The 56,952-nt window shown below is 59.7% G+C and carries 49 protein-coding genes and 1 tRNA gene (1 of these 50 running past the window's edge); 15 read left to right on the top strand and 35 right to left on the bottom strand.

The window, feature by feature from the left end:
* Positions 1–166 precede the first annotated feature (166 nt).
* The gene (locus DHV10_RS20450; RefSeq protein WP_109488229.1) at positions 167–3,106 is read left to right on the top strand and encodes a PAS domain S-box protein; all 2,940 of its coding nucleotides are present in this window, start codon (positions 167–169) and stop codon (positions 3,104–3,106) included.
* A gap of 263 nt (positions 3,107–3,369) precedes the next feature.
* On the opposite strand, the gene DHV10_RS20445 is transcribed toward DHV10_RS20450, so the two are convergent.
* The 15 genes from DHV10_RS20445 to DHV10_RS20375 all read right to left on the bottom strand — a co-directional run bounded on the left by DHV10_RS20445 (position 3,370) and on the right by DHV10_RS20375 (position 20,384).
* Positions 3,370–3,702: a cytochrome C oxidase subunit IV family protein gene (locus DHV10_RS20445; RefSeq protein WP_109488310.1), complete on the bottom strand. Its 333-nt coding sequence runs from the start codon at positions 3,700–3,702 to the stop codon at positions 3,370–3,372.
* Between the two features lie 58 nt (positions 3,703–3,760).
* Positions 3,761–4,516, bottom strand: a complete 756-nt coding sequence (locus tag DHV10_RS20440; RefSeq protein ID WP_239461957.1) for a cytochrome c oxidase subunit 3 family protein — start codon at positions 4,514–4,516, stop codon at positions 3,761–3,763.
* Complete coding sequence (locus tag DHV10_RS20435) at positions 4,509–6,170, bottom strand: cytochrome c oxidase subunit I (RefSeq protein WP_109488228.1); 1,662 nt, start codon at positions 6,168–6,170, stop codon at positions 4,509–4,511. Before DHV10_RS20435 ends, DHV10_RS20440 begins: the two co-directional genes overlap by 8 nt.
* Positions 6,167–7,243: a cytochrome c oxidase subunit II gene (gene coxB / locus DHV10_RS20430; RefSeq protein ID WP_109488227.1), complete on the bottom strand. Its 1,077-nt coding sequence runs from the start codon at positions 7,241–7,243 to the stop codon at positions 6,167–6,169. Before coxB ends, DHV10_RS20435 begins: the two co-directional genes overlap by 4 nt.
* Before the next feature lie 4 nt (positions 7,244–7,247).
* Positions 7,248–8,159, bottom strand: coding sequence for an SCO family protein (locus DHV10_RS20425; RefSeq protein WP_109488226.1), 912 nt, complete (start codon positions 8,157–8,159; stop codon positions 7,248–7,250).
* A 207-nt stretch (positions 8,160–8,366) separates the two neighbouring features.
* The gene (locus DHV10_RS20420) at positions 8,367–9,056 is read right to left on the bottom strand and encodes a hypothetical protein (RefSeq protein WP_109488225.1); all 690 of its coding nucleotides are present in this window, start codon (positions 9,054–9,056) and stop codon (positions 8,367–8,369) included.
* Complete coding sequence (locus DHV10_RS20415) at positions 9,043–10,353, bottom strand: hypothetical protein (protein ID WP_109488224.1); 1,311 nt, start codon at positions 10,351–10,353, stop codon at positions 9,043–9,045. The genes DHV10_RS20420 and DHV10_RS20415 overlap by 14 nt, the downstream gene beginning before the upstream one ends.
* A gap of 12 nt (positions 10,354–10,365) precedes the next feature.
* Positions 10,366–11,106: a c-type cytochrome gene (locus DHV10_RS20410; protein ID WP_239461956.1), complete on the bottom strand. Its 741-nt coding sequence runs from the start codon at positions 11,104–11,106 to the stop codon at positions 10,366–10,368.
* A gap of 110 nt (positions 11,107–11,216) precedes the next feature.
* Complete coding sequence (locus tag DHV10_RS20405; RefSeq protein ID WP_109488222.1) at positions 11,217–11,759, bottom strand: DUF3341 domain-containing protein; 543 nt, start codon at positions 11,757–11,759, stop codon at positions 11,217–11,219.
* Positions 11,760–11,761: 2 nt separating this feature from the next.
* Positions 11,762–13,177 (bottom strand): NrfD/PsrC family molybdoenzyme membrane anchor subunit, encoded by a 1,416-nt coding sequence (gene nrfD, locus DHV10_RS20400; RefSeq protein WP_109488221.1) that lies wholly within the window; start codon positions 13,175–13,177, stop codon positions 11,762–11,764.
* 7 nt (positions 13,178–13,184) lie between these two features.
* Positions 13,185–16,307 (bottom strand): TAT-variant-translocated molybdopterin oxidoreductase, encoded by a 3,123-nt coding sequence (locus DHV10_RS20395; RefSeq protein ID WP_109488220.1) that lies wholly within the window; start codon positions 16,305–16,307, stop codon positions 13,185–13,187.
* Positions 16,304–17,167 (bottom strand): cytochrome c3 family protein, encoded by an 864-nt coding sequence (locus DHV10_RS20390; protein WP_109488219.1) that lies wholly within the window; start codon positions 17,165–17,167, stop codon positions 16,304–16,306. The genes DHV10_RS20395 and DHV10_RS20390 overlap by 4 nt, the downstream gene beginning before the upstream one ends.
* Before the next feature lie 393 nt (positions 17,168–17,560).
* Positions 17,561–18,208: an SDR family NAD(P)-dependent oxidoreductase gene (locus tag DHV10_RS20385; protein WP_109488218.1), complete on the bottom strand. Its 648-nt coding sequence runs from the start codon at positions 18,206–18,208 to the stop codon at positions 17,561–17,563.
* 26 nt (positions 18,209–18,234) lie between these two features.
* Positions 18,235–19,947 (bottom strand): alpha/beta hydrolase-fold protein, encoded by a 1,713-nt coding sequence (locus DHV10_RS20380; RefSeq protein WP_109488217.1) that lies wholly within the window; start codon positions 19,945–19,947, stop codon positions 18,235–18,237.
* A gap of 65 nt (positions 19,948–20,012) precedes the next feature.
* Entirely contained in the window at positions 20,013–20,384 is a 372-nt protein-coding gene (locus tag DHV10_RS20375) for a hypothetical protein (protein ID WP_109488216.1), read from the bottom strand.
* A gap of 212 nt (positions 20,385–20,596) precedes the next feature.
* Between DHV10_RS20375 and DHV10_RS20370 the strand changes: the two genes are divergently transcribed.
* The 3 genes from DHV10_RS20370 (at position 20,597) to DHV10_RS20360 (ending at position 22,982) form a co-directional block, all read left to right on the top strand.
* Positions 20,597–20,776 (top strand): hypothetical protein, encoded by a 180-nt coding sequence (locus DHV10_RS20370; RefSeq protein WP_109488215.1) that lies wholly within the window; start codon positions 20,597–20,599, stop codon positions 20,774–20,776.
* Entirely contained in the window at positions 20,773–22,059 is a 1,287-nt protein-coding gene (locus DHV10_RS20365) for an ammonium transporter (RefSeq protein WP_109488214.1), read from the top strand. Before DHV10_RS20370 ends, DHV10_RS20365 begins: the two co-directional genes overlap by 4 nt.
* A gap of 161 nt (positions 22,060–22,220) precedes the next feature.
* The gene (locus DHV10_RS20360) at positions 22,221–22,982 is read left to right on the top strand and encodes a tetratricopeptide repeat protein (RefSeq protein ID WP_109488213.1); all 762 of its coding nucleotides are present in this window, start codon (positions 22,221–22,223) and stop codon (positions 22,980–22,982) included.
* A gap of 70 nt (positions 22,983–23,052) precedes the next feature.
* Here DHV10_RS20360 and DHV10_RS20355 read toward each other — a convergent pair whose 3' ends face one another.
* Complete coding sequence (locus tag DHV10_RS20355; RefSeq protein WP_109488212.1) at positions 23,053–24,021, bottom strand: serine/threonine-protein kinase; 969 nt, start codon at positions 24,019–24,021, stop codon at positions 23,053–23,055.
* Between the two features lie 103 nt (positions 24,022–24,124).
* Here DHV10_RS20355 and DHV10_RS20350 point away from each other — a divergent pair, with 103 nt between their 5' ends.
* The 3 genes from DHV10_RS20350 to DHV10_RS20340 all read left to right on the top strand — a co-directional run bounded on the left by DHV10_RS20350 (position 24,125) and on the right by DHV10_RS20340 (position 27,613).
* Entirely contained in the window at positions 24,125–25,768 is a 1,644-nt protein-coding gene (locus DHV10_RS20350) for a S10 family peptidase (protein ID WP_109488211.1), read from the top strand.
* A 53-nt stretch (positions 25,769–25,821) separates the two neighbouring features.
* A complete protein-coding gene (locus tag DHV10_RS20345; protein ID WP_109488210.1) occupies positions 25,822–27,003 on the top strand; it encodes a carboxylesterase family protein in 1,182 nt (393 codons plus the stop codon).
* An 82-nt stretch (positions 27,004–27,085) separates the two neighbouring features.
* On the top strand, positions 27,086–27,613 hold the full coding sequence (locus tag DHV10_RS20340) for a zinc ribbon domain-containing protein (RefSeq protein WP_109488209.1): 528 nt from the start codon (positions 27,086–27,088) through the stop codon (positions 27,611–27,613).
* Positions 27,614–27,616: 3 nt separating this feature from the next.
* Here the strand turns inward: DHV10_RS20340 and DHV10_RS20335 are convergent, their stop codons facing one another.
* A complete protein-coding gene (locus DHV10_RS20335; RefSeq protein WP_109488208.1) occupies positions 27,617–28,468 on the bottom strand; it encodes a winged helix-turn-helix domain-containing protein in 852 nt (283 codons plus the stop codon).
* Positions 28,469–28,637: 169 nt separating this feature from the next.
* Between DHV10_RS20335 and DHV10_RS20330 the strand changes: the two genes are divergently transcribed.
* A complete protein-coding gene (locus DHV10_RS20330; protein ID WP_109488207.1) occupies positions 28,638–29,486 on the top strand; it encodes a hypothetical protein in 849 nt (282 codons plus the stop codon).
* Positions 29,483–30,172 carry a CDP-alcohol phosphatidyltransferase family protein gene (locus DHV10_RS20325; protein WP_239461955.1) on the top strand — a complete coding sequence of 230 codons (690 nt, stop codon included), beginning with the start codon at positions 29,483–29,485 and terminating at the stop codon, positions 30,170–30,172. The genes DHV10_RS20330 and DHV10_RS20325 overlap by 4 nt, the downstream gene beginning before the upstream one ends.
* Position 30,173: 1 nt before the next feature.
* Here DHV10_RS20325 and DHV10_RS20320 read toward each other — a convergent pair whose 3' ends face one another.
* The 5 genes from DHV10_RS20320 to DHV10_RS20295 form a co-directional block, all read right to left on the bottom strand.
* Entirely contained in the window at positions 30,174–32,837 is a 2,664-nt protein-coding gene (locus DHV10_RS20320; protein ID WP_109488205.1) for an ABC transporter permease, read from the bottom strand.
* 2 nt (positions 32,838–32,839) lie between these two features.
* On the bottom strand, positions 32,840–33,199 hold the full coding sequence (locus DHV10_RS20315; protein WP_109488204.1) for a PadR family transcriptional regulator: 360 nt from the start codon (positions 33,197–33,199) through the stop codon (positions 32,840–32,842).
* 89 nt (positions 33,200–33,288) lie between these two features.
* Positions 33,289–35,676, bottom strand: a complete 2,388-nt coding sequence (locus DHV10_RS20310; RefSeq protein ID WP_109488203.1) for a penicillin-binding protein 1A — start codon at positions 35,674–35,676, stop codon at positions 33,289–33,291.
* 226 nt (positions 35,677–35,902) lie between these two features.
* Entirely contained in the window at positions 35,903–37,096 is a 1,194-nt protein-coding gene (locus tag DHV10_RS20300; protein ID WP_239461954.1) for a S41 family peptidase, read from the bottom strand.
* A 156-nt stretch (positions 37,097–37,252) separates the two neighbouring features.
* Positions 37,253–37,329, bottom strand: a tRNA-Met gene (locus tag DHV10_RS20295).
* A gap of 151 nt (positions 37,330–37,480) precedes the next feature.
* Here DHV10_RS20295 and kdsB point away from each other — a divergent pair.
* Positions 37,481–38,227: a 3-deoxy-manno-octulosonate cytidylyltransferase gene (gene kdsB, locus DHV10_RS20290; protein WP_109488201.1), complete on the top strand. Its 747-nt coding sequence runs from the start codon at positions 37,481–37,483 to the stop codon at positions 38,225–38,227.
* A gap of 270 nt (positions 38,228–38,497) precedes the next feature.
* Positions 38,498–39,547: a bifunctional transcriptional activator/DNA repair enzyme AdaA gene (locus tag DHV10_RS28045; protein WP_204101484.1), complete on the top strand. Its 1,050-nt coding sequence runs from the start codon at positions 38,498–38,500 to the stop codon at positions 39,545–39,547.
* Between the two features lie 139 nt (positions 39,548–39,686).
* On the opposite strand, the gene DHV10_RS20275 is transcribed toward DHV10_RS28045, so the two are convergent.
* The 4 genes from DHV10_RS20275 to DHV10_RS20260 form a co-directional block, all read right to left on the bottom strand.
* The gene (locus DHV10_RS20275; protein WP_109488199.1) at positions 39,687–39,890 is read right to left on the bottom strand and encodes a hypothetical protein; all 204 of its coding nucleotides are present in this window, start codon (positions 39,888–39,890) and stop codon (positions 39,687–39,689) included.
* Between the two features lie 68 nt (positions 39,891–39,958).
* Positions 39,959–40,708 carry an SDR family NAD(P)-dependent oxidoreductase gene (locus DHV10_RS20270; protein ID WP_109488198.1) on the bottom strand — a complete coding sequence of 250 codons (750 nt, stop codon included), beginning with the start codon at positions 40,706–40,708 and terminating at the stop codon, positions 39,959–39,961.
* A 184-nt stretch (positions 40,709–40,892) separates the two neighbouring features.
* Entirely contained in the window at positions 40,893–41,240 is a 348-nt protein-coding gene (locus DHV10_RS20265; RefSeq protein ID WP_109488197.1) for an ArsR/SmtB family transcription factor, read from the bottom strand.
* 55 nt (positions 41,241–41,295) lie between these two features.
* Complete coding sequence (locus DHV10_RS20260) at positions 41,296–42,228, bottom strand: ArsR/SmtB family transcription factor (protein ID WP_109488196.1); 933 nt, start codon at positions 42,226–42,228, stop codon at positions 41,296–41,298.
* Between the two features lie 77 nt (positions 42,229–42,305).
* On the opposite strand from DHV10_RS20260, the gene ahcY reads away from it, so the two are divergent.
* A complete protein-coding gene (gene ahcY, locus DHV10_RS20255; RefSeq protein WP_109488195.1) occupies positions 42,306–43,730 on the top strand; it encodes an adenosylhomocysteinase in 1,425 nt (474 codons plus the stop codon).
* Positions 43,731–43,977: 247 nt separating this feature from the next.
* Complete coding sequence (gene glsA / locus DHV10_RS20250) at positions 43,978–44,988, top strand: glutaminase A (RefSeq protein WP_204101483.1); 1,011 nt, start codon at positions 43,978–43,980, stop codon at positions 44,986–44,988.
* Positions 44,989–45,003: 15 nt separating this feature from the next.
* Here the strand turns inward: glsA and DHV10_RS20245 are convergent, their stop codons facing one another.
* The 3 genes from DHV10_RS20245 to DHV10_RS20235 all read right to left on the bottom strand — a co-directional run bounded on the left by DHV10_RS20245 (position 45,004) and on the right by DHV10_RS20235 (position 47,166).
* Positions 45,004–45,591, bottom strand: a complete 588-nt coding sequence (locus DHV10_RS20245; protein WP_109488194.1) for a hypothetical protein — start codon at positions 45,589–45,591, stop codon at positions 45,004–45,006.
* Positions 45,592–45,664: 73 nt separating this feature from the next.
* Positions 45,665–46,435 carry a glutaminyl-peptide cyclotransferase gene (locus tag DHV10_RS20240; RefSeq protein WP_239461953.1) on the bottom strand — a complete coding sequence of 257 codons (771 nt, stop codon included), beginning with the start codon at positions 46,433–46,435 and terminating at the stop codon, positions 45,665–45,667.
* Positions 46,436–46,548: 113 nt separating this feature from the next.
* Positions 46,549–47,166: a hypothetical protein gene (locus DHV10_RS20235; protein ID WP_162601714.1), complete on the bottom strand. Its 618-nt coding sequence runs from the start codon at positions 47,164–47,166 to the stop codon at positions 46,549–46,551.
* A gap of 282 nt (positions 47,167–47,448) precedes the next feature.
* Here DHV10_RS20235 and DHV10_RS20230 point away from each other — a divergent pair, with 282 nt between their 5' ends.
* Positions 47,449–48,852: a M48 family metallopeptidase gene (locus tag DHV10_RS20230; RefSeq protein ID WP_162601713.1), complete on the top strand. Its 1,404-nt coding sequence runs from the start codon at positions 47,449–47,451 to the stop codon at positions 48,850–48,852.
* On the opposite strand, the gene DHV10_RS20225 is transcribed toward DHV10_RS20230, so the two are convergent.
* A complete protein-coding gene (locus DHV10_RS20225) occupies positions 48,837–50,822 on the bottom strand; it encodes an LssY C-terminal domain-containing protein (RefSeq protein WP_109488191.1) in 1,986 nt (661 codons plus the stop codon). The two genes, DHV10_RS20230 and DHV10_RS20225, sit on opposite strands and share 16 nt — an antisense overlap.
* Complete coding sequence (locus DHV10_RS20220) at positions 50,819–51,646, bottom strand: hypothetical protein (RefSeq protein ID WP_162601712.1); 828 nt, start codon at positions 51,644–51,646, stop codon at positions 50,819–50,821. The genes DHV10_RS20225 and DHV10_RS20220 overlap by 4 nt, the downstream gene beginning before the upstream one ends.
* A gap of 33 nt (positions 51,647–51,679) precedes the next feature.
* On the opposite strand from DHV10_RS20220, the gene DHV10_RS20215 reads away from it, so the two are divergent.
* The gene (locus DHV10_RS20215) at positions 51,680–52,264 is read left to right on the top strand and encodes a hypothetical protein (protein ID WP_109488189.1); all 585 of its coding nucleotides are present in this window, start codon (positions 51,680–51,682) and stop codon (positions 52,262–52,264) included.
* Here the strand turns inward: DHV10_RS20215 and DHV10_RS20210 are convergent, their stop codons facing one another.
* From DHV10_RS20210 to DHV10_RS20195, 4 genes are all read right to left on the bottom strand, one after another.
* A complete protein-coding gene (locus tag DHV10_RS20210; RefSeq protein ID WP_109488188.1) occupies positions 52,265–53,572 on the bottom strand; it encodes an NCS2 family permease in 1,308 nt (435 codons plus the stop codon). It abuts the gene before it with no gap.
* A 77-nt stretch (positions 53,573–53,649) separates the two neighbouring features.
* Positions 53,650–54,885, bottom strand: a complete 1,236-nt coding sequence (locus tag DHV10_RS20205) for a cation:proton antiporter (protein ID WP_109488187.1) — start codon at positions 54,883–54,885, stop codon at positions 53,650–53,652.
* A gap of 176 nt (positions 54,886–55,061) precedes the next feature.
* Entirely contained in the window at positions 55,062–56,048 is a 987-nt protein-coding gene (gene hemB / locus DHV10_RS20200) for a porphobilinogen synthase (protein ID WP_109488186.1), read from the bottom strand.
* A gap of 44 nt (positions 56,049–56,092) precedes the next feature.
* Positions 56,093–56,952, bottom strand: the 3' portion of a protein-coding gene (locus DHV10_RS20195) for a bifunctional riboflavin kinase/FAD synthetase (RefSeq protein ID WP_239461952.1). The gene runs 112 nt beyond the window's last position; the window shows 860 of its 972 coding nt (coding positions 113–972); the start codon falls outside the window, past its right edge; its stop codon occupies positions 56,093–56,095.

Genomic DNA, 56,952 nt, shown 5'->3' with positions numbered 1-56,952 from the left:
GGGGAGGCTGCGGCCTGGGCCAGCGAGAGTCGCCGGAGCCCGATCCAGTGTGGTGAAAACCTGGAATTCCGGATGGATGACTAACTGGCTGAAACCTGTACATTTGAAGCAGAAGCCGGGCTAGTTCCGGTATCTTAGTATTCGTTCCCCAACAAAACAAACGAACGTGTCCACCTCAGGTCAGCAACGAAGTTTCGGGCCCAACAACCCTGCGCAGATTCTTCTGCACGGCGCTTCCGATCTGCTCTCATCTCCGCAGCTGGAGCAGGTATTGCCGAAGGTGCTGAAGCTGGCAGACGCGGTGCTGAAGGCGGATGCTTACGCGATATGGCGCGCGGACGCGACGCAATCGCACTGGCATACCGTTGCGGCCGAAGGCCTCTCGGGCGACTACGAATTCAGGATCGATCTTGCATCTCCTCGCGGAATGAGTGAGAGACCGATCGTTGCGCCGGATGTTCAGGCTTCAGCAGAGCTGAGCTCGCGATCAACCGTTTATGAGCGAGAAGGCATCGTGTCGCTGCTTGCGGTTCCGTTAAACTTCGCGGGAGAGACGCGGGGAACACTTTGTTTCTACTTTCGCAAGCGGCACGTGTTCACCGAAGACGAGGTAGAGGCGAGCTCGCTGCTGGGAAGCCTGGCCGGACCGGCGATCGGTACTGCCGAGTTGTATGAGGAACAGTCGTCAGAGCGCGTGCGGCTGGAGTTTCTGGCAAATGCCGGAGAGGCGCTGGCGTCTTCTCTTGATTTTGAGACGACGCTGGAGAAGGTGGCGCAACTTGCTGTTCCGGCGATCGCGGACTGGTGCAGCGTTTATACCTATTCGGATGGGAAGCTGGAGAACATTGCCGTGGCTCACCAGGACCCGGCGAAGCTGGCGCTGGCACAGGAGTATCGGCGGAAGTTCCCCGAGACGCTGCGCCCGGGCTCACCGACGGAGCGGCTGCTGACTCTGGGCGAGTCGGGGCTGTACCCGGTGATCCCGGAAGAGATTCTGGCTAAGTCGATGCCCGATCCTGAACAATTGCGGGCGATCAAGGAGCTTGGCATTCGGTCGGTGATTGAGGTTCCGATTCTGGCCCAACAGAGGGTGATCGGGATGCTGCGCCTGATTTCGGCGGAAAGCCGGCGCATCTTCAATGAACGCGACCTGAGACTGGGAGAGGAACTCGGACGGCGGGCCGGCATCGCCATCGACAATGCCAGACTGTACCAGGCACTGCGCGCGCAGCAAGTGGAGCAGAAGCTGATTCTGGATACGCTTCCTTCGCTCGTGGCGGTGGTCAGCCGGGAGCAACGGTATCTTTTTGTGAACCGCGCGTATTCCGAGTGGTTTGGTGTAACGCACGATTTAACCGGGACGACTATTCGCGAGCTAGTGGGCGACACGGCGTATGAGATGGGGCGGCCGTATATCGAGAGAGCACTTGCGGGGGAAAAGCAGGAGTACGAAGCGGAAGTTCCCTTTATCCATGGTGGAACCCGTCACATTCGCGCGGTGTATTTGCCACGCCGCACAGAGGCGAGTGGAAACGACGGCTACGTCGCGTTTATCTCAGACGTAACCGCCGAAAGGCGAATTCTTGAAGAGATGCGGAGCAGCGAGGAGCGCTTCCGAGGCATTTTCACGAACGCCAGCGTGCCGATGGTCGTGACCGAATTGGATGGCAATATTGTTCGCGCCAACGAGGCGTATTGCCGTTTGACCGGCTATACAGAAGAAGAACTGAGGAAGACGACATTCCAAAAACTCACACACCCGGATGATCTGGGTCACAACGTCGAGCTCTATCAGCAACTGATGTCGGGCAAGATTCCCTCCTTTACTCTCGAGAAGCGCTACATCCGGAAGGATGGGGAGATCGTCTGGATCCGAGCGGGAACGAACGTTCTGCCTGACAAGGCGGGTAGACCACGACAGCTGCTTGGCATGGGCGAGGACATCACCGCCCGAAAAGTGGCTGAGATCCAGCGCAATCTTCTGATGGCGGAACTGGAGAAAGAGCGCGCCGAGTTGAGTTCCACCGTAGAGCAACTGCAGATGATTGAGGACGCAGTTGGCGCAGGCACCTGGTATTTCGATGTGAAGACGGGGATCTCGCACTGGCCTGCGGGGATTTCGAAGTTGTGGGGACTGGCTGCGGAGAGACACGAGATCAGGCTGGATGAGTTTGCGAGCCGGATTCATGCAGACGATCTTGGGCGCGTGCAGGCGACGATTCAGGAATCGCTGGAGAGCAAGAAGTCGTATGAGGTGAATTTTCGGGTCCTGTGGCCAGATGGGTCGGTGCATTGGCTGGCAGCGCGCGGCGCGGTGGTTTGCGATCAGAGCGGAGAAGCAACGGGCATCCTCGGGATTGCTTTGGAAGCCACTGAGCGTGTGAAGACAGAAGAAGCGCTTAGGCAATCTGAAAAGCTGGCCGCAACAGGACGGCTCGCGGCGACAATGGCGCATGAGATTAACAATCCGCTCGAAGCGGTGACGAACCTGCTCTTCCTTTGCCAGCAGGATCCTGCGCTGGCACAGCATCTTCGCGGGTATCTCGAACAGGCGGAACAGGAGCTAGGCCGGGTCTCGCACATCACGCGGCAGACGCTGGGCTTCTACAGAGAGAGCGTGAATCCGCAAGACGTGAATGTGTCCGATGCGGTGCGGGAGGTGCTGGAACTCTACAAGTACCGCCTATCGTCGAAGAACATTCAGGTGGACCTGCGCGTGGAGCCTCAGGCGATTGTGTTTGCGCGAGCGGGCGAGATCCGGCAGGTGATCTCAAACATTCTTCTGAATGCCGTGGACGCAGTGGCGTCGCGAGGGACGATTTGCGTGCGGCTGCGCCGCAAGGGGGAAGGCGGAGTCAGGCTGATGGTTGCGGACAATGGACCGGGCATCCCAGCGGAGAACAGGCGGAGGCTGTTCCAGCCGTTCTTCACGACGAAAAAGGATGTGGGCACGGGGCTGGGATTGTGGGTTTCGAAGGGGATTGTCGAGAAGCTGAATGGCACGATTCGGGTTCGCAGCGGCATGGGCGAGCGCAACCGAGGGACTACGTTCATTGTGGATTTGCCGGACCTGCCGAAGGCTGAGTCGGATACAGCTGGGGTTTAGCGGAACTGCAGTATCAGAGTGACAGCTGGTTGAGATTGCTTATCTCCCGTGCCCAATTGCATCGCACCTAAGGCATCCGGCGAAAAACAAATGCAGGTTCCTCCACTCCGCTGCGCTCCGGTCGGAACGACACGCTGCTTTGGCGGAGAGAAGCGATTGCATGACTGTCCAGTCGTTAGTAGCTCTTCGATGCCGTCTTGGCCGAGGATCAAAAACAAAGGCCGCCCGTGTGGGCGGCCTTTGTACTTATGCAGAAAGCGGACCTACCAGCGGCCCCATGCGCGAGTCCAGTAATCGGAGAGGGTCATGCCGACGAGGATTAGGAAGGTGAAGAGGCCGGCGCCGACGGTGAGCTTGGTGAGCTTCGTCGAGTACTTGACGTGCATGAAGAAGAGTACGACGAGGATCATCTTCGTTGCGGCGATGGCGAGGGCGATGACCGGGTTCAGCGGGCCAAGGTCGATGTAGGAAGCACCAACGGTGGCCGCGGTGCCGACGAGGAGCGCGAGCAGGATGGTGATGTAGATCCGGGGCGGAACGACGTGATGATGGTGCTCGTGCTCTTCAATCGATTCGAAGTCTTTATCGTGTTGCATGATGTACTCCCTGTCTGTCCGGCCCAAGCAGAGCTTGGACGGGGCACCCAATTCATTTTCAGTGACGGCTGATGAGATAAAGCAACGGGAACAGGTAGATCCAGATGATGTCGACGAAGTGCCAGTAGAGGCCGAAGTTCTCGACGTACGTCACGTGGCCGGTGGTGTAGGCTCCCGCGCGCGCCCGCACGATCATGAATCCGAGGAGTGCGATACCGATGATCATGTGCAGGGCGTGCATGCCCGTCATTGCGAAGTAGAGGAAGAAGTAGATTTCGGTATGCCGGGCCATGTCGTACGGCAGCGGCTTATCTTCAGGATTCTTCTTGTGGACTTCAGGATCGGACGAAGGGTTGACGAAGGATTGGACGCTGTAGTGGAAGCCGGGAACGTGGTGCTTCTCAATCTTCTCCTTGTACTCGATGGTCTTGATGCCGAGGAAGCCGAGGCCCAGGATGAAAGTGAGTACGAGGCAGAGGACAAGAGCGCCCTGCTTCTTCATCTCCGCGCACCAGACGCCCATGGCCATTGTGAACGAGGAGGTGATGAGGACGGCGGTGTTGGCTGTGCCCCAGAAGATGTCGAGCTGATGAGACGCCTCGACGAACGCGGGGTAGTACCAGTTGCGGTAGATGAGATAGGCGGTGAAGAGTCCGCCGAAGAACATGACTTCGGTCAGCAGGAAGAGCCACATGGCGAAGTTGGTGGCGTCGCTCTGCTGAGCGTAGGTCTCGAAGTGGTGGCGCTGATAGGGCAGGTGCTCGTGGTGAGCGCCCTCGGCTGCGCCGTGAACAACGACCTGGCTATCAGACACTGGCTACTTTCTCCTTCTGGCCTTCGAGCCATTCGTAGTCGTACGCTTCGTGATCCATGATGGGGATCGCGGGGAAGTTCTCAGTGAGAGGCGGAGACTGAATCTGCCACTCGAGGCCGGTGGCCTGCCATGGGTTGTCGCCCGCGATCTCGCCGTACTTGAGCGACCAGGTGAGGTAGAGGATCGGCAGAAGGTAGCCTACGCCGAGGATGGTTGCGCCTGCGGTCGAGAAGACGTTGAGCACCTGGAACTCCGGCGGGTAGGTCGCGTAGCGGCGGGGCATGCCGAGGGTTCCGAGGATGAACTGCGGGAAGAAGGTGAAGTTGAATCCGATGAACGTGACCAGCGCGGCAAGCTGCGAGATCTTCTCCGGATACATGCGACCGGTCATCTTGGGCCACCAGAAGTGCACACCTGCGAGGAAGGCCATCAACATGCCGCCGACCATGACGAAGTGAAAGTGGGCGACGATGAAGTAGGTTTCCGTGAGGTGGATGTCTGTGCCGGAGGAGGCGAGGAAGACGCCGGTGAGTCCGCCGATGGTGAACAGTCCCATGAAGCCGAAGGAGTAGAGCATCGGCGTTTCGAAGGTGATGGAACCCTTGTAGAGGGTGAAGGCCCAGTTGAAGATCTTGATGGCGGAAGGCACGGCGACGAGCATTGTGAGCAGTGAGAACACCAGCATGGAGTAGTTGGAGATACCCATGATGAACATGTGGTGCGCCCAAACGAAGAAGCCGAAGACGGCGATTGCGACCGACGAGAACGCGACGGCCGTGTAGCCGAACACGCGCTTGCGGCTGAAGGTGGAGACGGTTTCAGAGATCACGCCCATGCCGGGAAGAATCATGATGTACACGGCAGGGTGCGAGTAGAACCAGAAGAGGTGTTGGAAGAGGAGTGGGTCACCACCCTTGGCGGGGTCGAACACGCCGATGCCTGCAGTGCGCTCGAGTACGACGAGGACGAGGGTGATGGCGAGAACCGGGGTTCCGAGCACCATCAGGATGCTGGCTGCGTAGTTAGACCATACGAAGAGCGGCAGACGGAACCAGGTCATGCCGGGGCAGCGCATTTTGTGGATGGTGACGATGAAGTTGAGCCCGGTGAAGATGGAGCTGAATCCGGCGATGAAGATGGCGAGGCCGGTTGTGATGACGTTGGTATTGAGGTAGTGCGTGGAAAGCGGGGTGGTGAAAGTCCAGCCGGTGTCGACGCCGCCGGTGGCCATGGCGTAAAGGCCCAGCATGCCGGCCGCCATGTAAAGGTACCAGCTCAGCAGGTTGATCTTGGGCAGCGCGAGATCTTTGGCGCCAATCATGATTGGGATGAGGAAGTTTCCGATGGTTGCGGGGACAGAGGGCACCAGGAAAAAGAAGATCATCACGATGCCGTGCATGCTGAACACCTTGTTATAGGTGTCGGTAGCCATCAGATCAGACTGCGGGGTCAGCAACTCAAGCCGGATCAGGCCCGCCATTGCTCCTCCAATGAAGAAGAAGAACGTGATCGAGACCAGGTAGAGCATTGCGATCCGCTTGTGGTCACCGGTCAGCAGCCAGCTCAGCAGACCCTTTTCCTTCGACATGAAGTTCATGCGAGGAATGCGGGCCGTGGACTGATCGGGAAGACTGACGATTGTTGCGGTACTCATTGATTCACCATCCCCTGCCCAGCGGGCTTTTGTCCGGTGGGCGTTGCCTTGCCGTCGTTTTCCGGCAGCAGACTCGTCGTATTCGTCGTCTGCTGAATGCGGTAGTCAGAGTTGAGTTGCTTAATGTATTCAACGAGAGCAATCACGCCATCTTCACTGACCTGGCCTTGATAGGTGGGCATGATCGGAGCGAATCCCTGGGTGACGTGCTGCGAGGGATTGAGGATTGCGTCGCGCAGAAAGGCTTCGTCTGCGAGCTGCGATTGCCCATTGGCGAGCGTGAGCTTCGAGCCGTAGACGTTGGCGAGATTCGGGCCGCGGGCGTCTGGACGGGCATTGTGGCAGGCCGTGCAGCTGAGGCTGGCAAAGAGGCGCTCGCCGTTTTGCGCGAGCGATGCTCCGCTGGTGGATGTTGCCAGCCAGCGCTTGTAGTCATCGGGGGTGAGCACCACGATGTCGCCGATCATGTGCGAGTGATCGGTGCCGCAGTACTGGGTGCAGAACAGGTGGTAGGTTCCGGGTGTCGTGGCTTCGAACCAGACGGTGGTGTAGCGGCCCGGGATGGCTTCACGCTTCACGCGGAAGGCAGGAATGGAGAAGCTGTGGAAGACGTCCTGCGAAATGAGCGTGAGCTGGATGGCGCGGCCGGTCGGGATGTGCAGCGAGTTGATCTCGTGCTGGCCGCCCGGATGCTCTGCCTTCCACATCCACTGCTTCCCGACGACGTAGATGTTCATGGCGTTGGCCGGCGGAGTGTAGACGCGGAAGTAGATGAGCGCGCCCCATACAAACATGATGAGGAACAGGCCGAGCGGGATGATGGTCCACGTGGCCTCGAGCATCGTGGAGCCCTCGATCTGTACCGGGACGGGATGAGCCTTCTGGCGGTACATGATGGAGAACGAGGTGATGAGCAGAATAACGATCGTCAGACCGATAAGGCTGACCAGCACCATGAAGAAGTACAGTGCGTCGAACTGAGGCGCAATCTTCGACGCCTGGGGCGGATAGAGCGCAAAATTCGTCAACCACTTGACGAGGAATTGCCAGAGTACTGGACTTATGTGCGACATTCCGTTATCCGTTCACCTTTGTTCCTGAAGCAAGTTTCTCGTGTGCCGCGCGGTAATCGCGACGGAACATGATCCACATGAATCCGCCCAACATGACCAGGGTGACAGCGCCGCCGAGTTGAACGACGCGGGCGATGATCAGCGAGTGCTTGTTGGATTGCGGATCGTAGTGGTAGCAGTACGTAAGAATGTTGTCGACCGGCGAACCGATGTGGTTTCCGGAAGCCTCGACGAGGCCGAGCCGAATGTCTTTGGGGGAATACTCGACGCCCATGTAGTACTGGGCGAGTTTGCCCTGAGGCGTCACGATCTGGATCGAGCTGGCGTGCGCGAACTGGGTGAGCTTGCCGTCGGGGCCGGGGATTTTGACGTAGCTGAAGCCGACGGTCTTCGTGAGCGCGTCGATGTTCGGCTGCGTGCCGGTCATGAAGTGCCAGCCTGCGGCTGTTTCGGGGCGGCCGTAACGCCGAAGGTAGCTGCGCTTTTTGGCGGCGGCGAGATCGGTGCCTTCGCTCGGGTCGATGCTGACGACAACGATGTTGAAGTCTTTTCCGGGGACCAAGTTAACCATCTGCAGCGCGCTGCTGAGGCCGTTGAGTTCTTCGGAGCACAGCATCGGGCACTGATAGTAGACCAGGGCGAGAATTGCGGGCTTGGTGCCGAAGTAGCTCGCGAGCTGGACAGGTTTGCCGGTCTCGTCGGTGAAGGTGAGGTCGAGCGGGATCTGCTGATTGAGGTGCTGGGCGATTCCGACACCGTTGAGGATGTTCGGCTTTTCGTTGGTCGTGCCGACTTGCTTCTCGTCGTAGCGGGAGACCTGGGCCTGCGATGCGGTCAGCGCGGCGAGGCATAGGAGGGCGGTGGCCGCTAAGCGGGTGACCGTCCTCGTTTTTTTCGCGCTGTTGGTGCTGTACATGACTGCTGTTACCTCAGGGGCTAAAGCCCCGCCCGCTTTGTTGCTGTGTGCGGCACGACTGAAGTCGTGCCCTGACGCTTCTGGTTTCCCTTTGCTTTGGATCAGAACCTATCTTTGTGCCCTGATGCTTATCGTTTCCCTTTGCTTCTGCGTCAGAACCTATCTCTGTGCCCTGACGCTTTGTCGTTTCCTCTGAAATTTTGTTTTTTACTCGGGTTTGGTTTCCTGGACTCTGTTGCCTGTTCCGTTCCCTTCGCCTTCATGCGTGTACAGCTCTTCGGCTTTTTGCGATGCGGCTAGATCCTGTTCGAAGCCGGTGCGGGCAAAGCCGCTAGTAAGCGGCACTGTGACCTGCGGCTTCTGGTCTTCTGCGAGGAGCGGAGCTTGCTGCGCTGCCGGAGCGACGGGAAGTCCCTTCTGCGCGACGATCTGCATAGCGCGCTCGATGGGAATTCTTATTTTGCCCTGCGAGCGATCGACCCAGCTGTAGTCGTCGAGCAGGAGATCTTCGCGCGCGTGGAGATCGGCGACATCGACGTTGCCGTCGTCGGTCTGAACGCGCGGGGTGGGAAATTTCTGGGTCATCTCCGCGATTTTGTTCTGCAACTCGGGGTTGGTGGGCAGATTGCCGAGCGTGCGGATCTTTGCATCGGCGTCGGTCGTCCACTTCGTGTTCGGCCCGTCTTCTCGATTGAGCTCGGCATTGATTAGCTTGCCGATGCCGTAGGTCACCACTCCGCAGACGGCGACGAAGATGGCCAGCGAAGTGAGGAAGACAATGATGCCCGTGACCTTGACGTCGGACTGCTCATAGCCGGCGGAGGCGTCGATGTCCTTGGGGCCGTGTGAGCCGAGCATCTTCTCCTCGTGAGGTTCGTTGTGATCAAGCGTGGACATGTTCGGGCTCCAGAATCTCTGCGACGTGTGGATCGTTGGTCTGCACCAGTGCGCGAGTCTTCAGGTTGTGGCTGTAATAGGCGACCCAGATGGAGGCCATGGCGACGGGAAGCGCGATGTACTCGAGGATTCCCCAGCTGAAGTGCAGGTTGCGGGCTGCGTCCTTGAAGTTTGGTTCGATAAGCCAGAAGAGGTCGAAGGCTTTGGCGAAGATCATCCACTGGCAGACGCGAATCATGCGCTTCTTGTTGCGCTTGATGTCGCGCGAGAGCAGCAGTGAGAACGGAATCACCCAGTGGAAGATGAAGTCGAGGGTGATGATGATGCCCCAGTGTCCGCGAATGCGATCGAGGTACCAGTTAATCTCTTCAGGCAGGTTGCCGGACCAGATGATGAGGAACTGCGCGAAGCCGAGGTAGATGTTGAGCATGACAAAGGCGAAGGTGAACTTGCCAAGGTCATGCTGCTCCGTGGTGCGCAGGATAGTACGGAATGGCTCAGCTTTCGAGAGGCTGATGGCGGTCAGGATGGAAAGAGCGAGAACCGAGTATCCTTCGCCGACGAGGAATAGCAGGCCGTAGACGGAGGAGAACCAGGTGACGTCCATCGACATGACCCAGTAAATGACGGCGGCGGTCATGGTGAGCGAGTAGATCACAATACCGGGGCCGCTGATGTTTTCGAGCTTCTTGATCCAGAAGGGCGTTGTGTCGGCGGATTGCCTGTCACGCTCAATGCTCAGGCTGCGCAGACGCCACGCGTAGAAGATCCAGATCGCGAAGCAGATCACCATCACCATGAGGTAAGTGGTGGGATTGAGCATGGGGCGTTTGAAGTCGAGGCAGTGCGCCTGGGCTTCGTTGATGAGACCGTTTTTGAGGGCGTCGGCGGTTTCCGCGACGGTGGTGTATCTCGCCCACTGATAGAGGTACTTCATGAACGGAATGGAAATGAGCCAGTAGATGAGCACCAGCCAAAGCCCCTGCGATGCAGCTTCAAGCGGCCGGCGGAGAAGAAGGCCCCACTTGCCGCCGGAGACGTACTGGACCATGAGGAGCGCGAGGCCACCGACGGACCAGCCGAATGTGAAGACAAGGCCGAGCATCCAGGCGCGCATGAAGTGTTCCCAGCCGAGATGGTCCTGGGCCTGCCCGAGAAGAGCAAGAATCACGGCGACAACCGCAGCGACAATGCCGACGATGCTTGCGCGTGACCGCCAGCCGTCGACAAACGCAGGAGCGCTAAGATCTGCCGGGAGCGCTCGGGCGTGTGATGAACCGTGTGTGTCGTGAGCCATTGAACTCAATCCTTACTTCGCGGCCGCGGGAGCCGTCTTGGTTGCTGGAACAACGATCTTCGGGTTCGGAGGACCTGCCGGTGCGTTGCCAGGATTTCCTTCCGAAGGAACCTTGTAGTTCTCGACGCCGGTAGACTGCGGCAGCGTCCACGGCTGCGCGTAGTCGGGATGGCCCGCTTCAGTGGCCAGGTCCTTCAAGTCCCGAACCTGCGCGCCGGAGGGAACGTCGGCCTGCGTAGCGGCCTGGCTGAGCTGAAGGGCGCGGATATAGGCGGCAACTGCCCAGCGATCTTCAGGCGTGAGTTGCTCGGCGTAGTCGGGCATGGCGCCATAGCCGTGCGTCATTACGTAGAAGTAGTGCGAGACCGGCTGCGAGCGGCGGACCTGATCGTTGAGGTTTGCCGCCGGCTTGTAACCTCGCTGAACGATTTCGCCAAGGCCGTTGCCAACACGCGAGTGGCAGGGAGTGCAGTAGATATTGAAGCGCTCCTGGCCGCGCTCGAGGACTTCCATGGTCGCGGGGAAAGGAAGCTGGTCCTTCTCTTCGCGGTATCCGTTGGAGCCCTGCACCACGCCGGTGTAGAAGTAGCTGTCGGATTGAAGCTGTCCACGAGCGACGGTGTTGACGATCTGCGGGCGCGCGCCGCGATGGTCGGCGAAGAAGTCGGAGCCGCGCTGCGGAATCATCTTGGGCTGGTTGTGCATGTCCTGACGGCAGCCGGAGATGAGGAGGATGGCGGCGAGGCCGGTCAAGGCTAAGACATTTCTTTGTTTCCCACGTGCCCAAAAGAAGGGGACATGGGGCACCCGAACTACGGGTGAGGAGGCTGGAGACTGAGACCTGAAGACCGAGAGCTGTGTCATCAGTAGTCCACCTCCACTACGGAAACGGGGCTGAGGGTTTCGAGGTAGCGCTTGGACTCGATCAGGTCGAACTTGGGATCCATTGCCTCGAGGCAGAGGAAGAACTTGTCTGTGGTTGCTCCGTTGCGGAAGTTGGGAGCGTTGAAGAGGGGATGGTAGAGCTGAGGCAGTCCGTTCAGCGCGAGCATTCCGAATCCAGCGGAGAGACCGGCCCACAGAATCGTCCACTCGTACGCGGGCACAACGAAGGCGGGCCACGAGTAGAGCGGGCGTCCGCCGATGTTCAGCGGGTAGGCGATCACCGAGATCCAGGTCTCCATCGAGAACATGGCAGCGAGACCCATGAGGCCGCCGATGAGCGTGACGAGCGGCACGCGATTGCGGTGGAAGCCGATGGCCTCAGCCGCCTCTTCCACCGGATATGGCGTGTAGCAATCCATGCGGCGCCATCCGTCTTCGCGCGCCTGTTGCGCAGCGCGGACGAGGTCGCTGGGGTTATCGAATTCGGCCAGCAGGCCGTATGTTCCTTCACGAGAAGGCATCGTTAATCAGCTCCGGCTGCCGCTTTCGGCTTGATTTTGGCCGAGGGCAGAATCATGCGGATTTCGTTCATGGGGATCATGGGCAGGAAGCGGACGAACAGCAGGAACAGCGTCGTAAACAAGCCGAGCGTTCCGATGAACGTCATGTAATCCCACTTGGTTGCGCGATAGGTGCCCCACGAGGAGGGCAGGAAGTCACGATAGAGACTGGTTACAACGATGACGAAGCGCTCGAACCACATGCCCGTGTTCACCACGATCGAGAGAAAGAACATATAGGCGAGGTTGGTGCGCAGTTTGCGAATCCAGAGAGTCGTCAGCGGAATCGCGAGGTTGGTGATGATGAGCGTCCAGTAGGACCAGCCCATCGGACCGAAGGCGCGGTTCCAGAACATGAAGGCTTCCCAGTGCGAAGCCGAGTACCAGGCCATGAAGGCTTCCATGCCGTAGCCGTAGGCGACGATGAAGCCGGTGGCGAGCATAACTTTGCCCATGTTGTCGATGTGGCGCTCGGTCACCATCGACTCAAGGTGGTAGAACTTGCGCAGCGGAATGGCCAGCGTGAGCACCATGGCGAATCCGGAGTAGATGGCGCCGGCGACGAAGTAGGGCGGGAAGATGGTGGTGTGCCATCCAGGGAGGACCGCGACCGCGAAGTCGAAGCTAATGACGGTGTGTACGGAGAGCACGAGGGGCGTTGCGAGACCGGCGAGAAGGAGCGAGGCCGTTTCATAACGCATCCAGTGCTTCACAGATCCGCGCCAGCCCCACGAGAAGATTCCATAGAAGTACTGGGCTACCTTATTGTCGGCGCGATCGCGGAAGGTTCCAAAATCGGGGATCATGCCGATGTACCAGAACACGACCGAGATGGTGGCGTAGGTCGATACCGCGAAGACGTCCCACAGCAGCGGCGAGCGGAACTGCGGCCAGACGTTCATGGTAAGCGGGAGCGGGAAGAGCCAGTATCCGAGCCAGGGACGGCCCACGTGAATCAGCGGGAACATGCCGGCGCAAACGACGGCGAAGATGGTCATCGCTTCGGCGAAGCGGCTGATGGAGTTGCGCCAGGTCTGCTTGAAGAGCAGAAGGATCGCGGAGATGAGAGTGCCGGCGTGGCCGATACCAATCCACCAGACGAAATTGATGATCGCGAAGCCCCAGGCGACGGGCTGCGTGATGGCCCAGATGCCGACGCCTTTCAAGAAGAGCCAGGTGACTGCAACGAGGAGGACGGTTGCGACCGCACCTGCGATTCCAAACAGGGCCAGCCAGCCGAGCGGCGTGTGCGGGGTGAGCACAATGCGCGAGATCTTCTCTGTTACTGACTTGAAAGATTCGGCCTGGTTTACAACGCGGAACTCTCCGGTTGCGGGATCGATGCCAGGGTCGCCTCTTCTGATTTCACTAGTCGCCATCGTGACTTCAACCCTTTTCCGGCGCGTGTTCGACCGGATTCTGTTCGAGTTCAGGATTAAAATTCAGAACTTCTGCGAGGTAGCGGGTGCGGGGGCGCGTGTTCTGGTCGGCGAGAACCTGATACATGCGCTTGTCCTCGTTGAGCTTTGCCACCTTGCTGTTCTTGTCGTTGAGATTTCCGAAGGTGATGACCGAGGCCGGGCACGCCTGCTGGCAGGCCGTGACGATTTCGCCATCGCGGATTTCGCGATTTTCCTTGTCGGCTTCGATCTTTGCGGCATTGATGCGCTGGACGCAGTAGCTGCACTTCTCCATGACGCCGCGCGAGCGAACCGAAACATCGGGGTTGCGCATGAGCTTGAGGCTGTCGGTTTCGTAATCGGAGTAGAGCAGGTAGTTGAAGCGGCGCACCTTGTAGGGGCAGTTGTTGGAGCAGTAGCGCGTGCCCACGCAGCGGTTGTAGACCATCGTGTTCAGGCCTTCCGGCGTGTGCACCGTTGCGCCGACCGGGCAGACCTGTTCGCAGGGCGCGTTTTCGCAGTGCTGGCAGGTCATGGGCTGAAAGTGAGCGCGGGGAGCTGCGAGGTCGCCTTCGTAGTAAGCATCAATGCGGAGCCACTGCATGATGCGGCCGATGCGCACCTGCTGCTTGCCGACGACAGGAATGTTGTTCTCGGCGTAGCAAGCCATGACGCAGGCGTTGCAGCCGGTGCAGCTGTTCATGTCGATGGACATGCCCCACTTGTTGGCGGGGTAGGGCCAGTTGGGGAACAGCGTGGTGTCAGGCTCTGGAGTGTCGCGGCCTTCGCCTTCGTGCGCGAAGTTCGGATTCGCCTTGAACTCTTCGAGGGTCGCGTAGCGGATGATGGCGCGAGGGCCGATCGCTTCGACACCTTCGAGCGACCAGTTCTCGTTGCTGTGCTCGGTGAGGTTCTTGGCGCGATGGTCCTGGAAGTGGCTCTTCGTGATCGCGATTCCCCACTTGCCGTCGACCTTCTTTACAGTGCCGGTCGCGACAAAGGGGTTGGACGAGGACTGCACGCGATAGGCGCTGAAGCCCATACCGGAGCCGACACGGCCTGCGGCTTCGCGACCGTAGCCGAGGTAGATGGTAACCGAGTTGTCAGGGTGGCCAGGAGCCGCGATGACTGGAGCTTTGACGGTGCCGCCAGCAGCGCTGATCTCGACAATGTCGTCTTCTTCTGCATTGAGCTTTTCGCGGGTGTATCCGGAGAAGATGGCGGCGTTATCCCAGCTGAGGTTCGTGACGGGCTTAGGCAGTTCCTGAAGCCAGCCAACGTTGGACCAGCGGCCGTCGTAGACGTTCGGGTCGGGACGGAAGATGATTTCGAGCTGGTCTTTGGAGTTCGGCGTCGGCACTTTCGCAGCATCGATCTTCGGAGCGCCGCCGGAGGCATATGCGGTGTTCTCGATCCAGCCGGAGTGAAGAGCCTTGCGCCAGCCGGTTTCGAAGTCGCCCTTGATGTTGTCTTTCTGCGTGGCGCGGACGGCTTCGTAGGCGCTGAGCTGCGGGTTGTCGAGGAGCGCCTGGAGAACCTGGTGTGCTGATACACCGCCCCAGAGCGGCTCAATCATGGGCTGAACGATGGAAACGGTGCCGTCGTAGGCGCGGGCATCGGACCACGTTTCGAGATAGTGCGCTGCAGGGATGTGCCACTGCGCGACGCGCCCGGTCTCGTCGTAGTGCGAGCCGATGTGGGCGACCATCTTTGCCTTGCCGAGCAGATTGTCGTTGAAGCCCAGATCTGCGGGAGCGGAGTAAACAGGGTTCGAATTGATGATGACAAGCCAGTCGACCTTGCCGGCGTTGAGATCGGCGACGAGGCTTTTGAGGTCGGCGATCTGATCGCTGGGGATTGGAATCGCGGGCTCGGAGGAGACCGTGACGGTCTTGCCGACGTTGCCGAGAGCCTGGTTGATGGCGAGAGCAAGCGCGGCGACTGATTCGTCCTGGTAGAGGCCGGGAATGACGGCACTCTTGCCGCCGTTGGCCTTCAGGTCCTTGGCGAGCGCGGCGAGGAACTTCTGCTGCTCGGCGGTCCACGCGTATTGAGGCGCGTTTGCGCCGGACGCGCCAACCTGCGCGGCGAGTGCCGCGGCGAACGCGGGCACTTCGCTGGCGCGAAGACCGATGCGATGCTCGGCCTTCATGCCGGTCGTGGTGGGCGTGCTTTCGACCGAGTAGAGGCGATTCATTCCGCTCGCAGGGTCTTTGCGGCGCTTGGCGTAGTCGAAGACGAGCTTATGAAAGCCGGGGTACGAGGCGCTCGAAAGGAAGTCGGCATCGAGCGAGACGATGACGTCAGCCTGCGTGAGGTCGTATTGAACGTTGTAGCCCTTAGTGAGGAAGGTGCCGGCAAGTGCGGGATCGTACTGAATGAGCTTCGCCTTGGGGTAGGCAGCCTGCACGGCTTTCCATTGGCGAGCGAGAGTGGGCGAGGTGACCGTCGAGCTGAGGATATAGATCCCGGTGCCGTCCTTGGTGCTTGCAACCTTGTCGCGAAACTCGCGCGCGAAGTTGGCCCAGTCGCTGTTTTCGCCCTGATAGGTGGAATGCTGCGATCGATCGGGATCGTAGAGATCGAGGAGCGAGCCCTGCGAGAAGACGTCGGACGATCCGTGGTTGTAGGGGTGATCGGGGTTTCCGTCGACCTTGATCGGGCGGAACTCATCGCTCTTGACGAGAAGAGGGACAGCTCCGGTCGGCAACGGGTTCGCCGTCGCGAAGTACATCGGCTTGCCAAGAACCAGATCTTCGGGAGCTTTGACGTAGGGGTAGATCGGTTCATCGGGCTGCTTGGTGCAACCGGCGAGGCCTGCAAGCGCCATGGAGGCGCCCATGATCTTGAGGAAGCCGCGGCGGGATACCGGATCGACCCACTCCTGCGCTGCGGCAGGAAATTCGCGCTCGACGGCCGCCTGGAACTCCGGAGTGTTCTGGAGCTCATCGATCGAACGCCAGAGCTTCTTGCCGGTGGTTCCCTTCAATTTTTCGCGCACCTGCTCCAGTGTCAGCGGCGCTTCGTTCTCAGCAAGGCTGGCCTTGCTCTTTTCGATCTCCACGGTGTTCCCCGTTGCTTTCGTTCCGTTCAAAGGCTCGCGACTCATCGGTGGCAAACCTCGCAACTGCTGAGTTCGTACGGATTGCGAATGTGGTATTGCTTCAGCAGGAAATGTCCGAGCTGATCCTGACTGGTGAATTTCTCGTAGTGCAGTGAAGCGGGTATGGTGCCGGTGGACGCGTCTGTCGCAGTCTTCTCGGGTTCGAGCGTGGGCTTCTGCAATGCGGCCATCTGCGGGCCGGCGCCGGTTGGATCCTTGGTGGTGCAGTTGGCGCTCTGCGCAGTGGGCACGCCGGCCTTCTCTCCGGAAACCGCGCACCACACCGGACGCTCAGGAGCGGGCGCTTCCCACGCCATGTTGTAGATCTGGCCAGTGGGGCGGAGGTTCTTGGCGGGATTGCGGTGGCAGTCGAGGCACCACTCCATTTGCAGCGTGTTCTGCGCGTACATCAGCGGCATCTGATCGACGCGGCCGTGGCAGCTTGCGCATCCGATGCCTTTGTTCACGTGGATCTGGTGGCTGAAGTAGACATAGTCGGGAAGGTCGTGAACCTTGATCCAGGGAAGCGACTCGCCGGTGGCCCAGCTGTCGCGTACGGGCTGCAGGAGAGCGGCATTGGTCCAGATCTGTGCGTGGCAGTTAATGCAAGTCTTGGTAGGAGGAATGCCAGCGTAGCTGGATTTCTCAACGCTGGTGTGACAGTACTGGCACTGGAGGCCGAGGCCTGTGACGTGATGCTTGTGGCTGAAGGGGACGGGCTGTTCGGGACGTTGACCCTGGCGAGTTACCCATGGGGAGCGCTGCAACTGGTCGAGTGTGACTCCGAGAGCGATCACGATAAGACCCGTCAGCACCAGGCTCGCTCGAGCCAAAGCATTGGAGCTGCGGTCAAAGATCTGCGCCATGAATGCTTTCCTGCTTGTTGTTCGTTAATCAGTCGATTGTGCGCGCTGTGCCGGCGATCACACAGGATATGGTCAGATTTCGATTTCGGATAAAACCCACCTGAAAGGCGGACGACCCCGAAAGTTCAATATAGCAGCCAGAGGCCTATCTGTAACGGGGTCAACAGTTGAGGGACTAAAAAATGTTTATGCTGCTTAACTTTTTGTAATGCACTGAAAGGTAAACAGGTTCGCTCACGTGAGGTCGAGGAAGCAGTGGAGTGATCGCGCACTCGAAGTGTCCCAAAAACTGGGATGAGTGACGACCTGTTTTTGCACTATTCCTGCTGCTAACGAGGGTGTGTTTCAGATCCGGCAATAGGCGCCGCGCATGTCCACGCGGACTTAGCGGACTTAGCTGAGCGTGGCCTCCCAGGTCCACTTCCCTTCCTGTTCTGAGTGCAGACTCCAGAATGCTTCGGCAGCGGCATCCGCGTCCGCGGAACCGGCGGCGACGATCTTGGCGACGGTGAGGGTCGCGAGATGGATTCCTTTGGCGCCGAGGGGACGGAAGAGCGCTTTTGCCATGGAGCGAATTCCCGCTTTACCGATACTCAGAGAGAGGTAGTTGGGATGGGGAGCAAGCGCGAGGCCTCCGCCGGTGAGGAGAATGGTGCCTTTGCCGCGGCTCTGCATTTTGGGAACAAAGGACTGGATGGCGCTGTAGGCGCCGACGACGTCGACCTGAAGATTGTGGATGAACGCGGCGACGGAGGTCGCAAGCGGGTCTGATTTCTGCATCACGGCCGCGTTGTAGTGAAGGACTCTGACGCGGTCACCGAATCGGTCAGCGAGGTTCTGCACGGACGCCGCATCGGTGGAGTCGAGAGCAAACATCTCGACGTTGCGGCCAGTGGCGGCCTTGAGTTCGGCCACGAGGGGCTGGATTTTGGCGATGTTGCGGGAAGTAAGAACGAGGTCAAATCCCTCTTTTGCGAAGCGCGCGGCGGTACTGAAACCCATGCCCGGGCCGGCGCCGATTCCTATGAAGAGTTCGTTCATTTGCGAGATGTCTCCTTTGAGAGTGACTAATAGCGCCAGGACTTCACGTCTGCGCCGGCGGGAGCCGTAGCGAGCATGTGGTCTGTCATAACGGGGAGAATGCGCTGGAGCCAGTCGGCATTGTTCTGCTGCATTGTGTATTCGCCGGGGCCGCCGGTATAGCAGTGAGGCATGCCCGGGCCGTACTGGAAGGTGGCGTCAGAGTGCGGGTTGCGCGTTGCCTGCAGCTGCTTGTCGAGCATGTGGACGGCGTTGTTGAGGAAGTAGGTGTCGGCATCGCCGACGGCAATGTGAAGTTTGCCTTCGAGCTTGGGACCGAGGGTGGGCCAGTCGCGCTTCATGATTGCGGCAAGGTCGTAGTGATCGTGCCAGAAGGCGAGGACTTTTTTATCGATGACGCCGGTCTGCGGGTCGATGATCTGCGCGGGATAGCCGTCGTTGCCCATCGGGGAGAAGACTGCCTGCCAGATGTCCCACTGTTCCGTGGATCGGCCGTGTGTGCCGAGGACGTATTCAAAGGCGTATTCGTCGCCGGTCAACGCGATGATGGAGCCGTCGGTTTTGCGATCGCCGGGGATGGGTACCTCGCCGAAGTTGCCTTTGCGGACGAATGCGTTGGTGTCGTTATAGAGATCGATGCCCTGATAGGCGTGGAAATCTACGGGGTCGGGACAGGCGACAAAGGCACCGTTGTAGAAGTCGGGATAGAAGACCTGCGTCGCGAGAGCCTCCCAGCCGCCGGTCGATCCGCCGAACGTGGCGCGTGCCCATCCCTGGCCGATGCCGCGGTATTTTTTTTCGAGCATGGGAATGAGTTCGTCGTTAATAGCGGATCCGTATGGGCCGACGCTGGACGAGTCTACGTCATAGGAGTCGTCGTAGTAAGGGTTCGCGTTTTGGACGTAGATGAGGATGACGCGCGGAAGGCGGCCGGAGATCCAGTCCTGATAGAGGCGGTAGCCGATCTGCTGGCGGCGGAAGTCAGGCGACTTGGGATCGGTCGGAGCAACGGCGGTGAACTGCGCGGGACCGATGGCTGGATGGTAGTGGTCCTGATAGACGATGACCGGGTATTTCGCATCGGGATGCTCGTCGAAGCCGTCGGGAAGCAGGACCCAGGCGCCGAGGTACATGTCGCGTCCCCAGAAGGCGCTAAGTTTGTCGCTCTTGAAGCGCTCGTATCTAAGCCACTTCGCGGTTGGCTGCTGTTGCGCGATGACGAGCGGGTCGCGCGGCGTTCCTTCGAGTGATGGAATGGTTTGATCGAGGGTGAGTTTGATGGAGGCGGTAGATTTTGGATCGAGATGGATCTTCTGCGGCTTGTTGAAGGGATTGCCGGGCTTGAGATTCCAGTGCTGGCCTTCGCCCTTGTCGGGCGGAAGCCAAACAGTTTTACCTGAGGCGAGATGGAACTGCTCGTAGACGTTAAAGACAGCCTGGACGTAGTAATCGCCGGGGTCGAGGCTGGCGAGCGAGCGACGAGGATAGCCGAAGGTTTTGGCGTCGATAACGAGGGGGGTGCCGGGCGCGACGTTCTCTGCATCAACGCCGAAACCCTGCGCGGAGTCGTAGGTTTCGCTGAGCTGGTTGCGCGGTTCAGGATTGTCATTTTTTGCGATGACAAGGATGAGATGACCGTTTAGCGGCTTTGCCGACGGTATGGTCACTTCGATTCGCTGCGCAGTGCAAGCAACGGAGATGAAAAGCAGCGAGAGAAAGGCGGAGGCGGGCTTCAACATATGTTTTTCGGGTTCATTGTGACAGGCAGAAGTCTATCGCGATGGACTAGAACCGCGCGGCGATCTCATGCTTTCCAGAAGGCGACGACAAAGCCGCCGATGACGATGAGAGAGCCTCCGGCGTAGATGGGCATCGTGGGCGACTGGCCGAAACGGATCTTCGCAAGGAGTTGGGCCGCGAGGAAGAAGAGCACGACATACACGCCGAGGAGTTTGCCGAAGTCCCAGCGCGGAAGGTTCACGGTGGAACCGTAGAGTGCGAGCACGAGCGCTCCTGAACAGATTGCGATGACGCGTGATGCTCCGGCGGAGCGGTAGAAAGCGGATTGAAAGAAGGAATCGCCCCATGCCTCAAGGAATGCGGCTACGATGAGCACAAAGATAGCTCCCAGCTGGTTCTGAACCAGATTTTGAATCAGCCGGTTGAGTAGCGACATGAGTACAGCCTCCGGGGTAAGGGGAATGCGAAGCGCTCTACGAAGCACTTCGAAGTGTGGCGCAAATCACGTTAACAGTAGCAACCGACGCATTTAGAATCTATGAAGAAGTTCCACATCCAGTTATCTTCCAGACATTTCTTTTGATTGCATTGCGGGTTTTTGCCTGCGCGCAGTTGTCCAGTCAATTGATTTTCTGAAGGGACGAAATCATGAAATATGCAGGATTGCTGGTGATGCCAGCGGGCTTTTTTCTCACCGTGGCAGCGATCGTGCTGTTTCCGGGCGCGGCGCAGCGCACCGCGTTTGTGCTGTGCGGTCTCGCGGTGGAGGCGATGGGGCTGGGGGTAGCAGTGCGCGGACACATGCAGTTACGGAGCGAGAATCGATGACGCCGCTTGCGCCGGTTCCCTATCCCGAAACTTCGTTCGCTCTGACGCTCGTGTTGCTGCTGCTTGCGCCGATGGCGATTGCGGGGCTGGCACTGGTGAATGTGGGACTGGGCCGGTCGCGTTCGGCGATGCAGTCGGCGCTGGGAACGCTGGTGGTGATTTCGACGGCGGTGATTGCGTTTGTGCTGGCGGGGTGGGCGATCGCGAGCGGAGGCGATAAGGATCTGGTGCTGCACGCGGCTGGAAAGGCGTGGGACTGGGCTGGAGCGGGAAGACTCTTCGGCGCGGGATTGGCTTCAGCGCCGGCACGCGATCAGCTGATGCTGCTGTTCGAGGTGCTGTCGGTGGCGATGGTAGCGATGATTCCCTGGGGATCGGGTGCAGACCGGCTGCGGCTTCCGGCAGGAGCGGGGATTGCGGCGGTACTTGGAGCTGCTGTGTTTCCGCTGGCAGCGCATTGGGCGTGGAGCGGTTGGCTCGCGCAACTGGGAACGAATTTCTCGATGGCGGGTGGATTTGCAGATGGAGGCGGAGCGGGCCCGATTCATATGCTGGGCGGCTTGGCGGCGCTGGCGGTGATCTGGATTGCGGGACCACGGAAAGGCAAGTTTCCGCGCGAGGGGTTATCGACGGCAATGCCGGGGCACAACGTTGTGTATGTGCTGTTCGGTTCGCTTGTGGCGCTGGTGGGGTGGCTGGCGTGGAACATGGCGGGAGCGCTGCTGTGGTTGAACGCTGCGCCGTCGAAGCTGGTGGTGGTGGCGATCAATACAGTGCTGGCTGCGACGGCTGCGCTGGTGGCGACGTTCTCTGTTACGCGAGTTCGGTTCGGCAAGCCGGATGCGAGCCTATGCGCGAACGGATGGCTTGCGGGACTGGTGACGTCGAGCGCTTGTGCCGGAGTTGTTCCACCGCTGGCTGCATTGTTTGTCGGGCTGGTAGCGGGGATCGTTACTCCACTGATGGTTGAGTCGTTCGAACTGGTGTTATCGATTGACGATCCCTCGGGTGCGGTCAGCGTGCATGGAGCGGCGGGGCTGTGGGGATTGATCGCGGCTGGAGTGTTCGCGCCGGCGGCAGGGCAGGCTGCGGCGCAACTGGTCGGAGTGTCGACGCTGCTGGGGCTGATGCTGCCTGTCGTCTACGGTTTGTTCTGGCTGCTGGACTGGGTGATCGCATTCCGTGTGGATGCCGATGGGGAGCGATTGGGGATGGACCTGCATGAACTGGGCGGGAATGCGTACCCGGAGTTTGTGGTGCATCGGGATGAGTCGTACCGGTGAAGTAGCAGGGACTAGGGACTCGGGACTCGAGACTCGGAAGAGAGAGTAGGGAGTAACAAGGCGGTGGATAGAGGCTGTCGGTTCAAATAAGGGCGACGCATCGCACGAAAGTGGGCTGCGCTGGCGGGGTGGATTTGGGGTAAGCTTGGCGGCAGGAATCCATGTTCAGCGTAAAGGGTCAGTCCAATGGGAATGCTGACGCGTCTCTTCTACCCCTGGGTTTGATTCTCCAGATTGTAGCGATCGTGCATTTTATCCGCAGGCGGCCTGATACGTACTGGCTTTACATCATTCTGTTTCTAGGCCCCGTCGGCGCGCTGGTTTACATTTTCGCGGAAGTGATTCCGGACGCTGGACTGTTGAACCAATCTTTCAAGGGAATCTCGCGGCGGAAACGGATTGCGGCGCTCGAGCTGATGATTCGCGACAATCCATCTGTTGGAAATCTTGAGGAGCTTGGCGAGCTCTACATGGAGGATGGAAAGCTGCAGCAGGCGCGGGCTGCGTTCGGCAGAGCCATCGATGCGCGGGCGACGACGCTCGACTGCTTCTACCGGCGGGGCGTGTGTGCGATTCTGCTGGGCGATGCCCCGGCGGCATTACCCGATCTCGAGAAAGTGGTCGCAAAGGAGCCGGACTACGACTTCAATCGCGCTCCCGCTTTGCTGGCGCAGGCTTATGCGCTGACAGGACAGAAGGAGAAGGCGGAGGCGCTCTTTCGGCGCGTGACTGTTACCTCCACTCTGTCAGAGACGTATCTCAATTTCGCGGACTTGCTGGCGTCGGAAGGGCGCAATGCCGAGGCGCGCGAATGGGCACAGAAGGTGCTTGATAAGGAGCCGACCATGCCGCGGTACCTGCGGCGGCGGGAAAGACCGTGGTCGCGACGAGCGAAGAAGACGCTGAAGAGACTGACGGCGTGAGGGAAGTTATCAGTCACCAGTTTTCGGTTATCAGTTCTGAGGCGTTATTTGCCGGTCAAAACTCAAGTAGCTATCGCCTGGACAGGATAAGCATCACTGCGAACAGCAGGATGGGGACGATGACGAGCGCGGCGTAGAGCAGGAGCTTGTTGCGCGATGCGGAGCGCTTGTTTGTGTGAGCGGTGGAGCGGACGCCCCGTGGTTCGACTCCAACCTGCTCCTGGTGCTCGAGGTCCCACATCATCTCGCTTGCGGTGGCGTAGCGATGACGCGGCTCGCGCTCAAGGGCGCGATAGAGAATCTCTTCGAGTTCGGGCGAGATCTCGGGATTGAGGTCGCGCGGTGGCTTGACGTCGTTGAGGACGCGTTCGTTCATGACGGCGAGCGGGTTGGGGCCAACAAAGGGAACGCGGCCGGTGAGCATCTCGTAGAAGATGATGCCCATGGAGTAGATGTCGCTGCGTTGATCGCCGCGCGCGCCCTTTACCTGTTCGGGAGAGATGTAGTCGGGAGTGCCGAGCAGAGATGAGACGTTTACGAACGTGAGGCGGCGGGCGTCTTCTTTCATGGCGATGCCGAAGTCGATGAGCTTGATCTGATCATTGTCGTCGACCATGATGTTCTCCGGCTTCAGATCGCGGTGCACGATGCCGTGCTTGTGCATGTAGTCGAGCGCGTCGCAGATGCGGTGAGCGAGAGTCGATGCGCGTTCCACGGAGAGTTTCTTCTCTTCATTCAGAACTGTGCGCAGTAGCCGGCCCGCGACCCATTCGATGGCCATATAGGGGCGACTGCGCTGTTCGTGGTTGAATGTCATGACAATGCCGGGGTGCTCGAGCTGCTGGCCGATCTCCTGCTCGCGCTCGAAGCGCTCGACGAGGACGGGATCGGACTCCATCTCGGGAGTGGGAAGCTTGATCGCCAGTTCTCTGCCCGAATTCAGATCTGTCGCCTTGTACAGGGTGGACATCTGCGTGTGCGCGATAACCGCGTCAATGCGGTAGTGGTCGAGCACATCTCCGGGCGCGAGGTCAGGCATGGGCGGATATGGCTCGATTGTTTCACACTGTCACATAAGGAATGAGTGAAGGAAAACAGAGACTCTATACTCAACAGAATTGGTTCTCCCGGAGGTTTTATCGATGGCCACCAAGTGGCTCAGGAATACCGCGGCACTGGTGCTGGCGGCAGGCGCGTTTTTGCTGTGTGTTGAGGGTGTCGCTCAGGACAAGGACAAGGCGAAGGAAAGTCCGGCGGTTCAGACCGTGGCTCCTCCCGACTCAATCACAGAAGGCACGGTAACAATTGGCGGGCAGGCGGTGGCCTACCGTGCGATTGCAGGCACGATCACGGTGGGATCGACGAGCGCACAGGACGCGACGCTGGCGGCGAACGGGAGCATTCTGCCTGATTCGGGCGTGAAAGTGCCAGCCGATCTAAATGAGGCGCCCGCGACGGCGCGGATGTTCTACGTGGCCTATTTCAAGAAGGACGCCGTAGCCGCACATCGGCCGGTGATGTTCCTGTATAACGGCGGGCCGGGATCGGCAACGATGTGGTTGCACCTGGGGACGTTTGGCCCGAGGCGGGTGGTGGTTCCGGACACGAAGCACCAGGCTGCGGCGCCTTATTCGGTAATCGAGAATCAGTATTCTCTGCTGGACACGTGTGACCTGGTGTTCATCGATGCGCCGGGGACAGGATTGAGCCGCACGTTTGGAAAGGATAAGGCCAAGGCGTTTTACGGAATCGATGCAGACGGCCATGCGTTTGCGAGATTCATTCACCGGTTTCTCTCGAAGTACGATCGCTGGAATTCGCCGAAGTATCTGTTCGGAGAGAGCTATGGAACCCCGCGTTCGGCAGTGCTGGCGGCGGACCTGCGCGACGTGGACCTGAACGGAATCGTGCTGCTCTCGCAGATCCTGAGCTTCGACAACTCTGTCGATGATCCGAGATGGAATCCGGGCGTAGATCAGGCGTATGCGCTCGCGCTGCCGACGTATGCAGCGACGGCCTATTACTTCAAAAAGCTGCCGACGCAGCCGGCGGCTTTGAAGCCCTTTCTGCAAGAGGTGGAGAAGTACGCACTCGGGGAGTATATGACTGCCCTGCTGAAAGGGAGTGAGCTGACGGACGAGGAGAAACGTGCCGTTGCCGAGAAGCTTCACGGCTACACGGGGCTGAGTGTCGACTACCTGATGCGGTCAGATCTGCGCGTAGTGGGAGGCGACTTCTCGAAGGCTTTGAAGTTGGATGAGGAGACGACGATTGGAAGGCTCGATACGCGATTTCAGGGGCCGGATCTGAATCCGCTGAGTGAAGGCGCGGAGTACGATCCGCAGAGCGAAGGGATCAGTTCGGCGTGGACCGCGGCTATTAACGACTATCTGCACCGGGAGCTGAAGTACGGACAGGAGAGCACGTACTGGGACTTCGCGGGGGCGGGTGGAGACTTCAGCTGGGATCTGCGGCACCATGCTCCAGAAGGGCCGCCCGCAAACGATGTGGAGACGGGCGCGAATGTGATGCCCGATCTTGCCTTCCGGATGAAGCTGAATCCGAAGATGAAGATCATGCTGGCGGGAGGCTACTACGATCTGGCCACGCCATATTTCGAGGGTGTGTACGAGATGCATCATCTGCAGATTCCCAAGGCGCTGCAGTCGAACATCAGCTACCACTACTACGAGGCGGGCCACATGATCTACGTGAACGAGGATGTTCTGAAGCAGTTCCGCGGCGACGTAGCGGGGTTCATCAAGTCGACTGAAGATGGACACTAGCCGCGCGACAGTGACTCCGCCAACTTCGCGAAGCACTATGATGTTGTGAGCCTATGCACCGCTCTCTGAAAATGTTCGCGGCCCTCCTTATCTTGCTGTGGGGGGCGGCCGCGCCACGGATGTGTGCCGCCGCGGGGAAGGAAGACTCGCGCAGACATCCGGCCCAGGAGACGGGTTTCCTCAATCGCAGGATCCAGATTGGCGCAAACATATATCGGTACCAGGTGTACCTCCCAGAAGAGTGGCGGCGTGACGATCGCAAGCTGTGGCCGGTGATCCTCTTCCTGCATGGCCGAGGCGAGCGCGGACAGGAAGGCATGTGGCAGACTCAGATCGGCCTGCCGCAGGCGATGCGGGATCATCCGGAACGGTGGCCGTTCGTGGTGGTTATGCCGCAGTGCTCGATCGACCGATACTGGACCGACAAAGACATGCTGGCGATGGCGATGGCTGAGCTCGACCAGGAGACTGCGGAGTTCCACGGCGATCCGGCCAGAACCTATCTGTCGGGGTTGTCGATGGGCGGTTATGGCGCGTGGGAACTGGCGCGGACGTATCCGACGCGCTGGGCGGCGGCGGCGATTGCGGCGGGTGGGATCTTCTGGAGTTACGCTCCGGAACGCTGGCAGCAAGCTCCGAAGCTGGCAACGGAGTATGCGCAGGCGACGAGCAGGATTCCAATGTGGCTGTTTCATGGAGCGGACGACAACATCGTTGTTCCCCGGCAGGACGAACTGCTGTACGCTGCGCTGAAGTCGGCTGGAGGCCGGGTTCGGTTCTGGTTGTACCTGGGACTGAGGCACGATTGCTGGACCCGGGCGTACCTTGAGCCGGAACTTCCCAAGTGGCTGCTTTCACATCACGTGGAGACGAAAAGCGCGCCGCCCTTTGCGGAACGAACCGTCATTCCGCTGCATCCGCCGGCACTGAAGCTGGCACCCGCGCAGCTGGATGCATTTGCAGGAGATTTCGTGGACAAGCGCGGGCTTGTGGTGGTGTCCCTTTTCCACCAGGGAGACGATCTGTTCCAGAAGAACCACTACGGTGAGATCACCGAATTGGCGGCGGAGTCCCTGAACGTACTGTTCTACCCAAATGGGAGCAGCATCACGCGAATCGGCGTGGAACGGGACCCGCAGGGGCGGGTCACGGGGCTGGTGTTGCGCGATGACCGCCATGAGGAGCGTTGGGAACGAATCAAGCCGGCACTGCGTAACCACAATCAGCCGGAGTAGGGCAGCCTGGAACCGAGCGGGCCCGGGTCGCCTTTGTGCTGTTGCGGCGATTAGAATGGCGGTTCACGCGGGGAGGTCGAAGATGTACTGCAGCGGATGTGGTCAGCAAATTACACCAGGGCAGCAGGTCTGTGCGCATTGCGGCCGTCCCACAGCTTCGGTCCCTCCTCCGCCTGCTCCGCCAATTCCGAACATTGCGTTTGAGCTGGCGAACTATGCCAACCGCGTGCGCGCTTTAAGCACGGTGTGGTTTATCTATGGCGGACTGGTGCTGGTGACCGGGATGATTGGCCTGTCATTTGCGAGTTCGTTCCTCAACGGCGGGTTTGGACCGTGGATGCGCGGACCCTGGGCACACGGGGGCTTCCCGTTCGGACCGGAATTTGGCCCGGCGATCTTGCACTTCGCGTGGGTGATGGTGATCCTGCGGGCGGCTCTGGCGTTTGTTGCGGGATGGGGGCTGATGGAACGTGCGCCCTGGGGACGCGTTGTGGCCATCGTTGCGGCGTTTCTAAGCATTCTGAAGATCCCGATCGGGACCGCGCTGGCGATCTGGACGCTGGTCACGCTACTTGGGTACAGGAACACGACTCTGTACGACCAGCTTTGATGATCAGTCGCGGGCCGCTCCCATCAGGATGAGGGATCGCTGCGCGAATGGCGAGTAGGCCAGAAGAGCCATGCACGCGAGCGCCAGGCCGGTATTGATGTGGTGCAGCAGCAGCAGTGGTGAGAGCGCCCAGAGAATGTCGGCCAGGAGCAGGAAGGGCCAGATCCGCAGAACACGGCCGCGCATGTGCGGTGCGCGAAGAGCGATGGCGGAGAGCAGGTAGGCGCGGACTGCGATCAGAATCGCGGCGGTGCCGATGAGGATGTAGACGACTGCTGCCGCTGCCCGAAGCGGCGAGAGCAGGTCCTCAATCTCGCGCAGATTGGCGAGAGCACCCACGTAGAATCCCACATACATCAGTTGCAGAAGCAGGAACGCTGCACGGACGGCCGTGTGCGGAGGCTGCGGCAGTTCTGCGGCCGTGGGGAGGACTCCTGCAGAAACTTGTCCGGGCGTCTCGACTGGGTTGCCGGGTGACATTGGGGGTTCAGTTGAGGCTGCGGCATTTGATTGGGACGCTACTCGCTGGACCGGCGCGACGAAGCGGTAGCCTCGCCGGGCGAGTGTTTCCACAAAGCGGGGGTTGCTGGCGGAGTCGCCGAGGGCTTCGCGAATCCGATTCACAGCGGAGTTGAGGCCGTGCTCGTAGTCCACAAATGTTCCGTCGGACCAGAGGTTCTGGGCGATTTCATCGCGTGTGAGTACCTCGCCGGGTCGGTCGAGGAGCATGAGAAGGACCTGAAACGGCTGGGCGTTGAGCCTGATCCTGATTCCCTGCTTGCGCAGTTCTCCGGTAGACGCATCCGCCTCAAAGACTCCGAAGCGATAGCGCGAGGGTGGCGCGGCGTCTGGCATTTCCAGCCTCAGTTTAACCGATGTCCGCCTCTGAGCTGGGCACTGAACGGCTGGTACAACTCCGTACAAACGTCGTGGATGGAGGCGTTTAGACGGTGAGGTTCATTAGTGACGCAAGGGAGCCCCTGAGTATTGCGCGATACGACGGTGCCGTGGGAGATTGCGAGATATGCAGATGAGGGGTCGAGGGTGGCGCGTATGCGTGCTGATTCTTCTGGTGTGGGGCTTCGTTGCGGCTGTGCCAGACGGCAGGGCGGAGGCGCCGCAGAAAGCAGTGAATGCATTTGAGACGTACGTCGCCAACGTTGAGGCCCGGCTTGGGCAGCAGCATCGTTCAACTGCTGGGTTCCTGGCTGAGGTTAAGTCGGACGCGAACAGGCCCGGTAATCCGGGAGAGCAGTTGCGACGAGGCCAGGTCGTGATCGAGAAGCTGACGCCAGACAAGGGTGAGGTTCCGGGAGGGATGCTGCATGACTGGAGGGGAACCGCGTTTGTTGAAGGGGCTACAGCGGCTGACTTTGAACAACTGATGAAGAACTTCAGCAGCTATCCCCAGATGTACTCACCCGAGGTGGTACGGGCAAGGATTGTCTCTCCTCAGACCCGGCCTGTACCCGACCAGTTCACAGCCGAGATGCGGGTGAAACAGAAGCACGTGATCACGGTGGTGATGGACACGACCTATGACGTGACGTTTGGACGGCTGGATACGAGGCATGGGTACAGCACTTCAAGAAGCACGAGAATTTCTGAGATCGAGGATGCGGGTACGCAGAAGGAGCGGGTGCTTGCGCCGGATAAAGAGCACGGCTTTTTGTGGCGGCTGAACACGTACTGGAGTTACGAAGAACGCGACGGCGGGCTGTACATGCAGATCGAGTCGGTGTCGCTGACGAGGGGAATTCCAGCCGGGCTGGTTTGGGCCATCGGCCCGTTTGTGGAGAGCGTACCGCGCGAGTCGCTTGAGTTCACCTTGCGGAATACATGCAGGGAGCTGACGAAGAGGAGAGGGCAATGAGTACGGCTATGGCAGGGTCTTCGGGATTTGCGACAGCGCGACGGGTCAACCAGTCTCTGACTGCGGCCGCGGAGAAGCGGGCTTTGACGTGGATGGCGGAGCGGCTTCCCGTCTGGGTCACCTCCGATGGATTGACTCTGCTGGGGCTCGGCGCGCAGATCGGGGCGGGTGTGTTCTATGCACTAGCTGGCGTGAACAGGTACTGGCTGACAGCGGTGATCGGATGCATCGTGCTGAACTGGTTCGGAGACAGCATGGATGGAACCTTGGCGCGGGTAAGGAATCAGCAGAGGCCACGTTACGGGTTCTACGTGGACCACGTTGTGGACATCCTCGGAGCGACCGCTCTGATGTGCGGACTGGGGCATTCGGGCTTTGCACACTGGCCGGTGGCGATCGCGATGCTCGTGGGGTTTCTGCTGCTGTCTGCAGAGAGCTATCTTGCGACGTATACGCTCTCGCGCTTTCAGATGTCGCAGGGGGTGTTTGGGCCGACAGAGATTCGGATTCTACTCATAGCCGGGAACCTGGCTCTGCTGCGCAGCCCGTATGCGGTGCTGTTTGGGCACCGGTATCTGCTGTTCGATGTGGGAGGCGTGATCGCGACGGTCTCGATGGTGGCGATGGCGGTGGTGATTACGGCGCGGCATACTGCGGAGTTGTATCGGCAGGAGCCGCTGCCGTAGATCATTCCGTTCGGAGCGCCTTCAGCGGGTCGACGCCGGCGGCGCGGCTGGCTGGAGCGGCGCTGGCGACGAAAGCCACGATGATGACGCCCAGGATCGCGAGCGCGAAGGTGAGCGCATCGACAGGCTGCACGCCGTAGAGAGATGAAGAGAGTGCGCGTCCCATCACAAGAGCGAGTGGAACTCCTGCAAGCACTCCGACAGCGGTGAGCAGGAGGTTGTCGCGGAGGATCATCCACACGACCTGGCTACGACCCGCGCCCAACGCCATGCGGACGCCGATCTCCGCTGTGCGGCGGTTCACACGATAGGCAAGCGTTCCATAAAGGCCGGTGGCGACGAGGACGACAGCGAGCACGCCGAAGCACCCGGCGAGCCGCGCAAAGAGAGTCTGGCTGGAGATGGTGAGATCGTATTGGGCGCGCTGCGTCATGGGCTTGATCAGCGGAAGATTCGGGTCCAATTGCTGGACAACCTTGCGCGCGGAGGGGAGGATGGCAAGCGGATCGCCGTGGACGCGCATCTCGACATCCATTCTTCCGACGATGGGAATCTGCGCGTATTCGTACCATGCCATCGGGATCGGTTCTTCATCGATGCTGCGGTACTTGTGATCCTTGACGACACCTACGACAGTCATCTGATAGCGTCCATCTTCGGTGCCGATCCTGTGGCCGAGTGGATTGCGATTGGGGAAGAAACGCTTTGCGAACTGTTCATTGATGATGCCAACGTGAGGCGATGTTTCGGTGTCGGAGTCGGCGAAGTCGCGACCGGAGAGAACTGGTACGCCGAGTGTGGTGAAAAACGCGGGGCCAACGACGTTAGCGCGGACGGTTCGAGAGCTGCCGTTGGGAACATCGGGCAGCCGACCATCGACGGTCATGTCGCTGTTGTTGGATGACCAGGAGCCAATTCGCTCTTCCATGAAGGTGACGGATTCGACGCCGGGGAGTTGGCGGAGCCTGGAAATCAGATCGACATAAAAGGCCTTTCCTTGCGGGACCGAAGTGACGTGCGGATTCAGCCCAAAGACGACGAGGCCTTCGACACGCAGGCCGAGCGGGGTGTTTTCAAGATTGCGGAGGGTGCGGATGAGCAGGCCGGCACCAACAAGCAGAACGACGCAAAGTGTCATCTGCAGGGCTACCATGATGCGCGCAGCCCGCGACCGGCCAGCCTCAGTGTTTGAAGTCGCAGCTGACGTCTTCAGGCTTAACGCCGGCCCCGCGGAGAGTGCGATGCGAAGAGGCGCGAGACCGAAGAGAAGCGCCGCCACAACCAGCGTGACCAAAGCGAAAAGCAGAACTGTGCGATCGGGTGCGAGGCTGGCTTCGATCTGTGCCCATGAAGCGAGTGCGCGAGTGGCAAGAACCGCGAACGTCCATGCCAACAAGCCGCCTGAAATGACCAGCACGAGGCTTTCGGCGAGCAGTTGACGCAGAAGATCGCGACGTCCCGCACCGAGAGCGAGCCTCATGCTGAATTCGCGCCGCCGGGTTGAATTACGCGCCATCAGCAACATCGCGACGTTGGTCAATGCGATGAGCAGAACAAAGCCAACCATGGCCATCAGCATGCGTAGAGGACGGCCGTATTCCTCGCTGTACCCGGGAAATCCCCGCGCTTCCTCAAACTGAAGAGTAGGCGGCCTCTCACCGGCCGCCGGAGTACCGAGGCCGATGTACGCGGCTCTCTGGAACAGCGGGTTAAGAGCGGAAGCCGCCTGCTGTTTGCTTACACCAGGCGCGAGACGGCCGATCAGCCGCAGGCACCACCAGGTTGGATTGGTGATGTAGATCTTGCCGTCCTCGACGGCGTTTCCATAAGCGTTCAGTTCAGGGCGGCTTTGCAGCGGGATCCAGAAGTCCGTTGACCCGCCAGCTTCGAGGCCCTCGAAACCTTCGCCGGATATGCCAACGACTGTGAAACCGACGCCGTTGACGAAGAGCGTTGTACCGAGCACGCCGGGATTTCGCGAGAAGCGGCGCGTCCAGTAGTTGTAGCTGATCACCGCAACTGGAGCGTGCTCCTTCTCCTCCTGCTCCGTGAAGCTGCGCCCGTGCGGGATCTTAACGCCCAGGCCGGTGAAGAAGGCGCCGCTGACCATGTCGCCGCTGGCTTCCTCGGGCTGTGATCCGTAGCGCACTGCGACCTTATTCACAGAGAGAGGGACGTATGCGATTACATCGGAGAGGGCCGAATGCTGATCGCGCAGTGCCTGATAGACAGGGTAGGAAAAGGTCTCTCTGGAACTGATAGTACCGGTGCCTTTGGGGACGTTGGTCGTCCGGAGGTAGACCAGGCGGTCGGGATCGGACACCGGCAACGAGCGAAGGAGAACAGCGTTCATGACGCTGAAGACGGCGGTGTTGGCCCCGATGCCGAGGGCTAGGGTCAGGACTGCTGTGATGGCGAAGCCGGGACTGTGCGCGAGAGATCGAAGCGCGTAGCGGAGATCGCGGACGATGCTATCGAGAGCCTGAATGCGGTCGCGCAGGTAAAAACGCTCCTGTGCGGCGCGGACGCTGCCGAACTCGACGTGGGCCCGGCGGCTGGCTTCTTCGGGGCTGAACCCTTCTGAGCGCAGTTCTTCCGCTTCGAGTTCGAGGTGGGAACGGATCTCTTCGGCGAAATCCTCGGCACTGCGCTTCTTCTTCGGCATGCTCAGCCCTCCTCACGCTGCGGTTCGAGGATGAGACCCATGGCGCGCGTGAGGCGCTTCCACTGGCTGGTCTTCTCGAGCAGTTCGGCGCGGCCCTTTGCTGTGAGCGAGTAGAAGCGAGCTTTGCGGTTGTTCTCGCTGACGCCCCACTTCGCGTGAATCAGATTCTTGTCTTCGAGGCGCTGGAGGGCGAGATAGAGGGAGCCGTGATCGACGAAGAGAACTTCTTCGGACTGGCGCTGGATGGAACGGGCGACTCCCTGACCGTGGCAGGGGCCAAGGAGGAGTGTTTTGAGGATCAGGAGATCGAGGGTGCCCTGAAGGAGGGCGATGCGATCGTCGTTGTTCTCTTGGGTCGGCATTCGACACGAGTATCGGCCTAGCTTGGGTCGGATGTCAACACGAGTGTGACGAACAGCGGACGGACGAAGAACTCGGTTGAAGTAAAAACCTAGCGAGCGGAGGGACGTGCGGGGGAAGGCTGCTGAGGTTTGGCGATCTGCGCTGGAGGCAGAGTGGGCTTGATAAGCTGACCGCCGGCATGGGGTTGGGCCCCTGAGTTGACCGACGGCGAAACTAGCTGGGAAGGAGCTTGTTTCGTAGCAGAAGATGCTGGAGACGGGGATTGCTGGTGAGGGGCGGCAGACAGTTGCGGCAGTGCTATGGGTCGCGCGGTTTGTGCGAGCGAGGCTTTCTGAATCGTTGAATCCTCTACGTCGCCGGGGAACTGCTCATCGTCTTTGCCGGTGATGGCGACTTTCATGATCTGCATCCAGATGGGGAGGGCTGCGCGGGCTCCGGTTTCCTTTTCGCCGAGAGATTGACGGCTGTCGTAGCCGACCCATACGCCGCAGGTGACCGACGGAGAGAAGCCAAGGAACCAGGCGTCGGTGTAGTCGCTCGTCGTGCCCGTTTTGCCGCCGAGAGGATGGTTCATCTGCGCGACGGCTGCTCCGGTTCCATGCGCGGTGACGGCGCGAAAGAGCGTCATCATGGTGCGGGCGGTCTGCTGACTGATGATCTCGTCAACGGCGGGTGCGTCTTCCCAAAGCGTGATGCCATCGGCGTTAGTGACTTTGCGAATGAGGCGCGGCTTGACGCGAATGCCGTCGTTAGGGAACACGGAGTAGGAAGTGACCTGCTCTTCAAGGGTGATTTCGGCCGCGCCGAGTGCGACGGGAAGATAGGCGGGAATGTCCGTGGTGACGCCGAACTTGTGGGCCGTTTCAATGACCTTGCGAATGCCGACGCGGGCTGCGAGTTTGACGGCGGGAACGTTGCGCGATTCCGCGAAGGCGTTGGTGATGGTCATCGCGCCCTTGAAGTCGTTCTCGTAGTTGTGCGGCGCATAGCTGCCGAAGCTGACAGGAGCGTCGACGATGATGTCGTCGGGCTTGGTACCCTCTTCAACGGCGGTCGTGTACACGTAGGGCTTAAAACTGGAGCCGGTCTGGCGCTCGGCCTGCGTGGCGCGATTGAATTCTGAAGTAGCCCAGTCGCGGCCGCCGATCATGGCAAGGACATCGCCGGTGGTGTTGTCCATGGCAAGGACGGCGCCCTGGGCACCTGAATCCTGTTCGAGAGTGGCGCGGCGGGCCAGGCCTTCGAAGGCGTCGGCAAGGTGCACGTAAATGATGTCATCGGCTTTCACGAGGGCATCGGCGTTGTGTTGACCGGTCCAGGCCCAGTCCTCGGGCATGAGCACTACGGGATCGGGACCGATACGGGCATGTATCTCGAGGGGGCGCACCTCGGTGACCAGCACGTGAACATAGTCACCGGCGTGCGAAGCGGTGGCCCAGTCAGGGTGCTTATAGTCGTCGAGGGTTGCGCCATTGGCCAGAACGTTTTCAAGCTTGCCCTTCCAGCCGTGGCGGCGTTCGTAGGCGGCGAGACCATCTGCGAGCGCCTTGTTGGCTGTCTTCTGGAGGTCGAGATCGAGTGTGGTCTGGACGCGGAGCCCGGCTTCGTGGACCTGCTCGGTTCCGAACTTCTTCTCCAGTTCCCGACGGACCTCTTCCTGGAACCAGGGAGCGACGGACATCTCCGGCTGGTTGATGTGCAGACCGAGGGGTGACTTACGAGCCTGATCGGCCTCCTTGTGCGTAATGACACCGTCGGACTCCATTTCGCTGATGACGAGGTTGCGACGGCGGAGCGCCTTTTCGGGATTCACGAGCGGCGAGTAGGCGACGGGGCCTTTCGGCAGTCCGGCGAGGAGAGCGGCCTCGGTAAGCGAAAGATCTTTGGCGTGCTTGCTGAAGTAGAACTGCGAAGCGGCTTCAAAGCCGTACATGCCGCTGCCCAGGTAGATCTGATTGCCGTAGAGGGTGAAGATCTGCTCCTTGGTGAAGGCGCGCTCGATCTGAATGGCGAGCATGGATTCCTGCGCCTTGCGGGCTGCGGTGCGATCTGCAGAGAGAAACAGGTTACGCGCCAGCTGCATGGTCAGGGTGGAGGCTCCCTGTGCGCGGCCGTGGGAGCGCAGATCGTGGACGAGGGCTCCGGCGATGCGGAAGACATTGATGCCCCAGTGGGAATCGAAGTTCTTGTCTTCGATGGAGATGACTGCCTGGCGAAGGATGGGAGCGAAGTCGTTGTAGTTGACGATGACGCGCTTTTCGAGCGCGAAAGACCCGATAATGCGACCTTTGGCATCGTAGAGGTCCGTCATCGTGGAAGGGCGGTAGCGCTCGAGATCGTTGATCTGGGGCAAATTGACGGAGAAGACGAGCATGAGACCGGCAAGCGAGCCGGTGATGATGGCGAGAAGCAGCAGAACAATGAGGGCTGCACGGCCTGCAAGCTTCGGCTTGCCCCGCGGCTGCTTGCTGCGCATTGGCTCGGGCCGCAAGCGGTGGGTTCGGCCAAGGCCGGACGGGGGCACCGAGTGTGCAGAGGGGGCAGCCAAGACAGAAGCCTCGATGGCAATCCTCTCGGTTCAGGCGGTGGTGATCGCTGAAGGGGGAATGCCTACTCTCAAGGCTAGCATGGGTTCAAATCGGCTGCCGTGCGCACGGACGGCCGCGAACCATGGGGTGCAATTTGGGAAGATGCGGGCCTAATTAGCTATTTTTGGCCTTGAGCAGTTCGAGCGCCTTATTGAGGGTTTCGTCGCCCTTGTTGGTCTGCGGCGTGTCGTCGTCCACGTCCTCGTCCTGGTTCTGACCGACGAGAACGGTGGGCGCAACGGCTTCGTCCTGAATCTTCTTGCCGTCGGGTCCCTCGTATTTGGCGACCGTGAGGAGGAGAGCTGCACCGTCGGGAAGCTCGATGGTCTTCTGGACCGAACCTTCGCCGAACGTGCGCTCACCGACAACGTCGCCGCGCTTTGCACCTACTATGGCATCGGCTGCGATTTCAGCCGCGCCGTAGGTTCCGCGGTTGACGAGGACCGAGACAGGAGCACTGGTCAGGAACTTTGAGGCATCTGCGCTAAAGGTCTGCTTGGGGAATTTCTGACCTTCAAGGACAGCGATTGTGCCCGAATTGATGAAGAAGTTGGCTAGGCGGATCCCCTGCTCTGGCTCGCCCTCGGAGACATCGCGCAAATCGAGGAGGATTTTTCGAGACTTTCCAGCTGACTTGATCTTGGAGGCAAGCTGATCGACCCGGTCAGCGCTGAGAGATCCGGGCTTGAGGTAGAGGATGCTGGCGTTCTCGTACTGCTGCTCGCTCATTGCAGGAGCGGGTACGACGCTGCGGGTAAGGGTGAGCTTGTCCGGATCCGGCTTGCGGGGGCGAACGACCGAAAGGACTACTGTGCTGCCGGGCTTGCCCTCAAGCATCAGGCGGATGGCGGCGAGCGAGAGCTCCCGGGTGGATGTGTCGCCGATGGACTCGATGACATCGCCGTCGCTCAGGTGCTCGCGGTCGGCGGGAGAGTTGGGAACGACGCTGACGATGGTCGCATAGCCGTAGCGCTTGGAGACGGTGACGCCGATCTGGGCGACACCGGAGGTGGGACGATCCTTGTAGATCTTGTACTCGGTGGGTGTGAGATAGCTGGAATCGGCGTCGAGGGACTCGAGCAAACCGTGGAGCGCGCCCGTGGTAACGGTGCTGATATTGGGCTCGGTGACGTAGTCGCTCTGGACTCTTTTCAGGACTTCCGCATAGACGTGCATCTGGCGGTAGGCACCATCCTGCTCGGCGTGAACGCCAAACATGCCGAACTCGCCGAGGGCAAAGCCGAGGCCCAGGGCGGCAAATATGGTTGCAGCTAGAACAAAAGACAGGCGCTGAAAGAATCGAGACACACACACCACCGGTACGGCCCATTGGGTGGAGAGCGGGCCGCTGTTATATAGACGCAATGATAGCGCAAGGGGTGATTCGGAGGGGTGAGAGAACAAGGATCAGAGATCCGCAATGGCCGGCGAAAGTAATGGCTGTGGAAGGAGGCGGGAGGCTTCTGGTGGCGGGGGAGAGAATCGAACTCTCGACCTTGGGGTTATGAATCCCACGCTCTAACCATCTGAGCTACCCCGCCGGAGGAGACGAGCTGAACGCGCGGGCACTCCCGACGGCGTAATGCTTCGCCACTGTTGATGATACGGGTGATCGGAAGGCTGGGTCAATTCCTGACGAGCCGGTCGTTTGGCGCAGGTAACCGGGCTGGCTAGTCCTGTAGACTCGCGTGCATGAGCAGGTTACGGATTGCGGGGGTGATTCCGGCGCGGCTCGCGTCGACGCGGCTGGAACGAAAGGTCCTGCGGGGGCTCGCCGGCCGGCCGATGGTGGAGTGGGTATGGAGGGCGGCCGCGGGGAGCGGGCTGATGGATCCGGTTGTGGTGGCGACGGACTCGGACGAGGTCGCGGGGGTTTGCCGGGACCGAGGGATCCCGGTAGCCATGACCTCGACCCACTGTGCGAGTGGTTCGGATCGGGTGCGTGAGGTGGCGCGGCAGATCGAGAGCGATGTCTACGTGAACATCCAGGGAGACGAGCCTACGTTGACGGCAGGGTTCTTCCCTCCCCTGCTGGCGCTTTTTGAGCGGCCCGAGGTGCAGGTGGGCACGCTGGCGGTGCGGTGCGCGGCGAGTGACGTACACAATCCGAATGCGGTGAAGGTGGTTACGGCTCTCGATGGGAAGGCGCTGTACTTCTCGCGAGCGACGATTCCCTACGACCGGGACAGCTCGGGGTTCTCCGGGTACCGCAAGCACCTCGGGATCTACGCATATCGCCGGGCAGCGCTGGAGAAGTTTGCGGAGTTGCCGGGGGGCTGGCTGGAGTCGATTGAAAAGCTGGAGCAGCTGCGGCTGCTAGAGGCGGGGATGGACATCTACGTTGCCAGCGCTCCGGCGGACACGATCGGAGTCGATACGGAAGAGGATCTCGTACGGGCAGAGGCGGTGCTGTTTTCGCGCGAGGCGAGCGGGCAGTAGCCAGTTGTCAGTTGCCAGTTGGCAGTTGTCAGTTGCCAGTTGGCAGTTGTCAGTTGCCAGTTGGCAGTTGTCAGTTGTCAGTTGCCAGTTGCCAGTTGTCGGTTGTCGGTTGTCGGTTGTCGGTTGTCGGTTGTCGGTTGATTCTGTTCGGACGCGAAGGCGACAGCTAATTTTTTGAGAATTGCGCGCAAGAATCGGAGTGTACTGGAGTCGCGGATCGCCCAGTATGAGTGCATGACGAACAACCTTCAACTTGCAGCAGTCAGGACGATGGCAGAGAGCCTAAACGAAATCGATGCGGAGCGAGCCTGGCAGCAGCTCTGCGAGCGCGACCGCAACGGGCGTTTCTTCTACGCTGTGTTGACGACGGGCGTTTTCTGCCGGCCAGAGTGCAAGAGCCGGCGACCGCTGCGGGACAACGTCCGGTTTTTTGCAACGACGGATGAGGCGCAGAAGGCAGGGTTCCGTGCGTGCAAGCGATGCAAGCCTCTTTCGGCCGCATCGGGCAAATCTCTGGAGCTGATTCGCAGACATCTCGAGAGCAATATCGATCGTTCAGTGCCACTGGCGGAGCTTGGCAAAGTCGCCGGAATGAGCCCGTTTACGGTGCAGCGGGCATTCAAGCAGGAGATCGGTGTGAGTCCGCTGCAGTATCAGCGATCGCTGCGAGCAAGCCGGCTGCGCGACGCCCTGAAGCAGCAGGGCCGCGTGACCGACGCCATCTACGACGCCGGGTTTGGTTCATCGAGCCGGGCCTATGAGGGCACGCAACTGGGAATGACTCCTGCCAGGTTTGCGCAGGGCGGCAAAGGAGAGCAGATTCGCTGGTGCTCGGCCAGGTCGCCGTTCGGTTGGATGGTGGTGGGCAGCACGGATCGAGGACTGTGCTGGCTGTCTCTGGGATCGACACGCGAAGAGGCGGAGGCGAGTTTGCGCGAGGAGTTTCCGGCGGCCGAGTTGCGCAGAGATTCTTCTCTTGCAGAGATGGTGGATGCGGCGCTGGCCAGCGTGCGCGAGGGTTCCGATCTTACAAAGCTGGGCGCACTGGGAGCGGGACTCGATTTACGAGGAACGGTGTTTCAGCTCAGGGTGTGGCAGGCTCTGCGGCAGATTCCGCGCGGCGAGACGCGGAGCTACAGCGAACTGGCGCGTGAGATGGGCGAGCCAAACGCGACGCGCGCGGTGGCGCGAGCATGCGCGACGAACCGCGTAGCGCTGATTGTGCCATGCCATCGTGTGGTGGGATCGCATGGATCGCTAACGGGATATCGGTGGGGCGTGGAGCGGAAGAGGGAGTTGCTGGCCGCGGAACGGGACTGAGCTTCCAGGTCACAGATTCGAGACACTTCGGCTCCGCCTGGTGCAAGCTCCGGGGCCACCCAAGAATCATGGACCGGTTGAGTTTTTTGGTTTCCCACCCAAGCAGGGCTTGGATGGGAAACCCGAGTTCATTGTCTTATCAGCAGGTTCCGTGGCGTTGGACGTTGAGCCAAGTCTTTTCCGGCTGGGCTGCTTCTGCCTGGTAGCTCCAGACAGAACTGGTCGACTGAGGATCATCGCAGGATTTGCTGCGAATGGATGGACGGCGAAGAAGATCGCCGGCCCTGGCGGCAAGGATTCCAAAAGCCGCGACGGAAAGAGTGGAAAGAATGCTGTGAACCATGATTGCTTCCTTTGTGAGGTGCAGCGTGCATTCCGGCCTCCAGATCGTGGAGCCGGAATGCAGTTCGCTTACAGGCGGAAGCCGCCGGCAGCGTAGATGGCCTGGCCGTTGATCCAGCCGGAGTCGTCTGAGGCGAGCAGTGCGGTCGCAGTGGCGATGTCCTTTGGCTGGCCGATGCGGCCGAAAGGAGTGCGGGACTCTGCGAGTTTCTGGAAGTCGCTTCCGATGAATCCAGCGGCGTGCGCGCCCTCGGTTTCGATCATTCCGGGATTGAGCGAATTGACCCTGATTTTCTTGGGACCAAGTTCCTGGGCCAGAGATGCGGTAATGGTGTCGACTGCGCCCTTGGTTGCGCTGTAGACGCTGAGGTTTGCCGCGCCATCCTTGACGACAGAGCTGATGTTAATCACGCTGCCACCCTTCGGGTTGAAGTGGGCCACTGCGGCCTGGGTAACGAGCAGGAGTCCGAGAACATTGATGTTGAACTGGCGATGGAAGTGTTCGGGGGTGATGGCTTCGAGAGGACTCGGCTCGTAGATGCCTGCGTTGTTGACGAGGATGTCGATGGGGCCGAAGGTCTGGACGACCGTTTTGATCAACGGGCTGATGGAGGCCGGGTCGGCAACGTTGGCTTGCACAGCGATGGCTTTACCGCCGGCCTGCTTGATTTCGGCTACGACCTTGTCCGCGGCTTCTTTGCTGCCTGAGTAATTAACCGCCACTGCGGCGCCCTGCGAGGCGAGTTCCTTTGCGATTGCGGCTCCGATGCCCTTGGATGCGCCAGTTACCAATGCGACTTTGCCCTGAAGTTTGCTCATTTTCTGATCCTCCGATCGGTTGCTGTCCGGCGCCGTTCATGTTCGACGTTTCGACAACTATCGAATTGATGTGGGGAGCGGGGAATGGATTCAGCAGGATTGTGGATTTTTGAGTTTTTAATCTTTTAGCGTGTCAGCGGCGCTTCGCACCAAGCGAGTTAGCGCGTTAGCGTGTCACACGCTGTCAGCGGGTGGGACAGCCGGCGGGGCTCAGGGATTGAAGGTAGGTGGATAAGGCCTCGAGGACTCCGGGTTTGATGGAGAGGAAGGCAAACTTCCCTTCTCTGCGGACGTCGATGAGGCCGCTGGTCTGGAGCTCTTTGATGTGATGGGAAAGAGTGGCGGGAGCGATGGAGAGGGCTTCGTGAGCAGCAGTGCAGCCGAGGGGACATTGGGAGCGCGCGATGGTCTCGAGGAGTTCGAAGCGCTTGGGGTCAGAGAGGGCTTTGAGGATAGCGGTGCGCTGAGCGCGGGTGAGGCGGACCGGCTTGGGGGGCTCGGTGGGGGTCGGTTCTGGTTTACGCGTTGGCATGTCTACTTCGGTGGATTGGATGCAATGGTAATGCACGAGGACTGTTCACGCGCGTTCACTGCGCTTTGCGGGCGACCGCGAGCAGCGTCTGGAAGTGCGGTGGCTTGTCTTCTTTGTAGACGACGGACGTGTGAGCTTTCGAGAAGCCTGCATCTTCGAGCATGGACTCGAGTTCGGCTTCGCTGAAGCCGAGCCACTCGTCGGCGTAGATATCGCGGGCTTCTTCGAAGCGGTGCTTCGCGAGGTCGAGGATAGCGATGCGACCGCCGGGCTTGAGGATGCGGGCGGCTTCGCAGATGGCCCGGTCGGGATGCAGCGCGTGGTGGAGCGATTGCGAGAAGAAGACGAGGTCGACCGAGGCGTCGTCGATGGGGAGTTCTTCCATGTCGCCTAGACGATAGTCGACGTTCTTGACGTGATTGCGGCTGGCTTGCTCGCGGGCAAACTCGATCATTTTTGCGGAGGCGTCGACGGCGATAATCTTTTCGGCGCTCTGAGCGAGGAGGAGCGAGAAGCTGCCATCACCGGCGCCGAGATCTGCGATGGTTTGCGGAGGCATCAGGCGGAGAAGGGCTTCGGCCATCGCCTTCCAGGATTTGCCGGGGACATAGTCTTTGCCGAGGCGGCCGGCGACGCTATCGAAGAAGGCGCGCATCTTGTCCTGGCGCTTCTTGACGACGCGACGGGCTGTAGCGCGGTCGTGGGGCGCCTCAGGGATCTCTTTTTGGGCACGAGCCAGGAGGTCAGTGAGGACGTCGTTCCCGTTGCCTGACGTGAGGCGATAAAGGCTGTTCTTGCCGATTCGGCGGTCCTCAACGAGACCGGCCTGCTTGAGCTGGGAAAGATGGGTGGAGATGGTGCTCTGGCCCATAACCAGGATTTCCTGCAGCTCGGCAACGGAAAGCTCTTCGGCTTTGAGGAGCAGGAGGATGCGGAGCCGATTGGGGTCGGCTACAACGCGGAGCATTTTCACAATTGACGCGGCCATGGGTTTCTGGTACATATCAATATATCACGATTCGTCGATGCATTAGGTCGTCGATCTCGCCTACTAAGGAGAACTGAATGGCTTCCTCAACCCTCGAACTTACCGAATACAAAGTTGCAGATCTCTCGCTGGCTGATTGGGGCCGCAAAGAGATCTCCATCGCCGAGCACGAGATGCCGGGCCTTATGGCCATCCGCAACAAGTACGCAGCCGATAAGCCGCTGAAGGGTGTTCGCATCACCGGCTCCCTGCATATGACCATTCAGACAGCGGTTCTGATCGAGACGCTGGTGAGCCTTGGCGCCGAAGTTCGCTGGGCCAGCTGCAACATCTTCTCGACGCAGGATCACGCGGCGGCAGCGATTGCGGCCAGCGGCGTTCCGGTGTTCGCGTGGAAGGGCGAGACGCTTGAAGACTACTGGGAGTGCACGTACAAGGCACTGAGCCACAAGAACGGCAAAGGCCCGGAGCTCGTCGTCGACGACGGCGGCGACGTTACTCTGCTCATCCACAAGGGTTATGAGTTGGAAGAGGGCGACGACTGGGTCAACACGGCTTCCGGCAATCACGAAGAGCAGGTGATCAAGGATCTGCTAAAGCGTGTTTATGCCGAAGACAAGCAGCACTGGCACAAGGTTGTGAAGGAGTGGCGCGGCGTCAGCGAAGAGACGACGACCGGCGTGCACCGCCTCTACCAGATGATGGAGAAAGGCAAGCTGCTGGTTCCTGCGATCAACGTGAATGACTCCGTAACCAAGTCGAAGTTCGACAACCTGTATGGCTGCCGCGAGTCGCTGGCAGACGGCATCAAGCGCGCCACCGACGTGATGGTGGCGGGCAAGGTTGCCGTGGTTTGCGGATATGGCGATGTGGGCAAGGGCTGCGCGCACTCGCTGCGCGGCATGGGCGCTCGCGTGATTGTGACGGAGATCGACCCAATCAATGCACTGCAGGCGGCCATGGAAGGCTTCGAGGTTACGACGGTTGAGGACACGCTGGGGCGCGGTGATATCTACGTGACCACCACAGGCAACGTGGACATCATCACGCTTGAGCACATGCAGAAGATGAAGGACCAGGCGATCGTCTGCAACATCGGACACTTCGATAACGAAATTCAGATCGATCGGCTGAACAACGACAAGACCGCGAGGAAAACGAACATCAAGCCTCAGGTGGACAAATACACATTTGACGACGGGCACGAGATCTTCATGCTGGCTGAAGGCCGCCTGGTGAATCTTGGTTGCGCGACGGGTCACCCGAGCTTCGTGATGTCGAACAGCTTCGCGAACCAGACGCTGGCACAACTCGACCTATGGAAGAACAAGGACAGCTACAAGGTCAACGTCTACACGCTGCCGAAGAAGCTGGACGAGGAAGTGGCAAGGCTGCATCTGGAAAAGATCGGCGTGAAGCTGACGAAGCTGTCGCAGCGCCAGGCGGATTACATCGGCGTGCCGGTGGAAGGGCCGTATAAGCCGGAGTTCTACAGGTACTAAGAACCAGTTGTCAGTCGTCAGTCGTCGGTTGTCAGCTTTCAGTTGGGCCGGGAGAGATCCCGGCCCGCTTCTTTTTGGAAGCGGCGAATTTCTTTATGCGTTCCTGATTTGGATTTCATTTGTCTTGCTTTAGGATGGCGACACTTAACGCTCGCATTCGCTGAACTGAAGCGCTCCTGAACAGCGAGTTTCCCGCGACTCTCGGCCGCGGGTTTCCGCTTTCCTTAAGACAGGTGGGGTTCGAGAAGTGACGAATTCACAGCACAGTGGAAGTGTCTCCAGCGATGTATCGCCGTGGCTGGGCGCGCAGATTCAGAAGGTGATCGACGGTATCTATCGCAAGTACAAGGACGTCGATGACGGGGCGGTGGCGACCTATATCCCCGAGTTGGGCAAAGCCGATCCAAAGAAATTCGGGATTTGTCTGGCCACGGTTGAGGGAGAAGTCTTCACTGCGGGCGACTGGGACACGGAGTTCACGATCCAATCGATGTGCAAGCCGTTTGCGTTTCAACTTGCGATGCAGCGGCATGGCACTGAGGAGACTCTGCGCCACGTCGGTGTAGAGCCGAGTGGCGAAGCCTTCAACTCCATCGAATTCGATCAGAAGACGGGCCGCCCCTTCAATCCCATGGTGAACGCAGGAGCGATCGCAGTGTCGTCGCTGATCAAGCAGAAGCCGGTGCAGGCTGGGATCGAGGAGTTTGTCGACAAGATGAGCGACGCTGCGGGGCGCAGGTTGCGCATCGACCATGCTGTGCTGGCGTCTGAGACCGCGACGGGAAATCGCAACAGGGCGATTGCGTACATGCTTCTCAACTCTGGGATCATTGACGATGAGGTGCACGAGACGCTGCACCAGTATTTTGCGCAGTGCTCGATGCTGGTGAACTGCAAGGATCTGGCGATGATGGCGGCAACAATGGCCAACATCGGCAACCAGCCGCTCACGGGTAAGCCGGTCTTCGACTTTCAGTACCTGAAGTACGTTATGGCCGTGATGTTCAGCTGCGGACTCTATGACTATGCGGGCAACTGGGCCTTCGAAGTAGGTCTGCCGGCGAAGAGCGGCGTGTCGGGCGGGATCTTTGGCGTTGTGAATCGACAGTTCGGGATTGCAGTGTATTCGCCGAAGCTGGATGCGCAGGGAAACAGCGTTCGCGGAATACTCGCTTCAAAGGAACTGGCGAATCACCTTGGGCTGCACGCATTCGACTTCAGCAATGTGGGATCGACGTTTGTGCAGGCCCTGCTTTAGGACGAGAGTGACTCTTCAGCTTTTGTTTCCGAAGAGCCGGTTCCACAAACGCCAGGGGGCGCTGTGCAGCAGATTGGTTTGCTCGGCTTTGAGCGCAGCGTACGACTTCTTGACATAGATATCGAACTCCGGCGGCCAGCCGATCGTGGAGCGGCGCTCGGTGAAATCCCCTTCCGCCCATTTGGCCATCACGGCCTTGTAGCCCACGACATGGGTGACGAAATCGAGCAAGCACTGCGGCATGCGCTCTTCGACCACGAGGTAGGCTTTCTCGATGATGATCTTCTCGCGAATGTCATTCAGCGGCATGAAGATGGTGTTCATCCAGAGAATCCACTCCTTCAGTTCGGAGTCGAGGATTGGCTCACTGACGGTCTTACCCTGGCGGTTGAGCAGGGATCGGTACGCGATGTTGCCCGCTTCCGATGCGACGTAGAGGGGTCCGTAAAACTCGTTCAGCCGCTTGTTGACCAGCTCCAGTTTGTCGCGATGCTGATTGAGCATTCGCGCACCAATGATGGTTATCAGGTACCCGGCAAATGCGATGCTGATGGTAATAAACAACGCATCGTGAAAGATGCTCGGAACCGACAAGACGTCCATGGGTATTCCTTCGGCCAGCAGTATAGCCGGGCGGAACGAGCCCGCTTGTGATGCGGAGCATGGGGGAATGAGTCTATTTTCTGTGCCGAGCCGAGGCAGATGTGTTCGAAGTGACCGCGATCTCGAAGACCTTGGGCCAGAGCTTGCCGGTCACGAAGAGGCGGTCGTGCTGAGAATCGTAAGCGATGCCGTTGAGCACGGCCTGATCGCTGGAGAGCTGATCGCGAGGCGTCAGGCCTTTCAGGTCGATCCAACCAAGTACGCGCCCGTTGGCTGGAGAGATGCGCGCGATGCGGTCGGAGTACCAGACGTTGGCGTAGATCTCGCCGTGGATGAACTCGAGCTCGTTTAATTTGGTCACGAGCTTGCCGTGATCCTTCACCGTGATGCGCCGGACTTGTTTAAAGGTATCTGGATCGAAGAACCGCAAGTCTGCAGTTCCATCGCTGAGGATGAGGGACTTGGCATCGTGCGTCAGCCCCCAACCTTCTCCTTCGTAGCGAAATGTGCGCAGGAGCTGGAAGGTCGCGCGGTCATAGACGAGACCGATGTGCGACTTCCAGGTGAGTTGAACGAGAGTGTTCTTCCAGTCGGTGAGCCCCTCTGCGAAGTACTGATCGGACACTAGCTGCATGCGGAGGATTCGCCCGGTTTCGAGGTCCTCTTCGCGCAACGTAGATTGACCCTGGATTCCCGTGCTCTCGTAGAGATGGCCATCGATGTAGAGAAGCCCTTGCGTGAATGCGTGCTCGTCGTGTGGATAAGCTTGGAGGATCCGATAGGTTGCTGATCCGCCATTGGAAGCGAAGAACAACGTCATCGCGAAGACGAGGAAGAAACGCATCACTTTCGATTCTAGAGCGTTCCGCCGTCGTTCCCAACGCGCGTATAAACGTGAGTGGTCGTCGCCAAACACCAGGCGACGACCGACCACTTCTCAACTTCATCAGAGTTGGATCAGGGAAGCTGACCGCTGAATGCCTTGCACGAAACATTCGGGTGCCAATTGACAAACGCGCCGTTCGGATTCTCTTTCCATGCCCAAACGTGCAGGGTGTAGAAGGGCGGCAGCCCAAACCGGTTGGGAGACTCGAAGTAGTGAAAGAGCTGTCCCATCAGTTGTGGTGGATTCCCAGGATGAGCCTTGTCCCATGCATCGGCAAAGAGGATGTAGTCTGCACCGATCAGGCGCAGCCCCCCGCCCTGAACAGGTTCATAGATGACGATCTCTGGCCGAGTGGGATCGATGTCGCCGTTGGGCAGCGTGGGCGGTTTTGTCAGGTACTCCTGCTTAACAAAATGCAGGCCCATTGCGCCAGAGTCTGGCCCCGTCACACAGCCAAACAGCAGATTGTACTGTTCGCTTTGCGCCACGCTCACATTCTTGAATCGCTCCGTTGATTCGCGCACGATAGAGAGTAGTTGCCCCTGTTCGGGAGACAACTCTTGCTGCTGAATCAATGCGTGTGTGTGACCCGCTTGCGCATGCCCATAGATCACGGGCGTTGCGAGCAGAGTCGTTACTCCTAACAGAGCAGCCCGCGCGGCTGCGGTTACCGCCTTTACGTACCTCATCGTGTATTTCTCCTCTTTGTTGATTGCTGATACTGATCCCGACGCGAAGGGCCCAATCTCTTGGTTGAGACAGGACCAATCGTGCCCAAGGGAAAGCTGATCGGATCCAATCAACTTCCAATATCTGCGTCTTCCGCGCGGACCACTTGATTCCACCACCCGGATCATTGCCCCAGACGCCCAATTCCGGGTTGCTGGGCGCTTGCTGCCAGCTGCATGCAAACGAGCGGACCCCGGTTTAGAATCGAGTCACAAATCTCCCCCGGTTATTCAGGAGGGCTTATGAGTCGTTGTCTGCTTGTCTTTGCTCTCATCGTTCCTTTCGCTGCGTACTCCCAGAAGGTTCCCAAACAGTCCCAGGTCAATATCCAGAAGACGTCCCTTTCGCGCGACCAGGAGATGCAACTCGGCAAGCAGTTTGCCGGGCAGGTAGAGCGCGAAATGGAGGTTGTCCACAATCCCGATATCGAAAAGTGGCTAAACCAGATTGGGCAGAACCTCGCGAAGACTCCGCAGGCAAACGCCTATCCCTACTACTTCAAGCTGGTGAATGACGACTCCATCAATGCGTTCGCGCTGCCAGGCGGGCCGATGTACGTGCATACCGGTTTGCTGAAGGCCGCGGACAGCGAGGGCGAGGTGGCAGGAGTGCTGGCTCACGAGATGTCGCACGTCGCGCTGCGACACAGCGCCGCGCAGATCAGCAAGCAGCAGACCTACGGAACGCTCTTCCAGATCGTCGGACTTGCGGCCGGTACACTCACTGCCGATCAGAATGGGCAATGCGGAATGGTCTGCCAGATCACGCAGGCGGGAACGAGCCTCGGCCAGAATTCATTGCTCATGAAGTTCTCGCGCGGTTACGAACACGACGCAGACTTGAACGGTGCGCGCATGATGTCGTCGGCCGGCTACGATCCAATTCAGCTTCCGCAGTTTTTCGAAAAGCTCGAGAAGACGCAGGGAACGGCAGCCGAACCAAAGGGCCTGGCGCTATGGATGGCCTCGCATCCGGCGACGGGCAGCCGCATCAAGTATGTGTCAGACGATATCCAGTTCTACCCACAGCGCACTTACAAGGCGAGCACTGGAGATTTCGCGAGGATCAAGAAGATCGTCGCGACGGTTCCTCCTCCGAAGCCACAGCCAGGCAAGCTGATCCAGCCTAAGGAGAATGCAAGCGGCCGGACCACCGTTCCGGCGGGAATGAAGGATTATCCCGCGAATGGATTTTCCATCGCGTATCCCTCGACGTGGCAGGCGGGACAAGCAGAACCCGGTGGCAGCCTGTATGTGGTGCCGCAGGGCGGGGTGTCGAAGGGCCAGAACGGTGGGGTGGAGCTGGTTAATGGCGCCATGATCGACTACTACGTGCCGCAGGCAGGAGCGGGGAGCACCAATCTGGACGCGAGCACGAAGGAGTTCCTGGATGGGTTGCAAAAGGGCGATCCGAATTTGAAGACCGAGAAATCGCAGCGCGTTCAAATCGGAAACAAGACGGCGCTGAAGACGCGTCTCACGACGAAGGTCTCCGTGCAACAGGATCCGGATCAGGTGGTTTATCTCTACACCATCGCGCGCCCGTCGGGCTTGTGGTACGCCGCGCTCGCGGGCCAGAAATCAAAGATGAGCGATCTGGATCCGATCTTCACGCAGATGGCCGGCACCATTCAGTTCCCGGACTGATGATCGAGATCGTTCGAGACGAACCGAATCAGCGATTCGAGCAGTGCCGCCCGGGGATAAGTTGTCTTGTCCATACCGGAGCGGATGCTTGCGTCGGGTGATTTGTCGAACGGCAGCGCAACGGCAAAGTGGTCAGCAAGGGCCGCTCCCAGGAACTTCGCACCCGGCACAATGGCGTCGTCGCGAAGAAGCTGGCCGTCTTCAGCCGATCCATAGGAGGAGAGCACGCGCCAGGTCTGGAGCAGGGACTTTGACGTCGTTGATTGATCGGACTTGGCGATGAGCGAATAGGTGGGCACGGGTGACGTGGGATGCGCCGTGAGGAAGGCTTGTCGTGCCTGGCGCTGAAGGCTTTTGAAGCCGGTGGAGAGATCGCCCTGACAGCTCTTCATCGGAACAGTGTGCATGTATTTTTCTGCAATCGATGGCAGGAGATCCGCGACGGGTGATCCGCCGGATGCTCCGGCGACTGTGACGAAAGCGGCGACCTTGTCCGCAATTCCCTGCTCCTGCGCCAGCGCTACCTGGATGTCGGGTCCGCCTTTGCTGTAGCCCACGAGGATGTACTTGCGAGCGTCACCGGCGCTGTGCTCGCGCAGATAATTCGCAATCATCTTTGCGTTGGATTCGCTGGAGTCGTTAGGAACCTGAAGAAGTTCGACATCGACACCCTCGGCTTTCAGGGTGGCCTGCCCTTCCTGAAATGCGGGCGAATCCGCCACGCAAGAACTGAGGATGCCGGGAACAATGAGGACGCGATATTTCTTCGACATCGGGGAGAGGCTTACGTCTTCCTTTCCGGGTGAGTCGATGTAGCGGGAGCATGGACCCCAGTCCCCGCCTCCGGGATTCTTCTGCTTCAGAACGGAGCAGAAGACATCGCCGAAGCCTGCCGAGACGTTGCCGACATCGTCAGAAAGGTAAACGAGCAGAGTTCGACCGTCGGATTTGAACTCCGTGCCTGTTGCTGTGCGTGCGGTGGTGACGGGGTCTGTGGGCGTGATGTAGTCAGTCTTCACGACCATGCCGGTCTGCGTGAGGCTGTCGCGGATGTAGTCGCGCTCGCCGTCGACGTTGGGATCGATCTTGTGCGTGATTCCGTTGTTTCGCTGGTCGCGGTCGAAACCGATGTCGTGGGTGCCAGCCCCGGCCCAGACAGTCTGGCCGTTCAGCGTTTGCGGAACTTTCCAGATGCGGAAGTGATGCCGCGAGGCGACAACGCGGAGCGGGTCGGCCTGGGCATAGCCGAAATCCTGCGCGCGGCCGAAGAGACGAAGTTCGCTCATGGGCAGCGTGACGTAGGCCTCCTTCGACAAGCTGGCGAAGATACCGCGCACGATCGCGTCTTTGTCGCTGCGATCGACCGCGACCCAGCCCGCGGCCTTGAGAGCGGCCTGTACGCGATCCTGCGAGCCGATGAGGATGAAGTTGACGCGATCGCCGGGAGCATCGTTGGGGTCACTGACACGGCGCGGTATGGAGTCGATGAGCGACTGCGGAAAAGCAGGAACATGCACATTCTGGCGCGCGGCGGCTTGCGCAGTGGTTGCCGCCTTTCGTTCAACCGTGACGTGATAGGAACCTGTTGCCTGGTCGAGGCTCATCTGGTTGATGGAGAGAAACAGCCGGCCGGTGACGGGAGCCTGGCTGTTCATCAACTCTCCGATCAGGAAGGGGCGGGCTGCTTCGATGGATCCGATGCGACCGACGAGCGCGCCGCGGCCTGCGGAGTTGACGGGCAGGTTGCGAAGGAGATCGGCGAAGCCTCTGGGCAGGCCGGCGGGGCTGTTGGGCTGTTGCGCATTCGAGTACTGCAGTTGGCCGGTAGCGCTAATGTGCAACGAGTCGCCGGCGGTGACGTCGATATTTGTGTCGATCCAGCCGGCTCCTGGCTGGACATCGAATTCATGAGTCTGCGCGGAGAGCGGAATAGCGCACACGATAAGCGTTAAGAGTAGGGCGCGGATCATGGCTGAGGTCTCCTTGCGATTGCATCGAAAATATACTGCTCAACGCGGTTCCAGACAACTGGGTCGAGTTCCATTTTTGTGTGGCTTCCTCCGAAGACCCGACGAGCTTTGGATGCGTTGGACTCATCTACGGAGCGAAACACGTAAGTAGATTCGAAGTTGCCGAGGATTGAGGTTCGTGATGGGTCGGCGGCACGGATGCGCGCTCGGCCGTGAATGGTTGTGAATGGATCGTGCTGATAAAAGTTCACGGCTGCTCGAACATTGGAAGGAATGATGTCGTCGTGGAAGCCAACGCTGTCGATCTGGATTGTGAGAAGAACCGGGATGCCCAGTTTCTGCAAGTCGCGGGCTGTCGCGATGGCAGCGGCGCCGCCCCAACTTTGACCGAAGAGGATGATGCGGGCATCGGTCTTCTCTTCCGGGTCAAGACGTCCGTTGCGATTGGTATCGAGAGCGCGGCGGATCAGTTGGAGTGCGAGGGCACGGCGGTGGTTCGAGATGGATTCCGCATAGACGCCAGGCTGTTCACGAAGTTTGAGAATAAGCCGGCGAACGCTCCGGTGCGGATCATCCCAGAGGTCGTATCCACCGAGAAAGCCGATGACGAGAGTGGATCCCGGCGGCAGGGGTGCAGGGGTCGCGAGTTGGGAGAAGTGCTGCGAAAAAGAGACGGTTGCGCTGAATACAAAGAGAAGCGTGGCGGTGCAGAGTATCAGGATCCGACGGTTCTTGATGATCTGCAGCATGATGAGGTAGATGGTAAATCGGGCAGCCTGAATCGGGGGTAGAGTACTCGACGCTGCACGCCGTTCTGAATTCATGAAGCGAAAAGGTATAGTCGGGTACAGAGCGCTATGGACATCCTGCGTGGTTGGGTCATTGGTTTAGCCGCTGTGAGCTTCTGGCAGGGATCGACGGCTCAAGTTCCTGGAGGCGTTCAGAAGCCTAATGCTGCAGCGCTGGCGGAGTGGCGGGCTCGCGTGCCGGAAATTCAGAAGTTACTCGAGGCAAGCGACGAACAGAATTGTCGAGGGGCACCGGCTCCAGAGATCGTTGATGCGTTTGGATCGAGCAAGGAGGGTCTGTCGGTTGCGCTCGTTGACTACTGCTCTGGAGGTGCCTATACGGACTCGCTGATTCCGATGTTGCTCGTTGAAGGTAAACCTGCGCAGGCGCGGTTCCGAGGTGCAAACGGCAAAGCTATTCGAGTCGAGTTCATGAGTGGCGCGTCAGCTATGCACTCGAGATTCGTGGAACTTGGTGCAGAACAAAAAGCTATTTACGACCGCTTCACAGAAAACGATGGCGCAGGAAAGGTCGCGAGTTGCGGCGTCAAGGCCTACGTCTGGAATGCGCAGAGCAGGACGTTCGATCTGGACTTTCGGTTATCGAGAACGGCCAGCGCTGACTACTGCCGGCGTTTGCGCGCCAAGCAGTAACTAGCTCGCGCCGAGGTAGATGAAGCGCAGGGCAAAGAGGACGGCCAGCGTGTAGAGGAGCCAGTCCTGGCGGCGTCCGTTGCCGGTGGCGAGATGCAGAACTGCCCAGGCGATGACGCCGAAGCCGAGACCGTTGGCGATCGAATAGGTCAAAGGGATCAGGACCAGCGTAAGAAATGCGGGGATGGCGACCAGGGGCTCGTGCCAGCGGATTTCAGTGATGGTGGCGAGCATCATGGAACCAACCAGAATGAGCGCGGGAGCGGTTGCGGCGTTGGGAACGAGGCCGACGAAGGGGGCCGCGGCCATGGCGAGGAGAAACATCAGCCCCGCGACAATGGCGGTGACGCCGGAGCGTCCGCCTGCGGCTACGCCTGCGGTGGATTCGACGTAGCTGGTGACGGTGGAGGTTCCGGAGAGCGATCCGAAGATGGTAGAGGCCGCATCGGCAAAAAGAATCCGATTGAGACGGGGAATGGAATGATCCGGGGCGATGAGACCGGCTCGTTTGGTGACGGCGACGAGCGTTCCGAGATTGTCGAAGAGATCCACGAAGAAGAAGACGAAGACGATCTCAAGCAGTCCCCTGCTGAGGGCTCCGCGAAGATCAAGTTGCAGCGCGGTCTGCGTCAAGTCGTGGATGCCGATGCTCTGGCTCGTCCAGTGCACCAGACCGATGCTCCAGGCGATTGCGGTTACAGCGACAACTCCGATGAGGATTGAGCCGCGGACTTTCTTCACCTCAAGCGCGACCATCAGGATCAAACCGAAAATGGCGAGGGCTGTGGCCGGGTTGCGGATGTTGCCGAGGCTGACCAGAGTTGCGGGATCCGCGACGACGAGGCCCGCATTGCGGAATCCGATGAACGCGATGAAGAGACCGATGCCGCTCGCAACCGCGGCATAAAGTTCGTGAGGAATCGACCTGAGAATCATCTGGCGGATGCCGGCGGCAGTGAGCGCAAGAAAGAGCACGCCGGAGATGAAGACGGCGCCGAGCGCAGTTTGCCACGGCACGTGCATCTTGAGGCAGACCGTGTACGTGAAATATGCGTTGAGTCCCATGCCGGGGGCGAGAGCGATGGGATATCGCGCCACTATGCCCATGAGCAGCGAACCGAACGCAGCAGAAAGACAGGTAGCGGCAGTGGCGGCGTGAATGGGAACGCCGGCGGCGGAGAGAATCGCGGGGTTGACGAGCACGATGTAGGCCATCGTGAGGAACGTGGTCACGCCGGCAAGGATTTCGGTGCGCCAGTTTGTGCCCAGCTGGCGGAATTCGAAATAGCGTTCCAGGGTGGAGAGCATTGGCTGCTTTCAGGAGAGCATATGGACGGTCAGATCGAAAGTGATTTGTGCAGTGGCGATGAAGATGAAATAAAGACTCAGGCGGCGAGCCGGCGGGTTTTGCGCGATCGGAGAATCCAATCCATAGAGCCGCCCTGAATGACGATGGAGAAGACGACCACGAGATAGGTCGCTCCGAGAATCCAACTACGGCCGAGGTTTTCCGGAACCGAGAGCGCGAGTGCGATGGAGAGTCCTCCGCGCAGTCCGCCCCATGTGAGGACGAACAGCGAACTCTTGTATTCGGGCTGGCACAGGCGGGCGATCAAGAGCAGGAAGGCAATCGCGCCGAAGCGGACCACATTCACTGCGCCGATTGCGGTGATGCCGGCGCGCAGAGCATTGGCATCGAGAGTGATGGCCATCGCTTCAAGACCGAGCAGCACGAAGAGCACACAATTTTGGATCTCGTCGATCACCTCCCAGAAGCGATCGATCTGCTCGTGTGCGATGCGATCTTCGGGCAGGCGTCGATTGAAATGGCGCAGCGCAATTCCGGCGACAACGGCCTCAAGCGGCGCGGAGAGGCTGAGTCTGTCGGCCAGCACGTATCCGCCGAAAGCCAGCGACACGGTGAACAGGATGTCGATCTTGTAGGAGTCGAGCATGCGCATGAAGCGCGAGGTGAGCCATGCGGCGATGGTACCGACAGCAACAGCGCCTCCTGCTTTGGCAATGAGCAGGCCGCCAACCGCCCAGGGCGTGGGAGCATTGCCGCGGGCAATCGCGAGCATCGTGAGGAACAGGACGGCCCCGATGCCATCGTTGAAAAGGGACTCCCCCGCAAGCTGGGCTTCGATTCGCCGCGACACGCCGACCCGGCGCAGCATTTCAAGAACAGCGATGGGATCGGTCGGTGAAATCAGCGCACCGAAGACGAAGCACTCCAACCACGAGAGGTGGCCCGCGGTCAGCCAGTGCATCAGAACTGCGACGAGAAGAAAACAGATGGTGGTGCCGGCAATCGAGAGTAACGATACCGTGAACTTCTCTTTGGCAAGATGCTCAAGATCGAGAAGAAACGCGCCAGCGAACAGCAAAAGGGGAAGCATGCCGTGCAGGATCAGCGTTTCGAAGTCGATCTGCTGCATCAGGTGCGCAGCCCAATCGTGGATGCCGGAAACACGCGAAGAGATAAGCATCAGGGTGGCCGAGACAAGCACGGTCAGCATCATGGTTCCGATGGTGATGGGCACACGCAGCCAGCGGGCACTCACGAGGCCGAATAGTGCGGCCGTAAGGAACAGCAGGCTGAGGATCTCGAGTGTGCTCATGCGCGTTCAGCCCGGTCAGGTACACAGCAGCAGGTTTTGACCGGTGATTTCATCGTACAGAAAAGGCAAGCTGCACGTTGAGAAATCGAGTGCTGGCGAAGCTCGGAAATGGAAGGCGCAAATAGGTTTTTGTCCCAGGTCTCAGGAGCGAGACCTGGGGCACCCAGCTTGATCTGCTACAGCAGCTTCGCGGCGTCTTTAGCGAAGTAGGTGACGATGAAGTCTGCGCCAGCGCGGCGGATGCCGACGAGGGACTCGAGCATGGTGCGGTCGCGTTCGAGCCAGCCCTTTTCGAATGCAGCGTGAAGCATTGAGTACTCCCCAGAAACCTGATAGGCCCCGATCGGGACGCCGAAGCGCTCGCGTGCGGCATGCACTACGTCGAGGTAGGGCATCGCAGGCTTCATGAGGATCATGTCCGCACCTTCCACCAGATCGAGCTCGATTTCGCGCATGGCTTCGCGCAGGTTCGCTCCATCCATCTGGTAGCTACGCCGATCGCCGAACTGCGGTGCGGAGTCCGCTGCTTCACGAAACGGTCCATAGAATGCTGAGGCAAATTTAGAGGCGTAGCTCAGAATGGGCGTGTTGGTGTTGTCGTCGGCGTCGAGTGCGCGGCGGATCGCGGCGACGCGACCGTCCATCATGTCACTGGGCGCAACGATGTCGGCTCCAGCGCGGGCAAGACTCGCAGCAGTTTTCGCGAGAAGCTCGAGGGACGGATCGTTGTCGATTTCGTAGGTGTCGCCTGACTGGAGAACGACACCGCAATGGCCATGGCTGGTGTACTCGCAGAGGCACACGTCGGCCATCAGGACGAGCTTCTTTGCCGCGGAGTTTTGCTTGAGAGCACGCAACGCGCGCTGCACGATGCCATTGTCGTCCCAGGCGCCGGTTGCCTTCTCGTCTTTGCTGTCTGGGAGACCGAACAGCAGAAGTCCGCCTATACCGAGTGAGGATGCTTCTTCTGCTTCGCGCACCGCCTGATCGATGGACAGATTGAAGACGCCGGGCATGGAGCTGATGGGGTTGCGTACACCCTCTCCGGGACAGATGAACAGCGGGTAGATCAGGTCGCCGGGATCCAGTGAGGTCTCACGAACCAGTGCGCGAAGCGATTCCGTGCGGCGCAGGCGGCGCAGGCGGATTTCAGGAAAAGGCATAAGGGAATTGTATGCCAGCAATGGATTGCAACCGGTGTGACGGATTACCTTGTGCGAGGCGCCGCAAGGCGGAAATAGCGCTGTGCGCGCGAGACGTCTTTGAGGATCTGCGCCTTCAGAGCGTCGGTGGAAGGCCACTTCATCTCGCCGCGCAAACGGAAGAGGAACTCGAGATAAAGAGGAGTGTCGTCGAACAGGTCCACGGGGTCGAAATTGAGGATATGCGTCTCGACCCCGAAGCCTATGTCTTCGAAGGTGGGACGATTCCCCACGTTCGTGACTGCCTGAAAGCAGCGATCGCCGATGGTCAAACGCGTCACGTAGACCCCGAAAGCGGGGAGCAGCCCGTCGTAGGGAGCAAGATTGACGGTAGGAACGAGCAGCTTTGTACCAACTCCGCGTCCCTTCGCCGGATTTGAATGTACGCCGAATACGCGGCCCAGCATCCAGCGGGCGCGCCGAACGTCGCCGGAAGCGATTGCGCTGCGCACCGCTGAGCTCGAGATTTGGAGATTATGCACGCTGACGGCGCCGTGCACGTGCACGTTGAATCCGAACTCTTCTCCAAATGCGCGAAGCTCTTCTACTCCGGCTTTCGCTCCGTGACCGAAACGAAAGTTCGCGCCTTCATGGATACCGCGTATTCCGAGGCGCCCTACGAGAATGTCGCGCACAAATTCGTGTCCGGTGACGCGGGAGAGCTCGGCATTGAAAGGCAGAACGAAGATGGCATCGACGCCGGTGCGAGCCATCAATTCGATACGCTGCGGCAGGAATGTGAGCAGCTTCGGCGCTTCTTTTGGGTAGAGCACCTGGGCCGGATGCGGATCGAAGGTGACCGCGATGGATCGCATTCGCCGTTCACGGGCTTCGGCTGCAGCCGCGCCTAGAATTTCCTGGTGCC

The organism is Occallatibacter savannae, from assembly GCF_003131205.1.
Taxonomy (GTDB): Bacteria; Acidobacteriota; Terriglobia; order Terriglobales; family Acidobacteriaceae; genus Telmatobacter; species Telmatobacter savannae.
Note: the sequence above shows the minus strand (reverse complement) of the source record. Positions and strands in the feature narration are given on the sequence as shown.

What these genes read in the sequence shown, in the direction of transcription:
- DHV10_RS20420 (WP_109488225.1), bottom strand. Translation starts at nt 9,056, where the DNA reads ATGTCCACGCTTGATCACAACGAACCTCACGAGGAGAAGATGCTCGGC.
- hemB (WP_109488186.1), bottom strand. Translation starts at nt 56,048, where the DNA reads ATGCCTTTTCCTGAAATCCGCCTGCGCCGCCTGCGCCGCACGGAATCG.
- DHV10_RS20350 (WP_109488211.1), top strand. Translation starts at nt 24,125, where the DNA reads ATGGCCACCAAGTGGCTCAGGAATACCGCGGCACTGGTGCTGGCGGCA.
- DHV10_RS20260 (WP_109488196.1), bottom strand. Translation starts at nt 42,228, where the DNA reads ATGGCCGCGTCAATTGTGAAAATGCTCCGCGTTGTAGCCGACCCCAAT.
- DHV10_RS28045 (WP_204101484.1), top strand. Translation starts at nt 38,498, where the DNA reads ATGGCAGAGAGCCTAAACGAAATCGATGCGGAGCGAGCCTGGCAGCAG.
- DHV10_RS20205 (WP_109488187.1), bottom strand. Translation starts at nt 54,885, where the DNA reads ATGAGCACACTCGAGATCCTCAGCCTGCTGTTCCTTACGGCCGCACTA.
- DHV10_RS20320 (WP_109488205.1), bottom strand. Translation starts at nt 32,837, where the DNA reads ATGCCGAAGAAGAAGCGCAGTGCCGAGGATTTCGCCGAAGAGATCCGT.
- DHV10_RS20265 (WP_109488197.1), bottom strand. Translation starts at nt 41,240, where the DNA reads ATGCCAACGCGTAAACCAGAACCGACCCCCACCGAGCCCCCCAAGCCG.
- coxB (WP_109488227.1), bottom strand. Translation starts at nt 7,243, where the DNA reads ATGTCGCACATAAGTCCAGTACTCTGGCAATTCCTCGTCAAGTGGTTG.
- DHV10_RS20245 (WP_109488194.1), bottom strand. Translation starts at nt 45,591, where the DNA reads ATGGACGTCTTGTCGGTTCCGAGCATCTTTCACGATGCGTTGTTTATT.
- DHV10_RS20310 (WP_109488203.1), bottom strand. Translation starts at nt 35,676, where the DNA reads ATGCGCAGCAAGCAGCCGCGGGGCAAGCCGAAGCTTGCAGGCCGTGCA.
- DHV10_RS20345 (WP_109488210.1), top strand. Translation starts at nt 25,822, where the DNA reads ATGCACCGCTCTCTGAAAATGTTCGCGGCCCTCCTTATCTTGCTGTGG.
- ahcY (WP_109488195.1), top strand. Translation starts at nt 42,306, where the DNA reads ATGGCTTCCTCAACCCTCGAACTTACCGAATACAAAGTTGCAGATCTC.
- DHV10_RS20335 (WP_109488208.1), bottom strand. Translation starts at nt 28,468, where the DNA reads ATGCCAGACGCCGCGCCACCCTCGCGCTATCGCTTCGGAGTCTTTGAG.
- DHV10_RS20275 (WP_109488199.1), bottom strand. Translation starts at nt 39,890, where the DNA reads ATGGTTCACAGCATTCTTTCCACTCTTTCCGTCGCGGCTTTTGGAATC.
- DHV10_RS20210 (WP_109488188.1), bottom strand. Translation starts at nt 53,572, where the DNA reads ATGCTCTCCACCCTGGAACGCTATTTCGAATTCCGCCAGCTGGGCACA.
- DHV10_RS20360 (WP_109488213.1), top strand. Translation starts at nt 22,221, where the DNA reads ATGTTCAGCGTAAAGGGTCAGTCCAATGGGAATGCTGACGCGTCTCTT.
- DHV10_RS20355 (WP_109488212.1), bottom strand. Translation starts at nt 24,021, where the DNA reads ATGCCTGACCTCGCGCCCGGAGATGTGCTCGACCACTACCGCATTGAC.
- kdsB (WP_109488201.1), top strand. Translation starts at nt 37,481, where the DNA reads ATGAGCAGGTTACGGATTGCGGGGGTGATTCCGGCGCGGCTCGCGTCG.
- DHV10_RS20215 (WP_109488189.1), top strand. Translation starts at nt 51,680, where the DNA reads ATGGACATCCTGCGTGGTTGGGTCATTGGTTTAGCCGCTGTGAGCTTC.
- DHV10_RS20340 (WP_109488209.1), top strand. Translation starts at nt 27,086, where the DNA reads ATGTACTGCAGCGGATGTGGTCAGCAAATTACACCAGGGCAGCAGGTC.
- DHV10_RS20380 (WP_109488217.1), bottom strand. Translation starts at nt 19,947, where the DNA reads ATGTTGAAGCCCGCCTCCGCCTTTCTCTCGCTGCTTTTCATCTCCGTT.
- DHV10_RS20315 (WP_109488204.1), bottom strand. Translation starts at nt 33,199, where the DNA reads ATGCCGACCCAAGAGAACAACGACGATCGCATCGCCCTCCTTCAGGGC.
- DHV10_RS20225 (WP_109488191.1), bottom strand. Translation starts at nt 50,822, where the DNA reads ATGATCCGCGCCCTACTCTTAACGCTTATCGTGTGCGCTATTCCGCTC.
- DHV10_RS20445 (WP_109488310.1), bottom strand. Translation starts at nt 3,702, where the DNA reads ATGCAACACGATAAAGACTTCGAATCGATTGAAGAGCACGAGCACCAT.
- DHV10_RS20370 (WP_109488215.1), top strand. Translation starts at nt 20,597, where the DNA reads ATGAAATATGCAGGATTGCTGGTGATGCCAGCGGGCTTTTTTCTCACC.
- DHV10_RS20395 (WP_109488220.1), bottom strand. Translation starts at nt 16,307, where the DNA reads ATGAGTCGCGAGCCTTTGAACGGAACGAAAGCAACGGGGAACACCGTG.
- DHV10_RS20435 (WP_109488228.1), bottom strand. Translation starts at nt 6,170, where the DNA reads ATGAGTACCGCAACAATCGTCAGTCTTCCCGATCAGTCCACGGCCCGC.
- DHV10_RS20325 (WP_239461955.1), top strand. Translation starts at nt 29,483, where the DNA reads ATGAGTACGGCTATGGCAGGGTCTTCGGGATTTGCGACAGCGCGACGG.
- DHV10_RS20230 (WP_162601713.1), top strand. Translation starts at nt 47,449, where the DNA reads ATGAGTCGTTGTCTGCTTGTCTTTGCTCTCATCGTTCCTTTCGCTGCG.
- DHV10_RS20240 (WP_239461953.1), bottom strand. Translation starts at nt 46,435, where the DNA reads ATGCGTTTCTTCCTCGTCTTCGCGATGACGTTGTTCTTCGCTTCCAAT.
- DHV10_RS20385 (WP_109488218.1), bottom strand. Translation starts at nt 18,208, where the DNA reads ATGAACGAACTCTTCATAGGAATCGGCGCCGGCCCGGGCATGGGTTTC.
- DHV10_RS20415 (WP_109488224.1), bottom strand. Translation starts at nt 10,353, where the DNA reads ATGGCTCACGACACACACGGTTCATCACACGCCCGAGCGCTCCCGGCA.
- DHV10_RS20365 (WP_109488214.1), top strand. Translation starts at nt 20,773, where the DNA reads ATGACGCCGCTTGCGCCGGTTCCCTATCCCGAAACTTCGTTCGCTCTG.
- DHV10_RS20390 (WP_109488219.1), bottom strand. Translation starts at nt 17,167, where the DNA reads ATGGCGCAGATCTTTGACCGCAGCTCCAATGCTTTGGCTCGAGCGAGC.
- DHV10_RS20330 (WP_109488207.1), top strand. Translation starts at nt 28,638, where the DNA reads ATGCAGATGAGGGGTCGAGGGTGGCGCGTATGCGTGCTGATTCTTCTG.
- DHV10_RS20375 (WP_109488216.1), bottom strand. Translation starts at nt 20,384, where the DNA reads ATGTCGCTACTCAACCGGCTGATTCAAAATCTGGTTCAGAACCAGCTG.
- nrfD (WP_109488221.1), bottom strand. Translation starts at nt 13,177, where the DNA reads ATGGCGACTAGTGAAATCAGAAGAGGCGACCCTGGCATCGATCCCGCA.
- DHV10_RS20270 (WP_109488198.1), bottom strand. Translation starts at nt 40,708, where the DNA reads ATGAGCAAACTTCAGGGCAAAGTCGCATTGGTAACTGGCGCATCCAAG.
- DHV10_RS20220 (WP_162601712.1), bottom strand. Translation starts at nt 51,646, where the DNA reads ATGAATTCAGAACGGCGTGCAGCGTCGAGTACTCTACCCCCGATTCAG.
- DHV10_RS20235 (WP_162601714.1), bottom strand. Translation starts at nt 47,166, where the DNA reads ATGAGGTACGTAAAGGCGGTAACCGCAGCCGCGCGGGCTGCTCTGTTA.
- DHV10_RS20405 (WP_109488222.1), bottom strand. Translation starts at nt 11,759, where the DNA reads ATGCCTTCTCGTGAAGGAACATACGGCCTGCTGGCCGAATTCGATAAC.
- DHV10_RS20425 (WP_109488226.1), bottom strand. Translation starts at nt 8,159, where the DNA reads ATGTACAGCACCAACAGCGCGAAAAAAACGAGGACGGTCACCCGCTTA.